Source organism: Azospira sp. I13, assembly GCF_003112695.1.
In the GTDB taxonomy this organism is placed as follows: Bacteria; Pseudomonadota; Gammaproteobacteria; order Burkholderiales; family Rhodocyclaceae; genus Azospira.
On the sequence record NZ_BFBP01000013.1, the window covers coordinates 1 to 57072 of the forward strand.

47 protein-coding genes (1 of these 47 only partly in view) are annotated in these 57072 nt (G+C 66.9%); 23 read left to right on the plus strand and 24 right to left on the minus strand.

Annotated features, from left to right (window positions below; genetic code table 11):
- Positions 1-158: 158 nt before the first annotated feature.
- Both AZSI13_RS12850 and AZSI13_RS12855 read right to left on the minus strand, forming a co-directional pair.
- A complete protein-coding gene (locus AZSI13_RS12850) occupies positions 159-2168 on the minus strand; it encodes a UvrD-helicase domain-containing protein (RefSeq protein WP_109041577.1) in 2010 nt (669 codons plus the stop codon).
- A gap of 101 nt (positions 2169-2269) precedes the next feature.
- Positions 2270-2959: a DUF4197 domain-containing protein gene (locus tag AZSI13_RS12855; protein WP_235609771.1), complete on the minus strand. Its 690-nt coding sequence runs from the start codon at positions 2957-2959 to the stop codon at positions 2270-2272.
- A 33-nt stretch (positions 2960-2992) separates the two neighbouring features.
- On the opposite strand from AZSI13_RS12855, the gene AZSI13_RS12860 reads away from it, so the two are divergent.
- Complete coding sequence (locus AZSI13_RS12860; RefSeq protein WP_109041579.1) at positions 2993-3496, plus strand: TlpA disulfide reductase family protein; 504 nt, start codon at positions 2993-2995, stop codon at positions 3494-3496.
- A gap of 7 nt (positions 3497-3503) precedes the next feature.
- Entirely contained in the window at positions 3504-4037 is a 534-nt protein-coding gene (locus AZSI13_RS12865; protein WP_109041580.1) for a YqaA family protein, read from the plus strand.
- On the opposite strand, the gene AZSI13_RS12870 is transcribed toward AZSI13_RS12865, so the two are convergent.
- Positions 4034-5398 (minus strand): sigma-54-dependent Fis family transcriptional regulator, encoded by a 1365-nt coding sequence (locus AZSI13_RS12870; protein ID WP_109041581.1) that lies wholly within the window; start codon positions 5396-5398, stop codon positions 4034-4036. The two genes, AZSI13_RS12865 and AZSI13_RS12870, sit on opposite strands and share 4 nt — an antisense overlap.
- Before the next feature lie 290 nt (positions 5399-5688).
- Here AZSI13_RS12870 and AZSI13_RS12875 point away from each other — a divergent pair, with 290 nt between their 5' ends.
- From AZSI13_RS12875 to AZSI13_RS12885, 3 genes are all read left to right on the plus strand, one after another.
- The gene (locus AZSI13_RS12875) at positions 5689-6429 is read left to right on the plus strand and encodes an MBL fold metallo-hydrolase (protein WP_165833515.1); all 741 of its coding nucleotides are present in this window, start codon (positions 5689-5691) and stop codon (positions 6427-6429) included.
- A gap of 24 nt (positions 6430-6453) precedes the next feature.
- Positions 6454-7869: a cytochrome c oxidase accessory protein CcoG gene (ccoG, locus tag AZSI13_RS12880; protein WP_109041583.1), complete on the plus strand. Its 1416-nt coding sequence runs from the start codon at positions 6454-6456 to the stop codon at positions 7867-7869.
- Between the two features lie 377 nt (positions 7870-8246).
- Positions 8247-8642: a c-type cytochrome gene (locus AZSI13_RS12885; RefSeq protein ID WP_109041584.1), complete on the plus strand. Its 396-nt coding sequence runs from the start codon at positions 8247-8249 to the stop codon at positions 8640-8642.
- 98 nt (positions 8643-8740) lie between these two features.
- Here the strand turns inward: AZSI13_RS12885 and AZSI13_RS12890 are convergent, their stop codons facing one another.
- The gene (locus AZSI13_RS12890) at positions 8741-12391 is read right to left on the minus strand and encodes a response regulator (RefSeq protein ID WP_109041585.1); all 3651 of its coding nucleotides are present in this window, start codon (positions 12389-12391) and stop codon (positions 8741-8743) included.
- Positions 12352-13479, minus strand: coding sequence for a two-component system response regulator (locus tag AZSI13_RS12895; protein ID WP_109041586.1), 1128 nt, complete (start codon positions 13477-13479; stop codon positions 12352-12354). The genes AZSI13_RS12890 and AZSI13_RS12895 overlap by 40 nt, the downstream gene beginning before the upstream one ends.
- 223 nt (positions 13480-13702) lie before the next feature.
- Between AZSI13_RS12895 and AZSI13_RS12900 the strand changes: the two genes are divergently transcribed.
- Positions 13703-15589 (plus strand): diguanylate cyclase, encoded by a 1887-nt coding sequence (locus tag AZSI13_RS12900; protein WP_201262385.1) that lies wholly within the window; start codon positions 13703-13705, stop codon positions 15587-15589.
- Positions 15586-16134, plus strand: coding sequence for a M48 family metallopeptidase (locus AZSI13_RS12905; RefSeq protein ID WP_109041588.1), 549 nt, complete (start codon positions 15586-15588; stop codon positions 16132-16134). The genes AZSI13_RS12900 and AZSI13_RS12905 overlap by 4 nt, the downstream gene beginning before the upstream one ends.
- A 212-nt stretch (positions 16135-16346) precedes the next feature.
- Here AZSI13_RS12905 and AZSI13_RS12910 read toward each other — a convergent pair whose 3' ends face one another.
- The 3 genes from AZSI13_RS12910 to AZSI13_RS12920 all read right to left on the minus strand — a co-directional run bounded on the left by AZSI13_RS12910 (position 16347) and on the right by AZSI13_RS12920 (position 19036).
- Positions 16347-16838, minus strand: coding sequence for a hypothetical protein (locus AZSI13_RS12910; RefSeq protein ID WP_109041589.1), 492 nt, complete (start codon positions 16836-16838; stop codon positions 16347-16349).
- A gap of 69 nt (positions 16839-16907) precedes the next feature.
- Complete coding sequence (locus AZSI13_RS12915; protein WP_109041590.1) at positions 16908-18362, minus strand: heavy metal sensor histidine kinase; 1455 nt, start codon at positions 18360-18362, stop codon at positions 16908-16910.
- Positions 18359-19036, minus strand: a complete 678-nt coding sequence (locus tag AZSI13_RS12920; RefSeq protein WP_109041591.1) for a heavy metal response regulator transcription factor — start codon at positions 19034-19036, stop codon at positions 18359-18361. Before AZSI13_RS12920 ends, AZSI13_RS12915 begins: the two co-directional genes overlap by 4 nt.
- Positions 19037-19208: 172 nt before the next feature.
- Between AZSI13_RS12920 and AZSI13_RS12925 the strand changes: the two genes are divergently transcribed.
- The 5 genes from AZSI13_RS12925 to AZSI13_RS12945 are packed head-to-tail and all read left to right on the plus strand — an operon-like array spanning position 19209 to position 26094.
- Positions 19209-19568 carry a copper-binding protein gene (locus tag AZSI13_RS12925; RefSeq protein WP_109041592.1) on the plus strand — a complete coding sequence of 120 codons (360 nt, stop codon included), beginning with the start codon at positions 19209-19211 and terminating at the stop codon, positions 19566-19568.
- A gap of 57 nt (positions 19569-19625) precedes the next feature.
- Positions 19626-20936 (plus strand): TolC family protein, encoded by a 1311-nt coding sequence (locus AZSI13_RS12930; RefSeq protein WP_109041593.1) that lies wholly within the window; start codon positions 19626-19628, stop codon positions 20934-20936.
- Positions 20933-22534 carry an efflux RND transporter periplasmic adaptor subunit gene (locus AZSI13_RS12935; RefSeq protein WP_109041594.1) on the plus strand — a complete coding sequence of 534 codons (1602 nt, stop codon included), beginning with the start codon at positions 20933-20935 and terminating at the stop codon, positions 22532-22534. The genes AZSI13_RS12930 and AZSI13_RS12935 overlap by 4 nt, the downstream gene beginning before the upstream one ends.
- A gap of 15 nt (positions 22535-22549) precedes the next feature.
- Positions 22550-25681 (plus strand): efflux RND transporter permease subunit, encoded by a 3132-nt coding sequence (locus AZSI13_RS12940; protein ID WP_109041595.1) that lies wholly within the window; start codon positions 22550-22552, stop codon positions 25679-25681.
- Positions 25682-25701: 20 nt separating this feature from the next.
- Positions 25702-26094, plus strand: coding sequence for a c-type cytochrome (locus AZSI13_RS12945; protein ID WP_109041596.1), 393 nt, complete (start codon positions 25702-25704; stop codon positions 26092-26094).
- A gap of 16 nt (positions 26095-26110) precedes the next feature.
- On the opposite strand, the gene AZSI13_RS12950 is transcribed toward AZSI13_RS12945, so the two are convergent.
- The 3 genes from AZSI13_RS12950 to AZSI13_RS12960 are packed head-to-tail and all read right to left on the minus strand — an operon-like array spanning position 26111 to position 31143.
- The gene (locus AZSI13_RS12950) at positions 26111-27814 is read right to left on the minus strand and encodes a diguanylate cyclase (protein WP_109041597.1); all 1704 of its coding nucleotides are present in this window, start codon (positions 27812-27814) and stop codon (positions 26111-26113) included.
- 60 nt (positions 27815-27874) lie between these two features.
- Positions 27875-29086: a PepSY domain-containing protein gene (locus AZSI13_RS12955; RefSeq protein ID WP_201262386.1), complete on the minus strand. Its 1212-nt coding sequence runs from the start codon at positions 29084-29086 to the stop codon at positions 27875-27877.
- A 32-nt stretch (positions 29087-29118) separates the two neighbouring features.
- Entirely contained in the window at positions 29119-31143 is a 2025-nt protein-coding gene (locus AZSI13_RS12960; protein WP_109041598.1) for a TonB-dependent receptor, read from the minus strand.
- A gap of 234 nt (positions 31144-31377) precedes the next feature.
- Between AZSI13_RS12960 and AZSI13_RS12965 the strand changes: the two genes are divergently transcribed.
- The 4 genes from AZSI13_RS12965 (at position 31378) to AZSI13_RS12980 (ending at position 35756) form a co-directional block, all read left to right on the plus strand.
- On the plus strand, positions 31378-31773 hold the full coding sequence (locus AZSI13_RS12965) for a rhodanese-like domain-containing protein (protein ID WP_109041599.1): 396 nt from the start codon (positions 31378-31380) through the stop codon (positions 31771-31773).
- Between the two features lie 10 nt (positions 31774-31783).
- A complete protein-coding gene (locus AZSI13_RS12970) occupies positions 31784-32521 on the plus strand; it encodes a class I SAM-dependent methyltransferase (protein WP_235609772.1) in 738 nt (245 codons plus the stop codon).
- A 92-nt stretch (positions 32522-32613) separates the two neighbouring features.
- Positions 32614-33231, plus strand: a complete 618-nt coding sequence (locus AZSI13_RS12975) for a TetR/AcrR family transcriptional regulator (protein ID WP_109041600.1) — start codon at positions 32614-32616, stop codon at positions 33229-33231.
- On the plus strand, positions 33228-35756 hold the full coding sequence (locus AZSI13_RS12980; RefSeq protein ID WP_109041601.1) for a PEP/pyruvate-binding domain-containing protein: 2529 nt from the start codon (positions 33228-33230) through the stop codon (positions 35754-35756). The genes AZSI13_RS12975 and AZSI13_RS12980 overlap by 4 nt, the downstream gene beginning before the upstream one ends.
- 18 nt (positions 35757-35774) lie before the next feature.
- Here AZSI13_RS12980 and AZSI13_RS12985 read toward each other — a convergent pair whose 3' ends face one another.
- Positions 35775-36881: an OmpP1/FadL family transporter gene (locus AZSI13_RS12985; protein WP_165833517.1), complete on the minus strand. Its 1107-nt coding sequence runs from the start codon at positions 36879-36881 to the stop codon at positions 35775-35777.
- A gap of 33 nt (positions 36882-36914) precedes the next feature.
- Positions 36915-38054 (minus strand): GGDEF domain-containing protein, encoded by a 1140-nt coding sequence (locus AZSI13_RS12990; protein WP_109041603.1) that lies wholly within the window; start codon positions 38052-38054, stop codon positions 36915-36917.
- A 376-nt stretch (positions 38055-38430) separates the two neighbouring features.
- On the opposite strand from AZSI13_RS12990, the gene AZSI13_RS12995 reads away from it, so the two are divergent.
- Positions 38431-38772 carry a hypothetical protein gene (locus AZSI13_RS12995; protein WP_109041604.1) on the plus strand — a complete coding sequence of 114 codons (342 nt, stop codon included), beginning with the start codon at positions 38431-38433 and terminating at the stop codon, positions 38770-38772.
- A gap of 178 nt (positions 38773-38950) precedes the next feature.
- Here the strand turns inward: AZSI13_RS12995 and lipA are convergent, their stop codons facing one another.
- Genes lipA through AZSI13_RS13020 form a run of 5 tightly spaced genes read right to left on the minus strand, consistent with a single transcriptional unit; the run spans position 38951 to position 42900 of the window.
- Positions 38951-39886 (minus strand): lipoyl synthase, encoded by a 936-nt coding sequence (lipA, locus tag AZSI13_RS13000; protein WP_109041605.1) that lies wholly within the window; start codon positions 39884-39886, stop codon positions 38951-38953.
- Positions 39883-40503 (minus strand): lipoyl(octanoyl) transferase LipB, encoded by a 621-nt coding sequence (gene lipB / locus AZSI13_RS13005; protein WP_109041606.1) that lies wholly within the window; start codon positions 40501-40503, stop codon positions 39883-39885. Before lipB ends, lipA begins: the two co-directional genes overlap by 4 nt.
- 22 nt (positions 40504-40525) lie before the next feature.
- Positions 40526-40834: a YbeD family protein gene (locus tag AZSI13_RS13010; protein ID WP_109041607.1), complete on the minus strand. Its 309-nt coding sequence runs from the start codon at positions 40832-40834 to the stop codon at positions 40526-40528.
- A 23-nt stretch (positions 40835-40857) separates the two neighbouring features.
- Positions 40858-41721: a D-amino acid aminotransferase gene (locus AZSI13_RS13015; protein ID WP_109041608.1), complete on the minus strand. Its 864-nt coding sequence runs from the start codon at positions 41719-41721 to the stop codon at positions 40858-40860.
- Between the two features lie 15 nt (positions 41722-41736).
- Positions 41737-42900, minus strand: coding sequence for a D-alanyl-D-alanine carboxypeptidase family protein (locus AZSI13_RS13020; protein WP_109041609.1), 1164 nt, complete (start codon positions 42898-42900; stop codon positions 41737-41739).
- 330 nt (positions 42901-43230) lie between these two features.
- On the opposite strand from AZSI13_RS13020, the gene AZSI13_RS13025 reads away from it, so the two are divergent.
- The 4 genes from AZSI13_RS13025 (at position 43231) to AZSI13_RS13040 (ending at position 49319) form a co-directional block, all read left to right on the plus strand.
- A complete protein-coding gene (locus tag AZSI13_RS13025) occupies positions 43231-44475 on the plus strand; it encodes a TolC family protein (protein WP_109041610.1) in 1245 nt (414 codons plus the stop codon).
- Positions 44475-45683, plus strand: a complete 1209-nt coding sequence (locus AZSI13_RS13030; protein WP_201262387.1) for an efflux RND transporter periplasmic adaptor subunit — start codon at positions 44475-44477, stop codon at positions 45681-45683. Before AZSI13_RS13025 ends, AZSI13_RS13030 begins: the two co-directional genes overlap by 1 nt.
- Positions 45684-45794: 111 nt before the next feature.
- Positions 45795-48905, plus strand: coding sequence for an efflux RND transporter permease subunit (locus AZSI13_RS13035; RefSeq protein ID WP_109041611.1), 3111 nt, complete (start codon positions 45795-45797; stop codon positions 48903-48905).
- Positions 48906-48977: 72 nt separating this feature from the next.
- Positions 48978-49319 (plus strand): P-II family nitrogen regulator, encoded by a 342-nt coding sequence (locus AZSI13_RS13040; protein WP_109041612.1) that lies wholly within the window; start codon positions 48978-48980, stop codon positions 49317-49319.
- A gap of 406 nt (positions 49320-49725) precedes the next feature.
- On the opposite strand, the gene AZSI13_RS13045 is transcribed toward AZSI13_RS13040, so the two are convergent.
- The 6 genes from AZSI13_RS13045 to AZSI13_RS13070 all read right to left on the minus strand — a co-directional run bounded on the left by AZSI13_RS13045 (position 49726) and on the right by AZSI13_RS13070 (position 56517).
- Positions 49726-50802, minus strand: coding sequence for a septal ring lytic transglycosylase RlpA family protein (locus AZSI13_RS13045; RefSeq protein ID WP_109041613.1), 1077 nt, complete (start codon positions 50800-50802; stop codon positions 49726-49728).
- Complete coding sequence (rodA, locus tag AZSI13_RS13050) at positions 50799-51899, minus strand: rod shape-determining protein RodA (RefSeq protein WP_109041614.1); 1101 nt, start codon at positions 51897-51899, stop codon at positions 50799-50801. The genes AZSI13_RS13045 and rodA overlap by 4 nt, the downstream gene beginning before the upstream one ends.
- The gene (gene mrdA / locus AZSI13_RS13055; protein ID WP_109041615.1) at positions 51886-53787 is read right to left on the minus strand and encodes a penicillin-binding protein 2; all 1902 of its coding nucleotides are present in this window, start codon (positions 53785-53787) and stop codon (positions 51886-51888) included. The genes rodA and mrdA overlap by 14 nt, the downstream gene beginning before the upstream one ends.
- A 25-nt stretch (positions 53788-53812) precedes the next feature.
- Positions 53813-54334, minus strand: a complete 522-nt coding sequence (gene mreD / locus AZSI13_RS13060) for a rod shape-determining protein MreD (protein ID WP_109041616.1) — start codon at positions 54332-54334, stop codon at positions 53813-53815.
- 44 nt (positions 54335-54378) lie between these two features.
- On the minus strand, positions 54379-55320 hold the full coding sequence (gene mreC / locus AZSI13_RS13065; RefSeq protein WP_109041617.1) for a rod shape-determining protein MreC: 942 nt from the start codon (positions 55318-55320) through the stop codon (positions 54379-54381).
- A gap of 153 nt (positions 55321-55473) precedes the next feature.
- Positions 55474-56517 (minus strand): rod shape-determining protein, encoded by a 1044-nt coding sequence (locus tag AZSI13_RS13070; RefSeq protein ID WP_109041618.1) that lies wholly within the window; start codon positions 56515-56517, stop codon positions 55474-55476.
- Positions 56518-56642: 125 nt separating this feature from the next.
- On the opposite strand from AZSI13_RS13070, the gene gatC reads away from it, so the two are divergent.
- Together gatC and gatA are read left to right on the plus strand one after the other, a co-directional pair.
- Positions 56643-56930, plus strand: a complete 288-nt coding sequence (gene gatC, locus AZSI13_RS13075) for an Asp-tRNA(Asn)/Glu-tRNA(Gln) amidotransferase subunit GatC (protein ID WP_109041619.1) — start codon at positions 56643-56645, stop codon at positions 56928-56930.
- 67 nt (positions 56931-56997) lie between these two features.
- On the plus strand, positions 56998-57072 hold the 5' end (the start) of the coding sequence (gatA, locus tag AZSI13_RS13080) for an Asp-tRNA(Asn)/Glu-tRNA(Gln) amidotransferase subunit GatA (RefSeq protein ID WP_109041620.1). 1395 nt of this gene lie beyond the right edge of the window; the window shows 75 of its 1470 coding nt (coding positions 1-75); its start codon is at positions 56998-57000; the stop codon falls past the right edge of the window.

Genomic DNA, 57072 nt, shown 5'->3' on the forward strand with positions numbered 1-57072 from the left:
GTCATTTGTCTATCTCCAGAAGTTGGGCTTTGTTCGTTTCCGGTGGCGAGAAATTCGCCCCCTTGCAGCCAATAACGCGGCCGCCGACCCAAAGGTTTGCAGGAGAAAGGTAACGCCCCGTAACGCTTTGTGATCGGCGTCGGCGGCGAGGAGCAGGCTCAGCTTTCGCTATTGCCCAGCATGTTGCGCAGGTTGGCGAAGCGGGCCTTGGTGGTGGCCTTGTCTGGCGGCTCGGTGGTCTTGCCGCCGCTGACCCGCAGGTCTTCGCCCATTTCGGCAATGAAGCGGGACGGGTCGCAGGGGAACATTTCCCGACCCTGCTTACGTCGTTCGCACCAGGAGAGGTGCAGGCTCTGCCTGGCCCGGGTGATGCCGACATACATCAGGCGCCGCTCCTCCTCGATAGTGCCGCTTTCCACCGAGCTGCTGTGGGGCAGGATGCCCTCTTCCACGCCCACCAGGAAAACGTGCTTGTACTCCAGCCCCTTCGAGGCGTGGAGGGTGGAGAGCTGCACGGCGTCGAACTCGCTGTCTTCGTTCTGCTTGTCCAGCATGTTGATGAGGGCGATGGTCTGGGTCAGGTCGATGAGGGTCTTGTCGTCCTTCTCCCCCTTGCCGGCCAGCCACTGGGTGAATTCCCGCACATTGTTCCATTTGCTTTCGGCAGCCCGGCTTTCCTCGTGGTCGTAGAGCCAGGTTTCGTAGCCGATGGCATTCAGCAGGTCGTTCAGTACCTCACCGGCCGGCTCCCGCAGGGCCCGTTGTTCCACCCGGTTGATGAACTCGCAGAACTGCAGCAGGGGTTCCAGCTGGCGGTGCGACACGCGCTGGGCGAAGCCCTCCTCGAAGGCCGCGGCGAAGAGGGAGATGTGGCGTTCCCCGGCATAGGTGCCGAGGGCCTCCAGGGTGGTACCGCCGACGCCCCGCTTGGGCGTGGTGACGGCGCGGATGAAGGCCGGGTCATCGTCCTGGTTGGCCAGCAGGCGCAGGTAGGAGATGACGTCCTTGATTTCCGACTTCTCGAAGAAGCTGGTGCCGCCGGACATGACGTAGGGCACCCGGTGGTTGCGCAGCTGGGTTTCGAAGAGGCGCGCCTGGTGGTTGGAGCGGTAGAGGATGGCATAGTCGGAGAACTTGTTGCGGCACTCGAACTTGTTGGCCAGCAGCTTCATCACCACCGATTCCGCCTCGTGCTCGTTGTCCCGGCAGACGGTGCCGCGAATCGGATCGCCGTGGCCCAGGTCGGACCACAGCTTTTTCTCGAAGAGCTTCTCGTTGTGGCCGATAACATTGTTGGCCGCCTGCAGGATGCGCACCGTGGAGCGGTAGTTCTGCTCCAGCATGATGATCTTCAGGTTCGGATAATCCCGCGGCAGGCCCCGCAGGTTTTCCACGTCGGCGCCTCGCCAGCCATAGATGGCCTGGTCGTCGTCGCCCACAGCGGTGAACATCGCCCGGGGGCCGGTGAGCAGTTTGAGCAGTTGGTACTGGCAGGCGTTGGTGTCCTGGTATTCATCCACTAGCAGGTAGCGCAGGCGGTTCTGCCACTTGTCGCGAATCTTCGGATGTTCCTGGAAGAGCTGCAGAGGCAGCAGGATCAGGTCGTCGAAATCCACCGCCTGGTAGGCCTTGAGGGTGGCGGCGTAATCCCGGTAAGCCTTGGCGGCCAGGGCCTCGATTTCGCTCGCTGCCTCGGCAGCAGCCTGGTCCGGCGACTTCATGGCGTTCTTCCAGCCGGAGACGAGCCACTGGATGTTGCGGATGGTGGCCTTGTCCACGCTGGCCGACAGGTCGGCAAAGATGCCGTAGCAGTCGGTGGAGTCGAAGATGGAGAACTTCGGCTTGTAGCCCAGGGCCTTGGCCTCTTCCCGCAGGATGCGCACCCCCAGGGAGTGGAAGGTGCAGATGGTGAGGCCCGAGGTGGAGCTGCCCTGCAGCATCTGGCCCACCCGCTCCTGCATTTCCCGCGCCGCCTTGTTGGTGAAGGTGATGGCGGCGATGTTGGCCGGGTTCATGCCGCAATCCTGGATCAGGTAGGCAATCTTCTGGGTGATCACCCGGGTCTTGCCGGAGCCGGCGCCAGCCAGGACGAGCAGGGGCCCATCCAGATAGCGGATGGCTTCGCGCTGGGGCGGATTCAGGCTGTGCAGGGGAACGGGACCGGACATGGGAGGATCAGGGGCGGAAGGTGGCGTCGCAGGCGGCGGGCTGAAAAACGAAACGCCCCGGCAGACCGGGGCGCAGGTGGGATGCGGTACGGCAGATTTTACTACTTCAGAAGGCCGCCAAACACCTTGCTGATGACCTTGCTGCCGGTGCCAATGGGGTCCTTGCGGATAGCTTTTTCCTGCTCGGCGATCATCAGGTAGAGGCCATCCAGGGCCTTGCGGGTGACGTAGTCGTCCAGGTTGGCGTCCTTGGCGTCGATCAGCTTGAACTTGGCGGCCTTGCCGGCAAACTTGTTGTACTTGTCGGCCAGCTGCACCTTGGCGGTGGCCTTCTTCACCACCGGCAGGAATTTCTGGGCCAGGGGCTCCGAGGTGGCGCGCTTGAAATACTGGGTAGCTGCGTCGTCACCGCCGGTGAGGATGCCCTGGGCATCCTTCACGCTCATGTCCTTCACCGCCTTCACCAGCAGGGGCTTGGCTTCCACCACGGCGGCCTCGGCTGCCCGGTTCATGGTTTCGATCAGCTCGTCGGCCTGCTTGCCCATGCCGAACTTGTGCATCATCTCCGCCGCGTCCTCCAGGGCGCCCGGCAGGGGAATGCGCACCTTGTCGTTGCCGAGGAAGCCGTTGGTCTGCCCCAGCTGGCTGACGGCCATTTCGGCGCCCCGGGTCAGGGCTTCCTTGAGGCCGGAGGTGGCCTCGCTGTTGCTCACCTGGGCCAGGCTCTGGCCGCTGATGACAAGGGCAGCCAAAATGCCCACAATGCAGCGTCCGCCAAGGCGATTCATCATCTTTCCGAACTCCATTCTCGACTCCTGATTGTCATGTCCCGGGGCCACAAGCTTATCCTGCTGCTCGCCGTGCTCGCAATGGGCGCGGTGATGGCCGGGTTTTTTGCCAAGCGCCAGAGCGCCCCCAGCCTGGAACTGAAGGTACTCGGCGGCCCCCAGTTCTCCCTGGGGGAATTGCGCGGCAAGGTGGTGGCGGTGCATTTCTGGGCGACTACCTGCAGTGACTGCGATCACACCCTGGCCGAGCTGGCCCGGCTGCATCGTCGGCACCAGGCCCAGGGGCTGGAAATCCTGGCCGTTGCCATGGCCTATGACCAGCCCCGCCAGGTGGCCAGCTATGCCTACGCCAACAGCTTGCCCTTCAAGGTGGTGCAGGACGACGGCAGCGTTGCCCGGGGCTTTGCCCTGGGGGGCGCCAATCCGCCCCTGACCTTCCTGATTGACCGCCAGGGGCGCATCGCCCAGCGTATTCCCGGCCGGCCCGACCCGGCCCGTTACCAGGCGGTGCTGGAAAAACTGCTGGCTGAAACGCCTTAGGATCGCCATGGAATTCCGGTTTTGGCAGCCGCTACGGCCGCGGTTGCCGCCCTGGCTGGCCCGCTATCTGGGCGACCATGCCCGCCATCCCCTCTTTCCCCTGTTCGTGGCCGGGCTCGCTTTCGCGTGCACCGTCACCTTCAGTTTTCCCTTTTCCCTCATCCTGATCAGCGCCACCCTGTTGGCGCCCCGTCGCTGGTTGGCCCTGAGCCTGTGCAGCGGCCTGGCCTCCGGGCTGGGCGCCATGGTGCTGCTGGAAGTCTTTCACCACCTGGGCTGGCAGCAGATCGCCCTGCGCTGGCCTGAACTCGTTCAGGCCGAGGCCCTGGCCCGGGTCAGCCATTGGGTGGCGGAGTGGGGTGTCTGGGCCCTGGGGGCCATCGCCGCCTCACCCCTGCCCCAGACGCCGGCGCTGGTGCTCTGCGCCCTGGCGGACCAGCCGCCGCTTGGCGTGCTGGTGGTGGTGACGGCAGCCAAGGCCGGCAAGTATGCGGTCATCGCCTGGCTCAGCCAGCGGCTTCTCAGTCGGCCCGGGCCCTAGGCCCCGCCTGGCGGCGGGGGGCGACGCAGTTTGCGGTAGAGAGTGCGTTCGCTGATGCCCAGGCGCGGGGCCAACAGGCGGACCTCCGCCCCCGGCCGGGCCATCAGCCAGGCCAGGTAGCGGGATTCCAGTTCCTCCAGCGGCACCGGGGTGTCGACACGGAAGGCCGTATCGGCTACCGCGCCGCTGCTGGCGACCGGGCTGCTGCCGCCGTCGTCGGCCACCTCGGCCAGGCGGGCGGCGCCGATCTCGTCGCCATCGCTCATCAGGGTGGCTCGCTCGATCAGGTTGCGCAGTTCCCGGATGTTGCCCTCCCAGGTTCGCTCGGCCAGCCAGGCCAGGGCGTCGGCGCTGAAATGGCGGCCTGGCCGGTGATCCACCCGTTCCAGCAGGGACAGGGCGAGGAGGGGGATGTCATCCCGCCGCTCGGCCAGGGACGGGGTGTGGATGGGGAAGGTGTTGAGCCGGTAATAGAGGTCGCGGCGGAAGCGCTCGCTGCGCACCATGGCCGCCAGATCCCGATGGGTGGCGGCTACTAGGCGGAAATCGGCGCGCAGGGTATCCACTCCGCCGACCCGGCGGTAGGTGCCGGTTTCCAGCAGGCGCAGCAACTTCACCTGCAGGCTCGGCGGCAGTTCGCCGATTTCATCGAGGAACAGGGTACCGCCGCTGGCCGATTCCACCAGGCCCAGCTTGCGGAAGGCGGCACCGGTGAAGGCGCCCTTTTCATGGCCGAACAGTTCGCTCTCGAAGAGGTTTTCCGTCAACCCGGTGCAGTCCACCGCCACAAAAGGCGCATCCCGCCGGCCGCTGGCCTCGTGCACCGCCCGCGCCACCAGTTCCTTGCCGGTGCCCGTTTCCCCCAGCAGCAGCACGGTGGCCTGGGCCGGGGCTACCCGCAGCACCTTTTCCAGCATCTGCTGGAAGGCAGCGGAGCGCCCTACCAGGCCCTGGGCCGCCGGGCGGCTGCTAGCCTGCTGCACCATGCGCAGGGTTTCGACGAAGTAGACGATGCGCCCGCTTTCGTCCCGTACCGGGGTGGTTTCCACATCCACGTGTTCCTCGCCCCGGGGCGTGTGGTGCAGGTGCAGCACACGGCGGGAGGCGCCCTCTTCCTGGGAAAGCTTGAGGGGGCAGGATTCCCCGGCCTGGTCGCAGGGCACGGTGAAGTGGTGGGAAACCTCGTAACAGCGCCGCCCGAGGATGGAGGCCGCGCCACCGCCGGGGCTGCTAGCGTATTCCCGCCGGTAAGCCTTGTTGGCGGCGACGATGCGGTAGTCCGCATCCATGACGATGCGGGGCTCGGGCAGGCCGTCGAGAAAGGAGATCAGTTCCTGGAGCTGGTTGGCTGAATAATCCATGGTGCCATCTTCTGCCAAATATGGCGCCATCGCAACAAATGTCGGACAAATATGGCAATTAACCTGGGCGGCGCGATGACCTACAGTCGCTTCCCCCTGGCTATTTCTTTGTGAAACAGCGGGTTACCTAGTTCCGTCGCGCCTGGCACGACTCTTGTAATGGAATGAGTGGAAGCTGGTCCGTCCGCCTTGTCCGCAGCCTCTCCGACACGGCACCCTCCCCTCCGGGCGATGGCGGCACGATCGGCTTCCACCCATACCTTTCCACCAGGATGCAGCAGGAGCTTCACGTGTTCATTTTCCGGCAGTTGCGGGACAGCGGCAGCGCCACCTATACCTACCTGATCGGCTCCCGGGCCAGCCACAGCGCCGTGCTGGTGGACCCGGTGGCCGACCAGTCGCCGCTCTACCTGGGGCTGCTGGCCGAACTGGAGCTGCGCCTGGCCTGCGTCATCGACACCCACCTGCACAGCGACCATCTCTCTGCTGCCCGCACCCTGGTGCGCCACACCGGCTGCGCCTACGCCGCCGGCCTGGCCAGCGGCATCGCCACCGCTACCCTGGGCCTGGCCGACGGCGATTGTCCGGCCTTTGCCGACCTGCAGTTGCAAGTACTGGCCACCCCGGGGCATACCCCGGGCTGCATCACCCTGCGCTGGGAAGACCGCCTGCTGACCGGCGATGCCCTGCTCATCGGCGGCTGCGGTGCCGCCGGCGAGCCGGGGGGCAACCCGGGCACCCACTACGACAGCGTCACCAAGAAACTGCTGCCCCTGCCTGACGAACTGCTGCTCTTCCCTGGCCATGACCGGGACGGGCGGCGGGTCAGCTGCATTGGCGAAGAGCGCCAGGGCAATCCCCTGTTCTGCGGCATCAGCCGCGACGAATTCATTGCCCAGGACCGCCAGCTGCCCCTCGGCGAGTCGGCCCGGGCACGGCTGGAAGCCAATCGCCAGGGCGGCGATGGCAGCCTGCTGCAACGGCCGGCCAGCCCGGCGGCGTCGACCCTGTCGACCACAACGAATAACTAACTAAAGCCCGAGAGGAAGTGACTCATGAGTGCCAGCGCCCCCGATAAGCCGCAGCCCGACAACGGCGATAGCGGCAGCCTTTACGAAAAGCACCGGACCATCCACACCCGCGCCGTCAGCGGCCGTTTCGCCAACTGGCGGATTTTCCTGGTGCTGTTCACCCAGCTGATTTTCTACGGCACCCCCTGGCTGATGTGGAATGACCGCCAGGCCGTGCTCTTCCACCTGGTGGAGCGCAAGTTCTACATCTTCGGCCTGGTGCTGTGGCCCCAGGACGTCTTCTACCTGGCCATCCTGCTCATCATCTCGGCCTACGGCCTGTTCCTGGTGACGGCCGTGGCTGGACGCCTGTTCTGCGGCTATGCCTGCCCCCAGACGGTCTATACCGAACTGTTCGTGTGGATAGAGCACTGGGTCGAGGGTGACCGGCCGGCCCGCATCAAGCTGGACAAGAGCCCCTTGAATGCCCGCAAACTGCGCATCAAGGTCACCAAGCATGCCCTCTGGCTGGTGCTCTCCCTGTTCACCGGCTTCACCCTGGTGGGCTATTTCACGCCCATGAGCGAACTGCTGGCAGAAGTGCATAGTTTTGCCTTCGGCCCCTGGGAAACCTTCTGGATCTTCTTCTACGGTGGCTTCACCTACCTGATGGCCGGCTACATGCGCGAACAGGTGTGCAAGTACATGTGCCCCTACGCCCGCTTCCAGAGCGTCATGTTCGACCCGGATACCCTGATCATCACCTACGATCCGGAGCGCGGCGAATCCCGCGGCACCCGCAAGAAGGGCGCCGACTACAAGGCCCAGGGTCTGGGGGATTGCGTGGACTGCGGCATCTGCGTGCAGGTCTGCCCCACTGGCATCGACATCCGCGATGGCCTGCAATACGAGTGCATCGGCTGTTCTGCCTGTATCGACGGTTGCGACGAGGTGATGGACAAGATGAACTATCCCCGGGGCCTGATCCGTTATTCGACGGAAAACGCCATGGCCCAGCACCTGAGCAAGAAGGAAATCCTCGGCCACGTGGTGCGGCCCCGCATCCTGCTGTACACGGCCATCCTGGCGGCCATCACCCTGGCCACCGCCTGGTTCATCGCCCATCGCATCCCCCTCAAGGTGGACGTCATCCGCGACCGCGGCGCCCTGGCCCGGGAGACGGACATGGGCTTGATCGAGAACACCTTCACCCTGCGCTTCATGAACACCGACGAGCAGCCCCATCGCTACCGCATCAAAGTGACCGGCCTGGAAGGCATGACCGTCGCCGGGGCTGCCGAAGTGGAAGTGCCGGCCGCCACCACCACCTCCCTCACCACCTCCCTGCAGGCGCCGCCCGATGCCGGCAAGAAGGGCTCCAACCCGATCATGTTCGAGATTGAAGCGGAGGATGGCAGCGACATCCGCATCCACGAAAAAGCCGTATTCATGCTTCCCTGAAAGCCTCTTCCCGAGGCTTCCTCTTGCCGGGTCCGGCCGCCGCCGGGTCCGGCTTTTTTTTGCCCAGCGATCCCGCAACCCCCACGACCCCTGCGCCCCGGACTGTACCGTTGCCTGTGGCGGTCATGTCGGGGCTGCTGCTGCCCCTTCATGGGGGCTTGCCGTCGTTCAGGGGCGGCTGGATGAAACGGGAGGATGGCAGCCCGCTTGCCGGCTGCTCCGTCAAATAAACCTATTTTTCTTAGGGTTTTCCCGCGGGGCGCTGCATTTCGCGGAATAAGTCATGGCTAAGGTCGATGCTGGCGGCGTATGTTGCGGCTTCCAGTCACCGGACCGCGGGCCTCACGAGGGTCCCGGCCACCAGAGGGAGCGCCACCATGCGACACCAGCTGTTTTCGGCCATTCTGGCCAGCCTGTTTTGCCTCGCCGCCACGGCCGCCGACAACACTTCCGCCTCCGCCGCACGGGCATTCTGCGACAGCGGCAAGCTGGCCCGGGGGGCCGAGATCGCCGTCTTTCGCGGCTGCCTGGGCTGCCATACGGTGGATAGCAAGCGCATCGGCCCTTCCTACCAGGAAATCGCCAAGAAATACCCCCACACACCCGAGGTGGTGGCCCAGCTGGCACGCAAGATCAAGGAGGGAGGCAAGGGCAACTGGGGCGAACTAAGCATGCCGGCCAATGCGGTGAGCGAGCAGGAAGCCCAGACCCTGGCCGAATGGGTACTTTCCCTCGACGAGCCGCCGGCCCGTTACTCCAGCAACGCCCAATAAGCCCTTTCCCTGGGCCGCCCTGCGGCTGTTGCCCATCGGCGGCACCCGGGCTCACCGGGCTCCCGGGGCTGCCGCTCGCAGCGGGCCAGGGCGCCGGTTCAGCCCGGACTTTCCCATAGGCGGGGCTCGCCCCGCGTCAGGTTTTCCAGGGTCGCCAGGGCTTCGGTCATGGCGAAATCGTCGATCTGCCTGCCCAGCCCGCCATCGTCGCGGCCCAGGGCAAGGATCAGGGCGGGGGCCAGTTCCCGGTAAGTGGTGGCGGCCATCAGGTCGTCTTCGGCCAGTTGCTGGCGCAAGCAGCCCAACTGTTGGCGCAGGGCCGGCCAATTGACAGTGGCCGGTGGAGCCGGGGGCTGGGCCAGGATGTCGGCCATGGCCTGGCCAAATATCTTCAGCGCCTGATCCAGCTCCAGTTGCCGGGCGGCCACGGTTTCCACCGAGGGGCCGGCCAGGGCGCTTTCCAGGGCGGCGGCTTCGCTCTGGATGCGCACCAGGCCGAGGGTGCCGGCCAGGCCCTTGAGGGTGTGGGCCAGGCGCTTGGCCGTGACGGCATCGCCCTGGGCCAGGGCGGCGGCGATCCTGTCGCCATCGCTGCCGTGGTCCTGCAGAAAGCGGCCGAGAAATTCCACCAGGCGTTGCTGGCGGTCCCGCACCAGGCGCAGGGCGCGGCCGATATCCAGGCCGGGCAAGGCGGCCAGCCGGCGGGCCAGTTGCGGGTCTGCTGCCGGCAACTGGGGGGCCGTGGCCAGCGGCGGCATATCCTCTGCGGGCAGTACCGGGGAGGGCAGCCATTGCAGCAGGGTGCTGTAGAGCTGGTCCGGGTCCACCGGCTTGGCGACATGGTCGCTCATGCCGGCGGCGAGGCAGTTGGCCCGGTCTTCGCTGAAGGCATTGGCGGTCATGGCCAGGATCGGCGTCCGGGCGTGGGCCGGCAGGCTACGGATCTGCCGTGTCGCCTCCAGTCCGTCGAGGAAGGGCATCTGCATGTCCATGAGGATTAGGGCATAGGTCTTGGCCCGGGCCATGTTCACGGCTTCCTGGCCGTTTTCCGCCAGGTCCACGTCGAGGCCCACATGCCGCAGCAGTTCCAGGGCCACTTCCTGGTTGAGGGGGTTGTCCTCGGCCAGCAGGATGGGCTGGTTACGATGCCGGGCCAGGCGCTTTTCCATGGCCAGCAGCGGGTTGTTCGCCGGTGAAACGGGTGGGCCGAAAGTGCGCTCCAGGGCCGCCAGGACACCGGCCGGCGTCACCGGCTTGGGCACGAAGGCAGCGAAGTCGGCGCTGGCCAGCTGCTCCTGGGGGAAATCCCGGAAGACGCTGACCAGCAGCAGCTGGGGCTGGCTGCCGAGGGCGAGGCGGCGCAGGCGGCGGCCTACTTCCAGCCCATCCCAGTCGGGCATGACCCAGTCCAGCAGCACCAGTTGGTAGGGGTCGCCGAGCTGGTCCGCCGCTTCCACCGCGGCCAGGGCGGCGGGGCCGGAGGCGGCGGTGTCGGCCCGGGCGCCGAGGGCGGTGAGGGTATGGGCCAGGGCTTCCCGGGCATCTGGACTGTCATCCACCGCCAGGGCCCGCAGGTTGGCAGGCAGGCTGCGGGGCGCTTCCAGGTGGTCGTGGGCGGCCACTTGGCCGAAGGGTGCTTCGATCCAGAACGTGCTGCCCTGGCCGGGCTGGCTGACGACTCCCACCGTGCCGCCCATCATCTCGGCGAGGCGGCGGGAAATGGCCAGGCCCAGGCCGGTGCCGCCGTACTGGCGGGTGGTGGAGACATCGGCCTGGCTGAAGGCCTGGAAGAGGCGCCCCTGCTGCGCTTGGCTGAGGCCGATGCCGCTGTCGCTAACTTCCAGGCGGATGCGCAGGTGGGCCCCCTCCCGCTCGCAAACCTTGCCGCGAATGACGACGCAGCCCCGTTCGGTGAATTTCACCGCATTGCCGGCGAAGTTGAGCAGCACCTGGCCCAGGCGCAGGCCGTCGCCCCGCAGGGCCGGCGGCAGGTCGGCGATGTCAACCACCATCTCCAGCCCCTTGGCTTCGGCCTTTTCCGCCACCAGGGCGCAGACGTTGTTCACCACCCGGTCCACCTCGAAGTCCGCCACCTCCAGGACCATCTTGCCGGCCTCGATCTTCGAGAAGTCGAGAATGTCGTTGATGATGTTAAGCAGGTGGTGGGCGGCGGTGGTGACCTTTTCCAGTTGCAGGCGCTGCCGCTCGTTGTCGGCATCGCGATGCAGCAGATGGGCGAGGCCGATGATGGCATTCATCGGGGTGCGAATCTCATGGCTCATGTTGGCCAGGAAGGCGCTCTTGGAACGGTTGGCGGCCTCGGCGGCTTCCTTGGCGGTGGCCAGTTCGGCGGTACGCTCGGCCACCAGCCCCTCCAGCTCGTTCTGGTAGCGCAGCAGGGCCCGCTCGCTGGCCTTGCGGCCGGTGATGTCGGTCCACATGGAGGATAGGTAATCCCGCTCGTTGAGGCGGATGACCTGGATGGTGATCCAGAAATCCCGGACGCTGCCATCCTTGTGCCGACGCTGGTTTTCGAAGGCTGCCTGGCGCTGCTGGATGATCTCTTCCAGCAGCGCATCCACCTCCTCCCGGGTCTTGCTGGCCTGCAGGGTGTACAGGTCGAGCCGGGCGAATTCCTCCCGGTCATAGCCCAGGCCGAGGCAGGCGGCATCGTTGAATTCGGCGAAACGCTTGGTTTCCGTGTCCACCAGGACTATGCCAATGGCCGCCTGGTTGACGATGGAGTGGAAAATCTCTTCCCGTCGCTTGAGGGTTTCCAGGGCCTCCTTGAGAGCGGTCACGTCCCGGGCCACGCCGAGGATGCCGATGACCTGGCCGTCGCGCCCATATACCGGAGTCTTGATGGTTTCCACCAATTCCCGGTGGCCGTCGCTGGCGAAGGTCAGCCACTCTTCGTTCTGCACCGCCTTACCGGCAGCCACTGCCCGGTGGTCATTGGCGCGGAAGAAATCAGCTTCTTCCCGGCTGACGAAGTCGTAATCGGTGCGGCCGATGATGCCGACCGCCGGGAGACCGAAGAAGGTTTCGAAGCGGGCGTTGCAGGCCAGGTAGACGCCATCCTTGTCCTTCAGCCAGACCAGGTCGGGAATGGCCTGGAACAGGGCGCTGAGCAACTGCCGTTCGGCCTCCAGGTCCTCCTGCATGTGGCGCCGGGCAGCCAGGGCGTCGCGGAAGGCCAGCACCGCCCGTGCGATGTCGTTGAGCAGGCTGCCCGGCAGGCGGGCCAGATATTCCACCTCCTTCAAGTCCGGCGTCTTTTCCCCTTCGGCGGACAGGCGGCGCAGGGACTCCAGCACGGTCGTCAGATGCCGGGTCATGAAATAGGTGATGAAGAACCACAGCAGCACCATCAGGGTGGCGCCCAGGGTGCCGATCACCAGGGAGCGCTGCACGTAGTCTTCCATCTTCTGGCCATTCTCTGCCAGTTGCTGACGGGCCTGCCGGGTGAGCTGGCGATTGATGCGCTGGGCGTGCTCGGCAAAGGCCAGATAGTTTTCGGCCGCCTGATTGACGTGGCGATCGGCGGTGGCGCGCTGGCCGCCCATGCTGTCGATGGCGAGCAGACTGAACTTCCGATAATCCCGGAAATGCTGGGTAGCCTCCTGCAGTTCCCCTCGAATGGCGGGGCTGAGGCCGGGGATGGTTGCCAGGCGGTTGAGCAGGGCTTCCATGTCGGCCAGTTGCTGCGTCACCTTGTTCCGAGCCTCCTGCACGGCGTTGGGAGGCAATGCCGCAGATCCGGGTCGAAATGCCGGCCACGGCCCTCACGGATGATGGCCACCGCCTGCTCCATGGCAAAGGCCGGCTTGTAGTGGCGGCGGCAGGTCAGGGCATCGAAGACGTCGGCCAGGGCCATGAGGCGGGCCGGTACGGGAATGTCGTCCCCTGCCAAGCCCTGGGGGTAGCCGGAGCCATCCCATTTTTCATGGTGGCAGTGGGCGATCTGCCGGGCCACTTCGAGAAAGGCCAGGGGCCCGTCGAGGCGCCCGTGGTCGCTCGGGTTGTCCCACACCCGCTGGATGGCGTCGTCGATGGCGGTGGCGCCGATGTGGCTGTGCTGCTTCATGATCTCGAACTCTTCCGGGGTGAGCTTGCCCGGCTTGAGCAGGATGTGGTCGGGAATGCCCACCTTGCCGATATCGTGAAGGGGCGCCGCCTTGGCGATGGCTGGACGCTGTCGGGGTGTCAGGGCATGGGTGAAGCGGGGGTGCGTGTGCAGCGCCTCCATCAGGGCCTCCACATAGGCCTGGGTGCGATGCAGGTGGTTGCCGGTTTCCGAATCCCGCTTTTCCGCCAGCAGGGCCAGGGCATTCAGGCTGATATCCTTGATCAGCTCGTTTTCCCGCAGGCGCCGCAGCACCTCCTGTTCCAGGTAGCCGTTCTGGTTGCGCAGCCAGTTGCGGGCCTGGGCCAGTTCCAGCTGGGTACGGACCCGGGCCAGGAGGATAGCCAGACGGATGGGTTTGGTGATGTAATCCACCGCCCCGAGGGACAGGCCGTATTCTTCGTCCTCGTCGCCGTCCATGGCGGTGACGAAAATCACCGGAATGTCCCGGGTGGCCGGATCGCTGCGCAATTCGACGAGCACTGCGTAGCCGTCCATCTCCGGCATCATCACGTCGAGCAGGACGAGGTCCGGGCGAGGCTCGCTGCGCGCCACCCGTAGTGCCCGCTCACCGCTATTGGCCACCCGCACCCGGAAGTAGGGTTGCAGCAGTTCGCCGATGACCGTCAGGTTTTCCTTGGTGTCATCGACCACCAGAATGGTCTTCTTTTCCCCGGTTGCGGGAGGGAGGGGGGAGTCGTGTTCGCCCATGGCGCCGCGCTTCTCGGGAGGATTTGTGTTTGACTGGGCCCAGTATGCCCGGAAAAATACCCCACCACACCCGGGGAAAAGCCCGGGTTTTGGCAGCAAAACCCCCAGTTAAAGGCCTGCCGACGGAAATTTTTGGCGTTCCGCGAGCATTGACCCCATTAAAGTAGCCTGAGAAAACCACCTGAGAACGATTATGGGCAAAGCAATACGGGCATGGCGATGGTTGCTGCCGCTGCTGGCATTGCTGCTGGTGGTGGATGCCCAGCTGTGGTCCATGGTCCAGCGCAACCGGGAGCAGGCCCTGCAACAGGCCCGGGAAGTGCTGCGCACCGCCAGCCAGGTGGTGCTGGGGCGGGCCGAGCAGACCTTCAATATCTACGAGCGCACGCTGACCGGCATCGGCGAAGTCATCGGCTCCCGGGAGGGCCTGCGGCCCACGCCAGACCTGGATCTCCACCGCCTGCTGGTGCGCCGCCACGCCATCACCGCCGGTCTGCACCTGCTTTTCCTGGTGCGGGACGACGGTTCCCTGGCCGAGATTTCCACCGAGTTCCCCGCTCCCCGGCTCAACGTCAGCAACCGGGAATACTTCCAGGCCTCCCACGATAACTGGGATGGCGGCCTGCACATCAGCCCGGCCATCCTCTCCCGGGTGGACGACTACCCCATCATTCCCATCAGTCACCGCCTGAGCAGCGATGGCGAGCGCTTCCTCGGCGTGGCCGCCGCCGGCATCGATCCCGAAGCCTTGCAGCACCTCATTTCCGAGCAAACCCTGCCGCCCGGCTTCCGCCTCACCCTGCTGCTGCGCAGTGGTGAGGCCCTGGCCTGCCTGCCCCGCCAGTCCGACTGCCTGGCCCAGCGCTGGCAGGCCAGCCCCCTGGTGCAGACCCTGCTGCCGGCGGCCCCCGAAGGCCAGGGTGACGGCCTGCGCCTGCTCGACGAAAGTCCGGGCCTGGCCGCCTATGACAGCTCCGACCGCTATCCCCTGGTGGTGGCTGCCAGTGCCGACCTGCCGGCGGTGCTGGTGCCTTGGCAGCACAGCCTGGCGGAATACCTGCTGCTGGGGCTGGGCAGCAACCTGGCCCTGGCCGGCATCACCTTCTACGCCTGGCGCCAGGCCCAGCGTCGCCGCCAGGCCCTGGCCGAACTGGCCGAGGCCAACCTGCGCCTCGAAGAGCGGGTGGCCCGTCGCACCGAAGCCCTCACCCGCAGCGAAACCCGGGCCCGTTTGTTCATGAACACAGCCATGGACGCGGTGGTGGTGATCGACGACGAGAGTTGCATCGTCGAGTTCAACAATGCCGCCGCCGCGATGTTCGGCTACACCACCGAGGAAGTCCTGGGCCAGAGCCTCAACCTGCTCATGCCCGAGGCGGAAGCCGCCCGCCATGGTCCCCGGGTGCAGGCCGCCGGTACCGGCGACGCGAGCCGCCTGGCCGCCAGGAGTCTGGAAGTGATGGCGCGGCACAAGGATGGGCGGGAGTTCCCCGTCGAAGTCACCGTGGGCAGCGCCCAGATCGGCGAACGGCGATTGCACGTCGGCATCATCCGCGACATCGGCGAACGCAAGCGGGTGGAGCAGGAGCTGCAGCGCCTGGCCACCACCGACGGCCTGACCGGCACCCTCAACCGCCGCGCCTTCACCGGCGAGGCGGAGCGGCTGGCCGCCCTGGCCCTGCGCCATCGGCGTCCCCTGACCCTGCTGCTGCTGGATGCGGACAAGTTCAAGAACATCAACGACAGCTACGGCCATCCGGTGGGGGATCGGGTACTGCAGGCCCTGGCCCGCTGCCTGGCCGCTCAGCTGCGCACCTCCGACGTGCTGGGGCGCCTGGGGGGCGAGGAATTCGGCATCGTCCTGCCCGAGACCGGGCCGGAGGGGGCACTGGAGGTGGGGGAGCGCCTGCTGGCGGCAGTGCGCCAATGCCGGGTGCTGGTGGGCGAGGGCGATCTCGGCTTTACCGTCAGCATCGGCGCCACCTGCCTCGGTCAGGAGTCCGGTGCGAGCCTGGACCAGGCCTTCCGTCTGGCCGATGAGGCCCTCTACGCCGCCAAGGCCCGGGGCCGCAACTGCGTCGTCCTGAAGGTGCCGGAGGTGGCGGTGTGAGTGGCGCTACCCGCCGGGCGGCGGACTACCTGGCCGGCTACCCCGCCGAACTGGCGGAGCGGGTGCAGCACCTGATCGACCAGGGCCGTCTCGGCCCCTGGCTGCGGGAACGCTACCCGGAGGCCCATGAGGTGCGCACCGACCGGGCCCTCTACGATTACGTGCTGGCCCTCAAGGCCCGCCATCTGCGCCAGGCGGAAACTCCCAGCAAGGTGGCCTTCGACAGCAAGCTGCAGGATCTGCGCAATGCCCTGGGCACCCATACCACGGTGGCCCGGGTGCAAGGCGGCCGGCTCAAGGCGAAACGGGAAATCCGCATCGCCGCCCTGTTTCGGGACGCGCCGGAAGCCTTCCTGCGCATGATCGTCGCCCACGAACTGGCCCATCTCAAGGAACGGGAACACGACAAGGCCTTCTACCAGCTCTGCCGGCATCTGGCGCCGGATTACCACCAGCTGGAATTCGATCTGCGGGCTTACCTTTGCTACCTGGAAGCGGGGGGCAGCCCCCTATGGGGCGGCGGCAGGGAAGACGTCGCGGACTAAGCGCTGGCTGGGGAAGAGGGATGGTGGGGGTGGTGGGGCCGCTGCCCTGTTGGCTCCTGAAGGAGCCGGGTCGAAGCGGTGCCTGCTGCGGGACCCGGAAACGGGCCCGGCAGCGCATTGGGCCGGGGGCTGGAAAGCAAACTTTTGCAGCGGACTTGAAAGCGCGGACGCAAGCACGGCCCCGCCGCGCCACGGCTGGGGCCGTCGGCCGCTCAGCGGCGGGGGCGGCTCTTCGGCATCGGCCGGCGCTGGCGCAGCCCGGGGCGGCGCTGCTCTTCGGCGGGCTTCGGCTTGGGCATCAGCAGGTTGCGCCCGGCGCCCTGGCCGGCCTGGCGATGGGCCTGGATGGCGGCCTTGATCTCGTCGGCGCTGACGGCCAGGGCGTCCGGCGCGGTACCGCTGGCGGCATGGGTGGAGAGGTTGTCCTTCACGCGGAAGAGCTTTTCCTCCGTTTCCCCCTTCTTCGGCAGGTCGCTGACCATGGCTTCCGCCGCCGGGCTCAACTGATAGCCTTCCGCTGCGGCGAGGATCAGGCCCTGGGCGGAGAGGCGGGCAAAAGCCTCGCTCAGCTTGGCTTCACCGGGGATGTTGCCCTGCAGGAAGTCGATGGCCGCCATGATCTCGACCAGGTCTGCCGGCCGGCGTTTGGCGGCCATGCCGGTAGCGAGGATGAGGAGGGCGTCGACGTCGTGGATTTTGCTCATGGGGAAACCTTTGTGCGGGGGCGTGGTGCAAGGGGCGCAGCGGGTGATGCCCCGGGAAAGGGGTGCATTCTAAGGCCTAGCCGGGTCGGCAGGCGGAATTTCGCCGCTCGGCAGGCGGATTTCGAAGGTCGTCCAGCCTCCGGCGCAATGCACCGCCACCTCGCCGCCGTGGGCCCGGGCGATGGAGCGGGTGATGGCCAGGCCCAGGCCGGCGCCTTCCCCCAGATGCTGGCGGGCCGGGTCGGCGCGGTAGAAGCGGTCGAAGAGGCGCGGCAGGTGCTCCGCGCCAATGGCCGGGCCGGTGTTGGCTACCCGCAGCACGGCGGCGGGGGGTGTTTGGCCCGTTGCTCCCTCCCCTTCCAGCGCCACCGTCAGGGTGATCTCGCCACCCGCCGGCGTGTGGCGCACGGCGTTGGAGAGCAGGTTGCCCAGGGCCCGGCGCAGCATCAGGCGGTCTCCCCATACCGTCGCCGCGCCCCGGGCGGCGAGGCGGATTTCCTTCTCCTCCGCCAGGGCCTCGTAGAACTCCAGCAGGCTGGCGGCCTCCGCCGCCAGGTCCACCGGCTCCTGGCGGGGAATGATCAGCTCGTTGTCGGCCTTGGCCAGGAAGAGCATGTCGGCAATGCTGCGGGAGAGGCGCTCGAACTCCTCCGCGTTGGAGGCCAGCACCTCCTGGTATTCCGCCGCCGTGCGGGGGCGGGCCAGGGTCACCTGGGTCTGGGTGAGCAGGTTGCTCACCGGGGTGCGCAGTTCGTGGGCCAGGTCCGAGGAAAATTCTGAGAGGCGGCGGAAGGAGTCTTCCAGGCGTTCCAGCATGGCGTTGAGGGTGGCCGCCAGGGCCGCCACTTCCGTCGGCAGGGCCGCCACCGGCAGGCGCCGGTCCAGATGCCGGGCGGTGATGTCCGCCGTGTCCCGACCGATGGCCTGCAAGGGCGCCAGGCCGCGGCGGGCGGCCAGCCAGCCGAGCAGGCCGCTGGCCAGGGCGGCGAGGCCGACGATGCGCCACAGGGCGGCGCGGAAGTCGTGCATGAAATGTTCGTGGTGACTGAGATCGGCGGAAACGGCCACCCGCCAGGCCATGCCGTCCGGCAAGGCGGTGGCGGCGCGGCCGGCGATGCTGCGGAACTGGCGCCCGTCGTCGGCCTGCCAGCGCCGGGGCGGCGCGCTGCCGCTGGCCGGGGCCGCCTCGTCGCCATCCAGGTCCGCTGGAAAGGCAGCGCCGGGGGTGGCGTAACGCTGTTGGCCTGCGCCGTCCCACACCGCCAGTGCCAGCCCCTGGTGGCCCACCATGGCTTCGTCCAGGCGGGCCGGCAGACGGGCCAGGTCGGCCTCGTTGCGGCTGTCGGCCAGCACGTGGCGGGCCAGGGCCAGCTTGCTTTCCAGCAGGGCCATGTCCAGCTCCTCGAAGTGGCGCGCCACCAGCTGGCCCACCACCAGCCCCAGGAGCAGCAGCACGCCGCTGGAGACGGCAGCGAACAGCAGGGTCAGGCGCCAGGTGAGGGAGCGGCCCCGGCCCTGGCTCACGGCGCCTCCTCGAGCACGTAGCCCATGCCCCGCACGGTGCGGATCAGCTTGGGCTCGAAGCCGTCGTCCACCTTGGCCCGCAGGCGGCGCACCGCCACTTCGATGACGTTGGTGTCGCTGTCGAAATTCATGTCCCAGACCTGGGAGGCAATGAGGGAGCGGGGCAGCACTTCGCCCTGGCGGCGCAGCAGCAGTTCCAGCAGGGAAAATTCCTTGGCCGTCAGGTCGATCTTCTGGCCGCCCCGGCTGACCCGGCGGCGCAGCAGGTCCAGCTCCAGGTCGGCGGCCCGCAGCACGTCCGCCTCCTTGGCCTTGCCGCCCCGCCGCAGCAGGGTGCGGATGCGGGCCAGCAATTCGGAGAAGGCGAAGGGCTTGACCAGGTAATCGTCTGCCCCCAACTCCAGGCCCTTGACCCGGTCGTCCACCGCGTCCCGGGCAGTGAGGAAGAGCACCGGCAGGTCGCGGCCAGCCCGGCGAATGCCCTGCAATACCTGCCAGCCGTCGATGCCCGGCAGCATCACGTCGAGCACCGCCAGATCGTAGGCCTCGCTGAGGGCCAGATGCAGGCCGTCCAGGCCGTTGCGTGCCAGGTCCACGACGAAGCCGGCCTCGGCCAGGCCCTGCTTCAGGTAATCCCCGGTCTTCGGCTCGTCTTCCACCACCAGGATTTTCATCGTTCTTCCCTTCGTTCCACGGCCGCCATTGTGCGCCGGCAGGCCCCGCCGGCCTTGAAGATTACAGAAATGTAATGTTCCGGTCAGCCTGGCGTAGGGCGCCAGCCGCCACACTGGCGACCATTCCGGCTCAATGCCTTCATTTGCCTTCCTTCCTGTTGCGGAGTCCTTCATGTTCAAGCGCGCCCAGCCTTCCCGCTTTTCTGCCGCCCTGTGTCTCGTTCTTGGTCTGGCGGCTGCGCCGCTGTGGGCAGCCGACCATGCCCATCACGGCCAGCACGGTGCGGCGCCGGCCAGCCAGTCCGCCGCCTCCGTCCTCAGCGACGGCGTGCTGAAGAAAGCCGACAAGGCCAGCGGCAAGCTCACCGTGGCCCACGGCCCCCTGCCCAACGGTATGCCGGCCATGACCATGGCCTTCCCGGTGAAGGAGGCCGCCTGGCTGCGCCAGTTTCAGCCGGGCCAGAAAATCCGCTTTGCCGTGGACGACGTGGCCGGGGTGATGACCCTGGTGCGTATCGAAGCCGCCAAGTAAGCCTGCCCCCCGCATTTCCACCGCTCCCACTTTTCTGATTGCCGCGGAGGCGCTGCCATGAATACGCCCCTATTTTTGCGTCCCCTGCACTTGCGGACCCTGTCCCTGTGCCCCCCAGCCTGGGCTGTCCTGGCCGCTGCCCTGGCTGGTGGTGGCCTGGCCGTTGCGGCGGAGCCGCCGCCCGGGGCCGATGTGGAGAGCCTGCTGGCCCTGGCCCGGGAGAAAAATCCGGAGGTAGCCGTGCTGCGCTATGAAGCCGAGGCGGCGGCGGAGCGCGTCACCCCCGCCGGCGCCCTGCCCGATCCGCGGCTGCGCACCGAGCTGCGGGACATCACCCGCATGGGCGAGCAGAATGCCACCCTGGCGCCCAACCGGGTCGGCAGCACCCGCTATCTGGTGATGCAGGACGTGCCCTGGTTCGGCAAGCGGGACCTGAAGCGGGAAGTGGCCGAGCTGGAGGCCGAGGGCGCCAAGGGCCGGGCCTTTGGCGCCTGGCGCGAGGTGGAGGCGAAGATCAAGACGGCCTACGCCCAGCGCTATTTCCTCGCCGAGAACGAGCGCCTGGCCCGGGAGAACCTGGATCTGCTGGTGCGCCTGGAAAAGGTCGCCCAGGTGCGCTACGCCGGCGGCCTGGCGCCCCAGCAGGACGTCATCCGCGCCCAGGTGGAACAGACCGGCCTGCGTAACGAGCTGATTGCGGTGGACACGGAACAGCACCACCTGCAGACCCGCCTCAACGCCCTCCTCGGCCGCCCCGCCATGGCGCCCCTGGCCCTGCCGGAGCGCCTGCGCGCCCTGCCGGCGCCGGCCCGCCTCGACCACGCCGCCCTGGAAGACCGGGCCCGGGCCCACAACCCCATGCTCAATGCCGAGGGCTCCCGCATCAAGGCAGCGGAGAAAAGCCGGGAGCTGGCCTACAAGAACCGCTACCCGGATTTCACCTTCGGCGTTTCCCCCATCCAGTACCAGAATGCGGTGAAGGAATGGGAGCTGATGGTGGAACTCAACATTCCCCTGCAGCAGGCCAGTCGCCGCGCCCAGGAACGGGAAGCGGACGCCATGCTGGCCGCCGCCCGGGCCCGGGGCGAGGCCACCGCCAACCAGATCCTGGCCGAGCTGGCGGAAAACGTCGCCGGCCTGGAGGCGGCCCGCCGCAGCGAAGGGCTGGCTGCCGAGAGCCTGCTGCCCCAGGCCGAGCTGACCTTCCGCTCCGCCCTGGCCGGCTACGAAAACGGCAAGGTGGATTTCGCCACCCTGCTCGATGCCCAGCGGCAGATCCGCCAGGCCCGCCTCAACCAGATTCGCGCCCGGGCCGAAGGCCAGGTCCGCCTTGCCGAAATCGAAAAAATCCTCGGAGAAGCCCCATGAGTTCCCGTCCGTCCGCCGCCCGGCTGCTGCCCGTCATTGCAGTCGCGGCCATCGCCGCCGGCGCCGGCTACTGGGCCGGCCAGCGCACCCCGGGCGCTCCCGCCGGCAGTGCCACGCCGGCACCTGCCGGCCAGGCCCGCCAGGTGCTCTATTACCGCAACCCCATGGGCCTGCCCGACACATCCCCAGTACCGAAGAAGGACCCCATGGGCATGGACTACATCCCCGTCTATGCCGGGGAGGAGCCGGCCGCGGAGGGCGCCGCCGGCAGCCTGCGCATCTCCCCCGAGAAGGTGCAGAAGCTGGGGGTGCGCAGCGAGGCCGCCCGCCTGGAAAACCTGGGCGGCACGGTGCGGGCCGCCGGCCGCATCGAGGCCAACGAAGGCCGCAGCTATGCCATCGCCCCCAAGTTCGAGGGCTATGTGGAACGACTGCACGTGAATGCCACCGGCCAGGCCGTGGCCAAGGGCCAGCCCCTGTTCGAGGTGTACAGCCCGGAGCTGGTCTCGGCCCAGCGGGAATACGCCATCGCCGCCCAGGGGGTGGATGCCTTGAAGAGCGCCGGCGGCGAAGCCCAGGCCGGTATGCAGCAGCTGGCCGAGGCCAGCCTGGCCCGCCTGCGCAACTGGGATGTGCCGGAAGCCCAGGTCAAGGCTCTGGCCAAGTCCGGCGCCGCCCGCCGCAGCCTCACCTTCCATTCCCCGGTGAGCGGCGTGGTGACCGAGAAGAAGGCGGTGCAGGGTATGCGCTTTGGCCCGGGCGAAGCCCTTTACCAGATCGCCGATCTCTCCTCCGTCTGGGTCATGGCCGACGTCTTCGAGCAGGACATCCGCCGGGTGAAAGTCGGCAGCCCGGCCCAGGTGACGGTGGATGCCTACCCGGAAGAACCATTCACCGGCAAGGTGGCTTACGTCTACCCCACCCTGCGGCCCGAAACCCGCAGCGTGCAGGTGCGCATCGAGCTGGCCAACCCCAGGCTGCTGCTCAAGCCCGGCATGTTCGCCCAGGTGACCCTCGAGGAGCCTCATGGGGCGGGCGCCGTGGTCACCGTGCCCAATTCTGCCGTCATCGACAGCGGCCGCCGCCGCATTGTCCTGGTGCAGATTGGCGAGGGCCGCTTCGAGCCCCGGGAAGTGCAGCTGGGCCGCCGTAGCGACGAGCGGGTGCAGGTCCTGGCAGGGGTCAAGGAAGGCGAGCCGGTCGTGGTGGCCGCCAACTTCCTCATCGACGCCGAGAGCAACCTCAAGGCCGCCCTGGGCGCCATGACGGCGGCCGATGCCGGCAGCGCCGCCCGCCCGGGCAGCAAAGCCGCGGCCGGCGTGGGCCACCAGGCCGACGGCAAGGTGGAAGAGGTGGATGCCCAGTCCGGCAGCGTCAGCATCAGCCACGGCCCGGTGGCCAGTCTCAAGTGGCCCGCCATGACCATGGAGTTCAAGGCGGCCAACAGCGCCCTGCTGCAACAGCTGAAGCCCGGGGTCGTGGTGCGCTTCGAATTCGTCGAACGGGGCCAGGGGGAATGGGTCATCACCGCCGTCACGCCACAGGCAACGTCCCCGGCTGCCGCCGTGGCCGACCATAGCGCCCACGGCAAGCACTAGGCGCGGGGAGACGACATGCTGGGCAAGCTCATCGACTGGTCGGGCCGCAACCGTTTCCTGGTGCTGCTGGCCACCCTCTTCCTGATCATCGGCGGCATCGTCGCGGTGGTGAAGACGCCCCTGGACGCCCTGCCGGACCTCTCCGACGTGCAGGTCATCGTCTACACCGAGGCCCCGGGGCAGGCGCCCCAGGTGGTGGAGGACCAGGTCACCTACCCGCTGACCACGGCCATGCTGTCGGTGCCGAAATCCAAGGTGGTGCGGGGCTTCTCTTTCTTCGGCGCCTCCTTCGTCTATGTGATTTTCGAGGACGGCACCGACATCTACTGGGCCCGCTCCCGGGTGCTGGAATACCTCAACGCCGCCGCCGGCCGCATGCCCGCCGGGGTGACGCCCCAGCTGGGGCCTGACGCCACCGGCGTGGGCTGGGTGTACCAGTACGCCGTGCTGGCCAAGGACAAGACCCTGGCCGAACTGCGCACCCTGCAGGACTGGTACCTGCGCTACCAGCTGACCAAGGCCCACGGCGTCGCCGAGGTGGCCTCCATCGGCGGCTTCGTGCAGACCTATCAGGTGACGGTGGACCCGGTGAAGCTGCGGGCCTACGGCATCCCCCTGAGCAAGGTCTCCCAGGCGGTGCGGGATTCCAACCGGGACGTGGGCGGCCGGGTGGTGGAAATGGCCGAGACCGAATACATGGTGCGGGGCCGGGGCTACCTGCGGGGCGCCGCCGACATCGAGAACCTGGTGGTGAAGGCCGACAAGGGCACGCCGGTGCTGATCCGTGACGTGGCGCGGGTGGAGCTGGTGCCCGACGAGCGCCGGGGCGTCGCCGAACTCAACGGCGAGGGAGAGGTGGTCTCCGGCATCGCCATGGCCCGCTACGGCCAGAATGCCCTGGAGGTGATCCACAACCTCAAGGAGAAAATCGCCGAAGTCTCTTCCGGCCTGCCCGAAGGGGTGAGCATCGAAGCGGTGTACGACCGTTCGGACCTCATTCACCGCGCCATCGACACCTTGAAGCGTACCCTGGCGGAGGAAAGCCTGATCGTCGCCCTGGTCTGCGTCGTCTTCCTCATGCACGTGCGCAGCGCCCTGGTGGCCATCGTCATGCTGCCGGTGGGGGTGCTGATGGCTTTCATCGCCATGCGCCTCCTGGGCATGAACTCCAACCTGATGAGCCTGGGGGGCATCGCCATTGCCATCGGCGCCATGGTGGATGCGGCCATCGTCATGATCGAAAACGCCCACAAGCATCTGGAACGCCTGGGCGAAGGCGCCAGCCTCGGCGAACGCAGCGAGGCCATGCTGGCCGCCTGCCGCGAGGTGGGGCCGGCCCTGTTCTTCTCCCTGCTCATCATCACCGTCTCCTTCCTCCCGGTGTTCACCCTGGAGGCCCAGGAGGGGCGCCTGTTCTCGCCCCTGGCCTACACCAAGACCTTCGCCATGGCCGGCGCCGCCCTGCTCTCGGTGACCCTGGTGCCGGTGCTGATGCTGCTCTTCATCCGCGGCCGCATCCTGCCGGAGGCCCAGAACCCGGTGAACCGCTTCCTCATCCGCATTTATCGGCCGGTCATCGCCGGGGTCATGGGCTGGAAGAAGGCCACCATCGGCGCCGCCCTGCTGACCCTGCTGGTCTCCCTCTACCCGGCCAGCCGCCTGGGGTCGGAATTCATGCCCACCTTGAACGAGGGCACCCTCTTCTACATGCCCGCCTCCCTGCCCGGCATGTCCATCACCAAGGCAGCGGAGCTGCTGCAGACCCAGAACAAGATCATCAAGAGTTTCCCCGAAGTAGCCTCGGTGTACGGCAAGGCCGGCCGCGCCAACACCGCCACCGATCCGGCACCCACCGAGATGTTCGAGACGGTCATCAACCTCAAGCCCGAGTCGGAATGGCGCGACGGCATGAACATCGACAAGCTCATCGCCGAACTGGACCAGGCCCTGCAGTTCCCCGGCATTTCCAATGCCTGGACCATGCCCATCAAGGCCCGCATCGACATGCTGTCCACCGGCATCCGCACCCCCATCGGCATCAAGGTCTTCGGCAAGGACCTGAACGAGATGGAAAAGCTGGCCCGGGAGATCGAGGCGGTGGTGAAGAGCGTGCCCGGCACCACCTCGGCCTTCGCCGAACGCATTACCGGCGGCTACTACCTCAACATCGAGCCCCGGCGCGAGCAGCTGGCCCGCTACGGCCTCTCGGTGGGCGAGTTGCAGGAGGTCATCGGCACCGCCCTGGGGGGCGAGGCGGTGACTACCACGGTGGAAGGGCGGGAGCGCTTCAACGTCACGGTGCGCTACCCCCGGGAACTGCGCAGCGACCCCCAGCAGATCGCCCGGGAAGTGCTGGTGCCGACGCCGGAGGGCGCCATGGTGCCCCTGGGCCAGCTGGCCCGGGTGGAGATCGCCCAGGGCGCCCCGGGCATCCGCACCGAGAACGCCCTGCTCTCCGCCTACATTTTCGTGGACATCCGGGAGCGGGACATCGGCAGCTATGTGGCCGAGGCCCGCCAGGCGGTGAACGAGAAAGTGAAATTTCCCCCCGGCTACTACGCCACCTGGAGCGGCCAGTTCGAATCCATGGAGCGGGCCGTGGCCAAGATGAAGCTGGTGGTGCCCTTCACCCTGCTGATCATTTTCCTGCTGCTCTACCTCAACTTCCGCCGCCTTACCGAGACCCTCATCGTCATGCTCTCGGTGCCCTTCGCCCTGGTGGGCGGGGTGTGGCTGATGTGGCTGCTGGGCTACCACCTGTCGGTGGCGGTGGCCGTGGGCTTCATCGCCCTGGCCGGGGTGGCGGCGGAAACCGGGGTGGTCATGCTGATCTACCTGGACCATGCCTGGGAAGCCCTGAAAACCCAACGCCAGAGCGAAGGCCGTACGCCGAGCGTGGCCGACCTCTACGCCGCCATCATGGAAGGGGCGGTGGAACGGGTGCGGCCGAAGATGATGACCGTGGTGGCCATCATGGCCGGCCTGCTGCCCATCCTGTGGAGCCAGGGCGCCGGTTCGGAAGTGATGAGCCGCATCGCGGCGCCCATGGTGGGGGGCATGATCTCCTCCACCGTCCTCACTCTGGCGGTGATCCCCGCCCTCTACGCCCTGGTCAAGGAATGGCGCCTGGCCCGGGGCCTCGAATGATTCCCCTGAAGGAGTGTTGCATGTTCAAGCCTTACCTCATCCTGGCCGCCCTGCTCAGCCTGGGCAGCGCCGCCGTCCAGGCCCAGGGCTGGGAGATTCCCAAGCCCACCCCGGGCCTGATGCCCAACGCCGCCCAGGGCAAGGCCCTCTTCGCCAGGAACTGCGCCAGCTGCCACGGCGCCGACCTGCAAGGGGTGGATCAGGGGGAGAAGAAAGGCCCGCCCCTGCTGCACAAGATCTACGAGCCGGCCCACCACGGCGACGTGGCCTTCCAGCTGGCGGTGCGCCACGGCGTGCGCGCCCACCACTGGCCCTACGGCAACATGGCGCCGGTGCCGGGCCTGAGCCCGGACGAGGTGGCCCATATCACCGCCTACGTGCGGGCCGAGCAGCGCAAGGTGGGCATCCAGTAAGGCTCTGGGGCGGCCGTCAGGCGGCCGGAGGCGGGGCTTCTGGTTCGGCCACGCTGGCCACCCGGTTGCGGCCCTCTTCCTTGGCCCGGTAGAGCTGGGCGTCGGCCAGGCGTACCGCCTGGTCCATGTCTTCCTGGGCCGGGGTGGCCAGGGCAACGCCGACGCTGATGGTCACCTGGCGGTCCACCGGTGGCGTGCTGGCGGCAATGCCGGCGCGGATTTTCTCCGCCACCCGGCCGGCATCCTGCCAGCCGGTTTCCGGCAGCAGCACCATGAATTCCTCGCCCCCCACCCGGGCCACGAAATCGCTCTCCCGTACCAGGCCACGCAGTTCGTTAGCCACATGGCGCAGTACCTGGTCGCCGCCGGCGTGGCCCAGGGTGTCGTTGATGCGCTTGAAGAAATCGATATCCAGCATCAGCAGGCCGTAGCCCCGGCCGTGGCGTTTCATGCGCAGGAATTCGCTTTCCAGCCGTTCATTGGCGGCGAAGCGGTTGGCCAGTCCGGTGAGGGCGTCGCGCCGCGCCAGCTGGTGCAGTTCCGCGTTGGCGTCGGCCAGGGCCGCAGTGCGCTCGGCCACCTTGCGCTCAAGCTGCGCATTGCTTTCTGCCAGGGCCTCCTGATGCTGCAGCAGGGCGTCGGCCATGCCCTGCAGGGCACCCGCCAGGTGGCGGATTTCCAGGGGGGCGTCCTCCACTTCCAGGCGGGTCTTTTCGTCCCCCGCCTCGATGCGGTGGGCCAGCCCGGCCAGGCGTTCTAGGGGCCGGCTGAGGCGGGAGGCGCTCCACCAGGCGAGGACCAGAAAGAGCAGGCCGGCTCCTGCCAGGGAGAGTAGCACCACCCGCTGCAGGGCCTGCACGTCGGCCAGGGTCCGTTCCCTGGGTTGGCGGACGACGATGCGCCAGCCCAGGGTCTGACCGGGAATGAATTCCCGCACCGGGGCCATGGCGGTGACGTAGGGCGTACCGCTGCCCCAGTCATGGATGGCATAAGCCTGGGCGTTGAAGATGCCGGGTTTGGGGGCCAGCAGGGCCTTGTCCTGGCCTTCGGGGTAGATCACCACGTCGTCCTGGTTGACGATGAAGATATCCAGAGCGTCCTCCACGGCGTCGTGGGGCGTCATCACCTGGACCACGTCGCCGGCCCAGCGCCAGTGGGCGTGGGCCGCCAGGACGCCACGGAGGTTGCCGTGGTCGTCCCGCACCGGCGAGGCGAAGTCGATGAAACGCACTGGCCCCTGGCCCTCCGCCGAGGGTAACAGCTTGGCCAGCAGCAGTGCTTCGTGGAGGTCGCCGAAGAAGGCGCCTTGCAGGCCGTGGATGAACCAGGGGCGTTTCTTGACGCTCTGGCCCACCAGAAGATCGCCGGTGGCAGCTCGCACGGTGCCCTGGGGATCGGCCAGACCGATCCAGGAGTACTGGGGGTAGGATTTTTGCACCCGTTCCAGACTGTTCTGGAATTCCGGGCTGTCGAGGGGGGCGCGGCGATAGAGGGGCGTCTGGGCCAGCAGTTCGATTTCCCGCTGGCGCTCCCGCAGGTTTTCCCCCAGTACGGCGGAGACGGCGGAAGCCAGGTCCCCCATGGCCCGGCCCCGGTCGCCGATCAGCTGGGCGGCGTAGATGTGATTCAGGTAGAGATAGGTCGGTAGACCCAGGGCCAGCACCAGCCCGATGAAGAGCAGGGCCAGGCGGTTGCGGAAACTGTTGGGCAGGAGCGGCATGGCAGGGGGCCGGATTCCGTGAGGGAAAATGTTGTGTTGGGGGCAGTGCCCATCTACTGCCTATTTGACCACGACGCCATTCCCTCGCCTAGGCCGGGCTGAGGTATCGGCCGGTATCGCCCGGGGCGTCCCGGAGGCCGGCTGGGTGCTGCTTTCTCCCCTTCTGGCCCGGGCTTTTTGTCGCCAGCGCCACAGGCCGGTGAGCAACAGCAGCCCCGGCAGCAGGCCGGCCAGGGCGACCAGCAGGCGGCCGGTGAGGCCGAAGGCTTCGCCGTTGTGCAGGGGGTGGAGCCAGTTGAAGAAGGTGTCGGCGCCGCTGTCCCAGCGCGCTTCCCGTACCGCCAGCACTTCTCCCCGTTCGGCGTCGATCCAGATCAGACTATGGGGAAAGCGCCGGCTGGGGTCGCCGGGCTGGTAGAGGCGCAGGCGGTAGAAGCCCCCACCGGCGGCCGGGGTTTCCAGCCAGCGTACCTCGGCGTCGGGCAGGGTGGCCTGGGCGATGCGCAGGGCCTGTTGCGGCCCGATGAGTACGGCGCCATGTTCGGCCACCGGCCGGGGGCCGGCGTCCACCGGCGAGAACCGGGCCAGCAGGGGCTTGAACCAGCCTGGCTGTTCCAGCACGGCACCGGTGACGGTGAGGAGCAGCAACAGGGGCAGGCCGTAGATGCCGGGCAGCACGTGCAGGTCGTAGATGCGGCGGGGGCCGGACGGGCCCAGGCGGGGGCGCAGGGCGGCCTTTAGGCGACCTCGGGCCGGCCACCACAGCAGCAGGCCGATGAGGATGAGGGCCAGCAGGGCCAGGGCGGCGAGGCCGAGAATGAGGCGGCCGTTGCGGTCCAGCAGCAGGTTGAAGTGCAGGTCGTAAATCCAGGTGGCGGCGTAAGTGCCCCAGAAGCGTTCCTGGAGGATGGCCGGGCGATAGGGATCCACCGTCACCATGAGGGGCGCGAAGTCCCGCGCCGCCGTTTCCTCCGGCTGGTAGTAGCGGGCCTGCAGGGGCTGTTGCGGCGTCAGGGGCAGCTCCAGACGCCAGCTGCCGTGGCGCTGGGGGTGGGCGGTCTGCAGCAGGGCGACGATGTCGTCCAGGCTGCGGGGCTGGCCGATGGTGGCCTGGAGTTGCTGTGGCGGGTTGAGGGCCCGGTCTGCCTCGACGTAGAACACCAGCAGGGAACCGGTGGCGCCGAGGAGGGTGAACAGCAGCCCCAGGCCCAGGCCCAGCCAGCGGTGCAGGGCGGTCAGGGCGGCGCGCTGGCGCCGCGTCAGGCGGGCCAAGGGCGGTGGTCCTCAGGCAAGGCGGGCGGGGCTCAGAACTTGACGTTGATGGCGCCGTACACCGTGCGGCCGTCGCCCGGGGCGTGCATGTCCTTGACGGTGTTGTCGTACCACCAGACGTACTCGTAGTAGCGGTCGGCCAGGTTCTTGATCTGGAAGTCCAGGGTGGTGTCGGCCCGCAGGCGGTAGCTGGCGGAAAGGTTGATCAGGTTGTAGCCGCCGTACTTGCCGGTGCTGTTGCTGCGCTCCAGGAAGTAGCTGCTCTGGCCGTTGGCCCAGAGGGAGAGCTTCAAGTCTTGAGTGGCCTGGTAATCGGCCCCCAGGGAGTAGAGGCGGTGGGGTACGTGGTCCACTTCCATGCCCTGGGTTTCCGGCCGGGCCTTTTCGGCCTGGGTGATGATCGCCCGTTGCAGGGCAACGCCGCCCCACAGGCGCCATTGGGCGCCGACCTTGGCGGAGAGTTGCAGGTCCAGGCCGCGGCGGCGGGTGTTGCCGATGTATTCGGAATCGTTGGCGGCGCCGTTGAGAACGCGGCGGGCCTCGTTGCTGGCCTTCTGCTCCCACAGGGCGATGCGGCCTTCAACACCGGCGATGGGGGCCAGCTTGAGGCCGGTTTCCCAGCCGTCGTTCACCGAAGGCTCCATGTCGCTTGTGCGGTTCACCTTGTAGGTGCCGGTGCCGACGCCCACCTGGAAGGTGCGGCCGGCGTTGGCGTAGAGGCTGTAGCGGGGGTCCGGGGTGTAGACCACGCTGAACTTGGGCTGGCCGATGGTGCCGTAGTCGTTCACGTCGTAGGCCTTGCCGGTGACCTGATTGGTGTAGCCGCCCCGCAGGGTATCCACCCGGTAGGCGGGAATCAGCTTCCATTGCGGCGTCGGCTGGATGACGGCCTGCAGGTAGGCGCCGTAGATGTCCAGGTCGAAGTCCTGCTTCCAGCGGGTGGCGGTGCGCAGGCGGTTTGTGGTGAGGTAGCGCTCGCTGTGGTTCTGCTGCCACTGGGCGTCGAGGCCGCCCTCGATGGCCACCGAATGAGCCCAGCTGACCTGGGGCCGGTAGGTGAGGTTGGTGAGAAAGCCGTACTGGGTTTCATCGGTCAGGCGTTCCTGCTGGGAGGCGGCGACAGAGAAGCGTACCCAGCGCTTGTCGGTGTAGTCGTTCATGTAGGCCCGGGCGGTCCAGAACAGCTGCTCGTCGAGGGCCGTTTCAAGATGGGCGCTGAGCTGGTTCATGCGCCGCACGCCGCCGTCCGTGGCGTTGTGGGGGCGGGACTGGTCGGGGTTCTGGCGGGCCTCGGCGGCGGTCAGGTAGCCCGGTTCCTGGGCTTCGCTTTCGTAGTGGCGGGCGATCAGGCCGATGCGGGTGCTACTGCCCTCGGGGGTGAGAAACCACTTGCCGGCGAAGGAAGACTTCTCGCCCAGGCTGTGGTCCCGCTGGCCGCTGCCGCGCTGGGTGGCGAGGAAGTAATTCTGGGAGAAGCCGTCCTTCTCGATGCCCTTGGACAGCTGCACCTCGCTGCTGCCGAAGCTGCCCACGCCGGCCCGCAGCTGGGTCTCGTTGCCGCCCACCCGGGTGACCACGTTGGCGCTGCCGGCGATGGCGTGGAGACCGTAGCGGGCGTCGTTGGTGCCCCGCACCACCTCGATGGCGTCGATGTCCTGGGAGAAGATCATGTCCAGGAAGGGCATGTTGCCGTCGTTGCCGTTGCTCGGAATGCCGTCGATGAGCAGCTTCACCGCGTTGATTTCACCTTCGCCGTTGAAGCCACGGATGGAAAACTTGCCGCCCCAGTTGCCCTGGCCGAAGTTGGTCACCATGGCGCCGGGCACCAGGCTGAACAGCTCCCAGGCGTACTTGGTGTTGCGGTTCTCCAGGGCATCGCCTCCCAGCACGTCCACCGAGCTGAGAATGCGGCGGGCCGGCAGGGGGCCTTCTTCGCCGCCGCGCACCACCACCTCGCCGAGAGTCAGGGAGGGGTCGGCAGCCGGGGCGGCATGGAGCGCCGGGGCGGCCAGGAGAGTGGCCAGCAGGGACAGGCGGAGGGCGAAGGGCGGGCACATGACGAGGCTCGGAAGCGTGGAAAGGCCCGGATTATAGGAGGACGTACGGGTACGCCTCCTGCGGCAAAATGACGCAGGGAGCGCGAATATTCCTTCGTAATATCAGTGCATTAGCGTTTTGTGATAGAGCAATGCCGGTACCGAGGGCAGGCGTTGCAGGCAGTAGGCCGGGGCTTTGTGGGAGAATATAAGACATAGCTAATTTTCAATCCTTCCCGCAACGAGGAGCTTCCCATGTTCATTCCCGCCCACGAACTGGTGCTGGCCGCCAAGGCCACCGTCAGCGAAATTCCCCCTGCCGAGGCGGCCGCCTGGCTGGCCGGCAGTGCCGCCACGAGCGCCCTGGTGCTGGACGTGCGGGAAGCCGATGAATTCGCCCAGGGCCACCTGCCCGGGGCCATCAACATTCCCCGGGGGCTGCTGGAATTCCGCATTTCCAATGATACGGGCCTGCAGGACGTGGCCCGGCCGATCCTCCTTTATTGCAAGACCAGCGGCCGTGCCGCCCTTTCCGCCGTGGCCCTGCAGGCCATGGGCTTCACTGCGGTGCGCTCCGTGGCTGGCGGCTTTGACGCCTGGGCCGCTGCCGGGCTGCCGGTGGCCCGGCCCGAGGCCATCTCCTTCGAGTGAGGCGGGCGCCATGATGCTTGCGCAAGCGATGCGGCTGACGGCGGAGGAAGACCTCGCCGCCCTGCCCCGGGCCAATGAGGTCAGCCTGATCCTGGAGCACCTGGATTTTGCCGATGCCGAGGTCCTCGAGCTGGGCTGTGGCAAGGCCGACAAGACGCGGCAGATCGCTGCCGCGGCCCCAGTGCGGCGCATTCGCGCCCTGGAAGTGGATGCCGTTCAACATGCCCGCAACCTGGCGGGCGAGTGTCCGCCCCGGGTGGATTTTCTCCAGGCCGGTGCCGAGGCCATTCCTGCCGAAGACGGCAGCGTCGATATCGTCATGATGTTCAAGTCCCTGCACCACGTGCCCGTGGCCGCCATGGATCAGGCCCTGGCGGAAATCGTCCGGGTGCTGCGGCCCGGTGGCGTGGCCTGGATTTCCGAGCCGGTGTTTGCGGGGGAGTTGAACGAGGTGATGCGCCTCTTTCACGATGAACAGACGGTGCGCCAGGCGGCCTTCGATGCCATCCGCCGGGCCGTGGCGGCTGGCCAGCTGTCCCTGGAACGGCAGTTGTTCTTCCGTACCAGCAGCCGCTATGGGAATTTCGCGGACTTCGAAGCCCGCATGATCCGGGTCACCCACACCGAGCATCGTCTTTCGCCGGCCCTGCTGGCGGAGGTGGAACGGCGCTTCTCGGCCCACCTGGGCCCCGATGGCGCCGAGTTCTTCAGCCCCCAGCGGGTGGATATGCTGATCAAGCCGCGTTAGCCGCGGGCCGGGCCTTGTTGCCCGGGGTCTGTCAAAAATAGTTTACGTCGTTATAATAATTAACGTCGTAAACTATTTTGGCAGTGATCACCATGGACGAAACGCTTCCCGCCGAACCGGGTCGCCGCGAGCGCAAGCGGCAACAGTTGCAGGACCATCTGGCCCAGACCGCCTGGGCCCTCTTCGAGGCCGACGGCTTCGAGGCCGTGACCATGGAGCGCATCGCCGATGCGGCGGATATTTCCAAGGTCACCCTGTACAAGCACTTCCCGGTCAAGGAAGCCTTCCTGCCCTATCTCTTCCACCAGGAGCTGGCTGCCGCCTGGCCGGCCATCCGCGGCCAGTTGGCCGCGGTGCCGCCGGGGCGCCCCCGTCTGGAGCGTTTCTTCGCCCTGCAGGCCGAATGGTGCGAACGCCGTCGTCCCTATCTGCTGGCCTATGTGCGCCAGCGTCTCACCGACAAGCGGGACCCCGCCAAGGCGGGCGAGGGGCGCAGCGGCATGGATCGCATGTTTGCCGAAATGATTGCCGAAGGGCAGGAGGCGGGCCTCTTCCGCCGCGACCAGACGCCGGCCCTGCTCGCCCACTACCTGCAATTTGCCCACCTGGCTGCCATGCTGCGCTGGCTGACCCAGCCCGGCGTGGCCCTGGCCGACGCCCTGCAGCAGATGCTGGACCTGATCTGTGACGGCATGGGGAGCCCGCGATGAACGACACCGTCCTGCTCGATTCGGAGGCTGCCGGCGAAGCCCCCTTGGCCGAAGTGGGCGGCAAAGCCCGTTACCTGGGCCTGCTGACCCGCTACGGTTTGCCGGTGCCGCCCTTCCTGGTCATTCCGGCCAGCTGGAGCCGCCAGCGCCGCGAGGACTTCCCCGCAGCGTTGCGGCAGCAGCTGGCGTTGGAACTGGCCAGCCGGGGCTGGCTGGAACAGCCCCTGGCGGTGCGTTCCTCCGCCGTCGGGGAGGATTCCGGCGACGCTTCCTATGCCGGCATTTTCGTCTCCCGCCTCAATGTGCAAGGGCTGGAGGCCGTGGCGGGGGCGGTCACGGAGGTGTGGGCTTCCCTCGACAGCGCCGCCGCCCGGGCCTACCGCCAGAAGCTGGGCTTGGCCGACGACCAGGCCATGGCCGTGGTCATCATGCCCCTGCTGCCGGCCCGGGCCGCCGGTATCGCCTTCAGCTGTGATCCCCGCAGCGGTCGTGGCGACCGCATGGTGGTCCACGCCAATTGGGGCCTGGGCGAATCCCTGGTGGGCGGCGAGGCGGAGGGCGATGAATACGTCTTCGGTGAAGATGATTGCGACCAGTGGCGCCTGCTGACGCAACGCCTGGGCAGCAAGGCCGTGCAGCGCCTGCCCCTGGCCGCAGGCGGGACGGCGGCCCAGCCGGTGCCGACGACCCGGGCCGCGGCACCGGTGCTGGACCGGGCCGCGGCGGAATGCCTGGCTGCCCTCCTCTACGATGCGGCCATTGCCCTGGATTACGTCACCCCCTTCTATGATCTGGAATGGGTGTGGGATGGCGTCCGGTTCTGGCTGACCCAGGCCCGGCCGGTGACCCGCCGGCCCCACCATACCTACCCGGCCCTGCAGGATCAGCCGGCGCTGTGGACCCGAGGGAATACCGGGGAAATCATGCCCGACCCCCTTTCCCCCATGGACTGGAGCTTTTCCCGGCGTGGAGTGAATCACCTGCTGGAACAGGGTTGGGCCGTGGCCGGCGCCACCCCCTTGCCCGGGGCGCAGCGGGCCGGCCAGTTTGCCGGGCGGCTGTACCTGGAGGCGGCCATCATGCAGTGGGAAGCCTGGGATGCCATCGGCCTGGCCCCGGAGCGCTTCAATGCCCTGATGGGCGGCCACCAGCCGGTCATCCGGGTGGCGCCGCCCCGCCGGGCAGATCGCTGGCGGCACCTGAGCAACACCCTGCGCTACGTGATGCGTGCCCCGGCCATGCGCAAGCGTGGGGAGGCAGAGGTGGTCCAGGCCCATAGCCTGGCCCGACAGCTCCTCGCGGACCCGTTGCCGGATAGTGCCGCCGCCATCAGCGCCCAGCTCTACCGGCTTTTGCAGCCGGCCCGGCAGGCCCGCGGCATGTTGTTTCTGCAAGGCTCCGGCGGTGGCGGCCTGTCCCTGCTGCTGGGCACTCTGGAGCGCCACTTCCCCGGCGAGAGCGAGGCCCTGGGGGCTGCCCTCCTGGCCGTGGGGGAACCCAGCGTCACCGCTCGCCAGGGCTATGCCCTGCTGGAACTGGCCAGCCTGGCCAAAGCCATCGGCTTCGACCGCCCCTGGCGTGACGATCCCCGTTTTGCCGAGGCCCTCGCGGCCTTCCTGGCGGAATACGGCCACCGGGGTCATTACGAGACCTATCTGCGCAACCCCCGCTGGTGGGAGCAGCCGGAGGCCATCCTGGCCCAGTTGCCGGCCCTGGCCGAGGTGGACAGGGACGCCATCCGCCAGCGCCAGCGCCGGGCAGCGGATGATGCCTGGCAGCGCATCCGGCGCCGTGTGCCGTGGTGGCGTCAGGCCCTGATCCGGGCTCAGGTGAAAATGGCCAATCGGGAATGCAACCAGCGGGAGAGCGCCCGCAGCGGCCTCATCGCCCTGCTGGCGGCCGGCCGCAAGCTTTGGCTGGGCGCCGCTGAGTTGATGGTGCGGGGCGGTCAGCTACGTCGGGCGGAGGACATTTTTCTACTGCTGCCCCATGAGGCAGCCCGCGCCCTGAGCGGCGAGATCGGTCCCCTGGGGCTGCAGGCCCGGGTGGCGGCCCGGCAGGTACGCTTTGATGGGTGGCTGACGGAGACGCCCGTGGAGTGGTTCAGCCTGACCCCGGCCGGCCAGCATCAGGTGGCTGAGGCGCACCATCCTGCCTCGGGTCACCCGAGCGGTCGCAACGGCGAGGGCGATGCCTGGCGGGGCGTGGCGACCGGTACCGGCGTGGTGCGGGGCCGGGCCCGCATCCTGCGCCATCCGGCGGAAGGGGATCGGCTGCAACCTGGCGAGATTTTGGTAGCGCCTTCCACCGACCCGGGCTGGACGCCCCTCTTCCTCAAGGCCGGCGGCCTGGTGGTGGAGACCGGCGGCTATCTTTCCCACGCCGCCATCGTTGCCCGGGAGTTCGCGCTGCCGGCGGTGGTTAATCTTCCCGGGATCGTCGCCACCCTGGCCGATGGCGACGAGATCGAGGTGGATGGCTACAGCGGCAGCGTGCGCCGCCTGGCCCAGCCGAGGGAGGGCTGAACTCCGAACGACGGCGGTCTAGAAGGCGTAGCCGAACTTCAGGCCCAGGCCCAGGGCCGTGTTACCGCTCATGGTGGCGCGCAGGGTATCCGGTGTGCCGGTTTCCAGATACGCGTCCCCCAGCTTGAGGTAGCTGATGCCGGCGGTCACCCGCATCCGGTCCTGGGTGTAGATGGCGGCCAGGGTGATGCCCCGGCGGCCATTGACCGGGGACAGGGGGGAGCTGAGGGGCGTGGTGCGCCCTTCGTAGGTGGCCGAGAGGGCGGCGGACCACTGGTCGTTAAGGCGGCGCCCCAGGCCCAGGGTCCAGGTCCGGGTGTCCTTCAGATCCACCAGGCCTTCTCCGGTGACCGCGAGAAAGTGGCTGGGGTCGGCCCTGAACTCGGACCAATTGACCCAGCGCAGGTGGGCAAAGAGCAGGGTGTCGGCAGCAATGCCGGTCTGAAAATCCAGATTGACGGCCCGGGGCAGGTTGATGGCGGTGGTGGAATTGCCGTTCAGCTGAGCCAGGGGCGCGCTTTCCCGGGTGGTGAATTCGTGCTTGATGGCCCCATGGTAGGTGGCGGCGAAGCGCAGGGCGATCTCCCGCTTTTCCAAGGCGATGCCAAGTACCGGGCTGACCGTGGTGTCGCGCCTGAGCTGCATCTGATAGCCGCTGACCGGTCCGTAGGCCAGCCCCTTCAACTGCACGTGGGCCGAGGAACTCTGCACCCGGGCGCCACCGTGAACGCTGAAGGAGTCGTTGAGGCGGTAGCGGGCCAGGCCCATCAGCCCTTGGGAACTGACATCCACCGAGGTGCCGCCGAGCATCGGTGAGCCCTGGCCATAGGCCATCTTGGCGCCGAAGGTTTCATCGGCGACCAGCGCCAGTGACAGCCGCTCGGTGGCATCCACCTTGAGACTCAGGCTGGGCAGGAAGTAATCGCCCCCCACATCGCCGGTTCGTCCACCCAGCAGGTCGGTTCCCCGTACCCGGGGAGAAACGTGGCTGACCGAAACCTCGAGATAATGCCCGGATTCGAACAGGGCGCCCAGATCCTGCCCGGTGCGATCAAGGCCACCGGCGATGGCGCTGGAGGTGCCGGCCATGCACAGCCAGACCAGGCTCCGCGTCTTCTTCAACATACTCATTGTCCCCTTGTTATATCGTTTTGATGTTCAAACACATACCAACCGGCCGCGACCACCGGTCTTGGCGCCATAGAGTGCCGCATCGGCCCGGATCATCAGGCTCTCCAGGGTTTCCCCGGGTCGCCGGGTCGCCAGGCCGCTACTGAAATCGATGGGGAATCCCAGCTGTTCGCCGATGCCCGGCAACCGTTCCCGCAGGTGCTGGTCGATGGCCTGGGCGGATTCGGCAGTACTGCCGGGCAGCAGCAGGGCGAATTCCTCGCCGCCAATGCGGGCCGCCAGGTCGTTGGCCCGCCGGTGCTCCAGGATCAGCCGGCCGACGGCCTGCAAGGCCCGGTCGCCGGCCTCGTGGCCGTGGGTGTCGTTGATCTTCTTGAAGAAGTCGATATCGAACATCAGCAAGGCCATGGGCTGGTCGATACGGTTGGCATTGGCGATGAGGGGCTGGCCCACCTCAATCCAGCCGCGGCGATTGAACAGCCCGGTCATGGCATCGGTCACCGCCTGTTGGTGCAGGGCAATTTCAGCCTCTTCATGCCAGCCGCCGAGTACGGCGTAGTTGATCATCAGGGGCAGCAGATTGGTGGTCAGCATTGCCGCCACATTCCAGGGATGGGGCGTCAGGAAGCTGGGATAAAGGTCCGTGAAGGCGCCGAGAAATCCCCGGCCGAAGGTGAGCACGGCCATGCTGACGGTACCCAGGGCGATCACCAGCCGCCAGTTGCCGCGCAGGGCCGTGCGGGGGGCAAAGCAGGCCAGGGCGAGCAGCAGCAACTGGGCCGCAAGGAGAAAATTGGACCAGCCGACGCGCCAGCCGTAGTGACTGAACATGAGGCCGTAGCCGATGGGGGTCAGCCAGGCCAGGAGGGTCACCGTCTTCTCGCCGCGCCGGGGCCCGAGCCAATGCACCAGGGCGCGGAAGAGCAGCCAGTGGGTGGCTGCGAAGCCTCCGACGGAGAGCGTCGAGAGCACTCGATCCGTCAGGGTTTCCGGCCAGAAGTTGGAGGTGATCATGCAGACCCAGCTCAAGGCATGCACGGCCACGCTCCAGCGGGCAGCATTGGCCGCCGGACCCGGCCGGGCACCAATCACTGCCGCGCTGACCAGGGCCAGGACGATGATGTTGGCGACCGTCACCGCAAGCAGGGTGTTGATGTCGAGGTTCATGCTGTTTTACGGACTTCTGCCAAACCCGATGTTTGCAGAATGGCGGGTATGACGTGATTGTTCCGGTAAGTCGTGGCTGGGAGTACGGCCCGCCTCGTCTGTCTCAAGAATATTCACAATGGATATGGAGTATCGCATAGGGCACCCGCCCATCGGGCGGCCCGGAATGCTGCCGAGAATCGAGGAGAACGCTGTCAGGGGGTGTGGCTTAATGGCGTGCCTGCTTCCCTATGAGCAGAGGCGGCGGCGGGCGAGAATGTGGTGTGCGCAAAGCGGGAATCACGGCTATAACCAAAGGGAGGGGAGCGGAGATGTTCTGCCAACGTCGTCCTCGGTATCTCGTTGTATCGGGGTGCCTGTCCTTTGGGAGTGAAAAATGACCAAGAATGCCTTGAAAATGATGCTTTCCGCCGTTGCCTTGGGGTTGCTGTCGGCCTCATCAGTGGCCTTTGCCGAAGACTCTCCCGTTTATGGCAGCCAGTTGATGACCAATCAGGAACGTATCGAACATCGCAACAAACTGCGTGCGGCCAAGACTGATGAAGAGCGTGAGCAAGTCCGGTTGCAGCATCATGAACAGATGCAGTTGCGTGCCAAGGAGCAAGGGGTGACTTTGCCCGATGCACCGCCTGCCCAGGGAGCCGGCCAAGGCCGCCGCATGGGCCCGGGGGGCGGAATGGGACCCGGTGGTGGGATGGGGCCAGGCCGCAACCGCTAAGCCCTGATCGTGGATCAGCGCGGTGGAGGCGGCCTCCATCGGGTTCAGTGCACCGCCTTGCCGCTGCGGAAGAGAAGCTGACCCGGGCATGAAAAAGCCACGCCTGAGCGTGGCTTTTTCATGGGAGCCGTTTACGACGGCGCGCCAGTCTCAGTAGGGCACCAGCGATGGAATGGGTTTACACCACTCCAGCCGTATGTGCCTGCTGATCTGCCCAATAACTCGAACGAACCATGGCACCGCAGGCAGCCCCGGAAAATCCCATTTCCTTGGCTTTGGCCTCGTACATCTTGAACACGTCGGGGTGGACGTAGCGTTGTACCGGCAGGTGGTGGTTGGAGGGTGCCAGGTATTGGCCGATGGTCAGCAGTTCCACGTCGTGGGCCCGCAGGTCGCGCATGACCTCGAGGATTTCCTCGTCGGTCTCGCCCAGGCCCACCATCAGGCCGGACTTGGTCGGCACCTGGGGATAGCGGGCCTTGAACTGCTTGAGAAACTGCAGGGAATGTTCGTAATCGGCACCGGGGCGGGCCTGCTTGTAGAGGCGGGGTACGGTTTCCAGGTTGTGGTTGAGCACGTCGGGCAGGCCCTGGCCGAGGACATCCACCGNNNCACGGAAGTCGGGCACCAGGGTCTCGATGGTGGTGGTCGGGGAGGATTCGCGCACCGCCTTGATGACGTCCACGAAGTGCTGGGCGCCGCCGTCCCGCAGGTCGTCCCGGTCCACGCTGGTGATGACCACGTACTTGAGCTTGAGCTTGGCGACGGAGTCGGCCAGGTGGGCCGGCTCCTGGGGATCGGGGGGCAGGGGCTTGCCGTGGCCCACGTCGCAGAAGGGGCAGCGGCGGGTGCAGATGTCGCCCAGGATCATGAAGGTGGCGGTGCCGCGGCCGAAGCACTCGCCGATGTTGGGGCAGGCGGCCTCTTCGCACACGGTGTGCAGCTTCTGTTCCCGCAGCAGCTGCTTGATTTCGCCGAAACGGCCGGCGTCGTTGCCAGCCTTGACGCGGATCCAGCTGGGCTTCTTCAGGGTCTCTTCCACCGGCACGATCTTGATGGGAATCCGGGCGGTCTTCAGTTCGCCTTTTTGCTTGACGCCGCGTTCGCTGCTCATTGAGTCTTCTCCAGTTGTGCCACGAGATGCCGGGTGAGGTCTGCCGTCGCTTGTGGCAGGGTCCGAGCCACACCCAGGTCCTTCAGTTGGGTCACCGGCATGCCGGCGTACCCGCAGGGGTTGATCGCCTGGAAGGGCGACAGGTCCATGTCCACGTTGAGGCTGACCCCGTGGTAGCTGCGGCCGTTGCGGATGCGCAGACCCAGGGCCGCCACCTTGGCCGGGCCCACGTACACGCCGGGGGCGCCGTCGTGACGTTCGGCAACGATGCCGTATTCGGCGAGCAGGTCGATCACCGCCTGCTCAATGCGGTTCACCAGCTCCCGCACCTTGAGGTTGCGCCGGGGCAGGTCCAGCAACAGGTACACCACCGCCTGGCCGGGGCCGTGGTAGGTGACCTGGCCGCCCCGGTCGATCTTCACCAGGGGAATGCCGATGTCCCGCAACACGTGTTCCGGCTTGCCCGCCTGGCCCAGGGTGTAGACCGGTGGGTGTTCCACCTGCCACAGCTCGTCCGGGGTTTCCGGGGTGCGTTCGGCGGTGAAGGCCTGCATGGCTTCCCAGGTGGGCACGTAGTCTGCCCGGCCCAGGTTGCGGATGACCAGAGGGGAAATCACTTAGGGGATGCCCTGCAACTGCCTAGAGGACGACCTTTACCAGGGGGTGCCCCGACAGCTCCCGGTAGAGGTTGTCGAGCTGGTCCTTGGAGGTGGCAGTGACGGTACAGGTGAGGGAAATGTAGGTGCCCTTGCTGGAGGGGCGCATTTCCATGGAGGCGCCGTCGAATTCCGGGTCGTGCTTCTGCACCACGGTGAGAATGGTCTGGGCGAAATCCACTTCCATCTTGCCCATGATCTTGAGGGGGAAGGCGCAAGGGAATTCGAGCAGGGTTTCCTGCCGGGTCTGGGGCGCGTCGGGATTCTCGGGGGTGTTCGGGGTCTGGCTCATGGGGTTCTCTTGCTCGATTCGGCTCAGGCGTCGGCGCGGCGCATCACCTGATTCTTGAAGTCCTGGTACAGCGCATTCATGCGGGCGGCCAGGGGGCCGGGCCTGCCGTCGGCCACGGGGGCGTCGTCGATGCGGGTGATCGGCAGCACTTCCTTGGTGGAGGATGTGACCCAGACCTCGTCGGCGCTGCGGAGTTCCGCTTCTGCCACCGGACGTACCTGGGTTGGAATGCCATTGGCCGCCGCCAGTTCCAGCACCACGTCGTAGGTGACGCCGGGCAGGATCAGATTGCTTTTGGGCGGCGCCAGGATCACCCCGTCCTGCACCACCAGCACGTTGGAGGCGGAACCTTCCATCACCAGGCCATCTCGCAGCAGGATGGTCTCCGTGCAGCCAGCAGCGGCGGAGAGCTGGCGCAGTAGCACGTTGGCGGCCAGGGAAACGGTCTTCAGGTCGCAGCGCAGCCAGCGGAAATCCTCGGCGGTGAGGGCCGTGCCCCCCGTCGCCAGCAGTTCGGCGGAAGGCGTCGGCAGGCGGTCGGCGTAGGCGAAGACGGTGGGCGGCACCGGGGGCTTGGGGAAAGCCTGGTCGCGCACCGGGGCAGCGCCGCGGGTGACCTGCAGGTAAACGCCCTGGTCCTCGCTGCCGTGATCGTTGACCAGGCGCTGCACTACTTCCGCCCACTGCTCCCGAGTGAGGGGATTGGCCAGCTGCAGGGCTGCCAGGGTGCGCTCCAGGCGCTCCAGGTGCTGCTGCAGACGGAAGGGGCGGCGGGAATAGACCGGGATCACCTCATAGGCGCCATCGCCGAAGAGAAAGCCCCGGTCCATGGGAGAAATGCGGGCCTCGTCCAGGGGCAGGTAATTGCCGTTCAGGTAGGCCTGCATAGTCTTCTCCTCAGCTTATTTGAACCACAGCTTGATGCTGTCGATGCCGCGGCCGAGGATGCCGGCCACCGGCACGGTATCCAGGGCCACCACCGGGTAGTCGCCGTAGGGCTTGCCATCCAGGGTCACCTTCATGGTGCCCACGACCTGGCCCTGGCTGATGGGGGCCACCAGCGGCTGCACGGATTCCAGCTGGGCCTGCACCCGGTTGCCGTAGCCCTTGGGCACGGCGAGGATGAAGTCGTTGAGGAAGCCGGCCCGCAGGGTGTTCTCCTTGCCCTTGTAGATTTTCAGGCTGGAGATGGTCTGGTTCTTGGCGTAGAGCTGCACGGCATCGTAGTACTGGAAGCCGTGGTTGAGCAGCTTGAGGGATTCCTGGGCGCGCAGGGTGTCGTTTTCAGCGCCCAGCAGCACCGACAGCAGGCGGCGCGGACCGCGCTTGGCGGAGGAAATGAGGCAGTAGCCGGCAGCGTCGGTGTGGCCGGTCTTCACCCCGTCCACGCTGGGGTCCAGCCACAGCAGGCGGTTGCGGTTGGGCTGGGTGATGTTGTTATAGCGGAATTCCTTCATGGAGTAGTACTTGCCGTACTCCGCCGGGAAGTCGCGGATGATGGCCGTGGCCAGGGTCCCCAGATCCCGGGCGGTGGCGTAGTGCTGGGGATCGGGCAGGCCGGTGGCGTTCATGTAGTGGCTGTTCTTCATCCCCAGGCGGGCCGCCTCCTGGTTCATCATCTCGGCGAAGCGTTCCTCCGAGCCGGCGATGGCTTCGGCCAGGGCGATGCAGGCATCGTTGCCGGACTGCACGATCATGCCCTTGATCAGGTCTTCCACCGGCACCTGGGTGCCCACCTTGATGAACATCTTGGAGCCGCCGGTGCGCCAGGCCTTTTCCGAGACCAGCACGCCCTGGTCCAGCTTCAGCACCCCCTGCTTGAGGGCGGCGAAGGTCAGGTAGGCCGTCATCAGCTTGGTCAGGGAAGCCGGCTCCATGCGCTGCTCGGCGTTCTGGGAGGCCAGGGTCTGGCCCGAGCCGGTTTCCAGCAGCAGCCAGGATTTGGCGGCCAGATCCGGGGCGGGCGGCAGCTGTTGGGCGACGGCGGGGCCGGCCAGGAACAGGGCGGCCAGGCCGGTCAGGAAAGTCGTGCGGACGAAGGCGAAACGAGTGGTGCGGGCAAACATGCCGGTCAGGCTCCAGCGGGAGAAAAGCGCTTGATTATAGCGCAGGGGCAGGCCCCCGGCCGGCCGTCCGGGGCCGTAACCGGGGGGGCTTAGGGACTTGCCGCAGTACGGCGCCCCCCCGACGAGTGCGCACCGAGGCGGTGCGTTATAATCGCCGCTGTCAGGTTTGAGTCAGGTTTCTGACCCTGGCGTGACAATCTGGCGGCTGCTTCCCCGCAAGCCGCATCCCGACTGCCTTTTCCTCGCATTTCCGGGTGATGCCTGCGCCGTTGCGCGCGGGCACAGGGGAGCGGCTTTGCCCGGTGGCATAGCCTTTGCTGAAAGCTCACCATGAAAACCAAGATCACTCTCTCCTGTCTGCTGGCGCTGCTGCTCTGCGGCGGCGCCAGCGCCGAGACCTACAGCCTGGACCAGCTTCTGGAACTGGCCCGCAGCGGCAACCGGGGCCTGCAAGCCTCCCGGGACGCCGTGGACGCGGCCCGGGCCGGCATCGCCACGGCCGGCGCCTTCCCCAATCCGGAAATCGAATACCAGAGCGGCGACGCCAAGGCCCGGATGGCTGGCGCCACTCCCGGCAACGTCAAGGCCGTGACCTTCACCCAGCGCCTTGACCTGCCCTGGGTACGTTCCGCCCGCATCGACGCCGCCGGTGCCAACCTTGACGCCACCAGTGCCGCCAGCCGGGGCTTCGAGCACGAGGTGCTGGCCGCCGTGAAGCTGGGCTACTACGAGGTGCTGCGGCGCCAGGCCGAACTCAAGGCCGCCCAGGAAGACCAGTCCCTGATGGAAGCCATCCGTAAGCGGGTCAACGTGCGGGTGGAAATTGGTGAGGCGCCCCGTTATGAGCTGATCAAGGCTGACGCCGAACTGCTCAACGCCCAGAAGGCCAGCCAGAGCGCCGTGCTGCGCCTGGCCCAGGCCAAGGCCGTGCTGCGCCGTAACGTCGGCGGCAGCCTGCCGGAGAGCTTTGACGTGCCCTCCCTGTCGGCCCTGCCCGAATCCCCGGGCAGCCTTGGCGCCCTGCGCCAGACCCTGCTGCAACGCAGCCCTGACCTGGCCCAGGCCCGCGCCCAGGTGGCCCAGGCCGAACACCAGCTGGACTTGCAGCGCCGCCTGCGCACGCCGGAACTGGCCCTCAAGGCCAGCAGCGACACCGACCCGGACCTGAAGACCTCCCGGGTCGGCATCGCCGTCACCATTCCCCTGTGGGACCGCCGCTCCGGCCCCATCGGCGAGGCCGGCGCCAATCTCTCCCGGGCCCGCAACAGCCTCGAGCAGTTGGAATTTGGCCTCGGCCAGGGGCTGGAGAACGCCTACCAGCAATACCAGATCGCCAGCGCCCAAGTCACTGCCCTGGAGCAGGGCATCGTGCGCCAGGCCGAAGCCGCCCTGAAGGTGGCCGAATCGGCCTACCGCTTCGGCGAGCGGGGCATTCTCGATTACCTGGATGCCCAGCGGGTGTACCGCGCTGCCCGTAACGAACTGATTGCCGCCCGCTACGAACTGCGGGCCGCTGCCGTGGAAATCGAACGGCTCACCGGCGCCCTGGCGCATTCTCCCCAAGAGGAAAAATGATGTTGTCCGCTCCCGTGAATTGCTCCGGCCGCACGCCTGCTTCCGCCTATTTCTCTCCCCGCCGTCCGTCGCGCCTGGCCGCCCTGCTGCTGGTAGCCAGCGTGACCCTGCTCGGCGCCTGCGGCAAGGAAGCGCCGCCGGCGGCAGCCGCGCCGGTGGACCCCAACCTGGTCAGCGCCGCCGAAGGCTTGCAGGCCCAGCTCAAGGTGGTCCCGGTGGGTGCCGTGCCGGTCAGCGAAACCCTGCGGGTGGCCGGTCGCCTGGATTTCGACGAACAGCGCATCGCCCGCATCGGCGCCACGGTGACCGGCCGGGTGACCCAGATCAGCGGCCAGTTGGGCCAATCCATCAAGGCCGGCGAGCCCCTGGCGGTAATCAATTCGACGGTGCTGGGGGAAGCCCAGCTGGCCTTCCTCAAGTTCAACGCCCGGGCCTCTCTGGAGCGCCGCAACGTGGAGCGGGCGCAGCAGCTGTTCGCTGCCGACGTCATCGGTAAGGCCGAACTGCAGCGCCGCGAGAATGAGGCGGCGGTGACCGAGGCTGAGCGCCAGGCAGCTGAAGACCAGCTGCGGGTGCTGGGTATGAGCCCGAAGGACATCGCCGCCCTGGCCGGCCGCGGCACCATCAACTCCCTGACCCCGGTGGTGGCCAGCATTCCCGGCACCCTGGTGGAGCGCAAGGTGACCCAGGGCCAGGTGGTGGAACCGGCCGACGCCCTGTTCACCGTGGCTGACCTCTCCCGTCTGTGGGCCGTGGCCGACGTGCCGGAGCAGCAGGCCGCCCTGGTGCGCACCGGCCAGTCCGTCGCCCTGGAGATTCCTGCCCTGGCCGGCGAACACCTGACCGGCAAGCTGATCTACATCAGCGATACGGTGAATCCGGAAACCCGCACCGTTCTGGTGCGCACCGAACTGGAAAACCCCGAGCGCCGCCTCAAGCCGGCCATGCTCGCCACCATGGTCATCGCCGGCAAGGCCCTGCCCAAGCTGGCGGTGCCCGCTGCCGCCGTGGTGCGGGAGGACAACAACGAATTCGTCTTCGTGCAGATCGCGCCGAGCCAGTACCGCCTCACCCCGGTGGTGCTGGGGGCCGAAACCGGCGGCGTGCGCCCGGTGCAGTCCGGCCTCAAGGAAGGCGACCCGGTGGTGGTGGAAGGCGCCTTCCACCTGAACAACGAACGCAAGCGCAAGGAGCTGGAAGGCGCGTGATTGCTGCCTTTCGCCGACCCTGCCGCCAGAACGCAGTAACCACGCCATTCTTCCCGTGCCCATGGTGAAGAATGGCTTGCTGATTGCCTCTCCGGGCATCGAAGGAATGTCATGATCGAATCCCTGATTCGCGCCGCCCTCAAGCAACGCCTGATCGTCGTCGTCATCGCCGTGGCCCTGCTGGCCTTCGGCCTGGACGCGGCGCGCAAGCTGTCGGTGGATGCCTTCCCCGACGTCACCAACATTCAGGTGCAGATCGCCACCGAAGCGCCGGGCCGCTCCCCCGAAGAGGTGGAGCGCTTCGCCACGGTGCCCCTGGAAATCGCCATGACCGGCCTGCCCGGCCTGACGGAAATGCGCTCCCTCAACAAGCCGGGCCTTTCCCTCATCACCCTGGTGTTCACCGACAGCACGGATGTCTATTTCGCCCGCCAGCTGGTCATGGAGCGCCTGCTAGAAGTGGGCTCGCGCCTGCCCGCCGGCATCACTCCGGTGCTCGGCCCGGTCTCCACCGGCCTGGGCGAAATCTACCAATACACGCTGGAGCGAGCCGACGACGGCCAGCGCGCCCTCACCCCGGAAGAGCTGACCCAGCGCCGCATTGCCCAGGACTGGGTGGTGCGGCCCCTGCTGCGCTCCATCTCCGGCGTGGCGGAAATCAATTCCCAGGGCGGCTTCGTCAAGCAGTACCAGGTGCTGGTGAACCCGGACCGGCTGCGCCACTACAAGCTGACCATTGCCGATGTGTACCAGGCGGTGGGCCGCAACAACGCCAACTCCGGCGGCGGTGTGCTACCTCACTATGCCGAGCAGTACCTGATCCGCGGCGTCGGCCTGGTGCGGGATCTGGACGATATCCGCTCCATCGTGCTGAAGGAGAAAGACGGCGTGCCGGTATACGTGCGCGACGTGGCGACGGTGGATCTGGGCCATGCGGTGCGGGAAGGTGCCTTGGTCAAGAATGGCGTCACCGAATCCGTCGGCGGCGTGGTGATGATGCTGGCCGGCGGCAACGCCAAGCAGATCGTCGGCCGCATCCAGGAGCGGGTGAAGGACATCAACGACAAGGAGATGCTGCCCGGCGGTCTCAAGATCGTGCCCTACTACGACCGCTCGGAACTGGTGGATGCGGCCCTGTGGACCGTCACCAAGGTGCTGATCGAGGGCGTCTTCCTGGTGGTCCTGGTGTTGCTGCTGTTCCTCGGCGACCTGCGCTCCTCCATCATCGTCGTCGCCACCCTGGTGCTGACACCCCTGCTCACCTTCATGGCCATGAACAAGATCCACCTCTCGGCCAACCTGATGTCCCTGGGGGGGCTGGCCATCGCCATCGGTCTGATGGTGGACGGCTCGGTGGTGGTGGTGGAAAACGCCTTTGCCTACCTGGGGCGCAAGGCAGAAACCGGCGAGTCGCGCATCCGCATCATCTTCAACGCGGTGACGGAAGTGGCGACGCCGGTGATCTTCGGCGTCGGCATCATCATCCTGGTGTTCCTGCCCCTGATGACCCTGCAGGGCATGGAGGGCAAGATGTTCGCGCCCCTCGCCTACACCATCGCCATCGCCCTAGCGGTCTCCCTGGTGCTCTCCCTGACCCTCTCGCCGGTGCTCTGCTCCTATCTGCTGAAGGTGCCGCCGGGCCAGGGCGACCACGACACCCGGCTGATCGCCGCCATGAAGCGGCCCTACATGAAAATGCTCAACTGGTCCCTGGGCAACGGCAAGAAGACCGTCATGGTCTCCGTCGGCGTCTTCGTCGCCACCCTGGCCATCCTGCCCTTCCTCGGCACCTCCTTCATTCCCGAAATGAAGGAAGGTTCCGTGGTGCCGGGCATCAACCGGGTGCCCAACATTTCCCTCGATGAATCCATCAAGATGGAAATGCAGGCGATGAAGCTGGTGATGGAAGTGCCGGGCGTCAAATCCGCCGTTTCCGGCGTCGGTCGCGGCGAATCGCCGGCCGATCCGCAAGGCCCCAACGAATCCACCCCCATCGTCAGTCTCAAGCCCCGCAGCGAGTGGCCCTCCGGCTGGAATCAGGACGATATCGCCGAGGCCATGCGCGACAAGCTGAAGGCCCTGCCCGGGGTGCAGATTGTCATGGCCCAGCCCATTTCCGACCGGGTGGATGAAATGGTTACCGGGGTACGTTCCGACATCGCCGTGAAGGTCTTCGGCGACGATCTGGACACCCTGAAGAAGAAGGCCGAGGAAATCGCCAAGGTGGCCCAGTCCATCCAGGGCGCCCAGGACATGCGGGTCGAGCACATCTCCGGCCAGCAGTACCTGCTCATCGAGATAGACCGCCAGGCCATCGCCCGCCTCGGCCTCAACGCTGCCGACGTGCATGACGTGATCGAAACCGCCATCGGTGGCAAGGTGGCCACCGAGGTGTATGAGGGGGAACGCCGCTTCTCCGCCACGGTGCGTCTGCCGGTGGATTTCCGCAACAACGTGGAGGCCATCCGCCACATCCTGGTGAGCGCCCCCGGCGGCGCCCAGGTGCCTCTGGAGGCCCTGGCCGAAATCCGCCTGACCGACGGCCCGGCCCAGATCAGCCGCGAAACGGCCAAGCGCCGCATCGTGGTCGGTGTGAATGTGAAGGATCGTGACCTGGGCAGCTTCGTTGCCGAACTGCAACAGAAGGTGGCCCAGAAGGTGAAGCTGCCGGAAGGCTACTACCTGGAGTGGGGCGGCCAGTTCCAGAACATGGAGCGGGCCCTGGGGCACCTGACCATCATCATCCCCATCACCATCGGCGCCATCTTTTTCCTGCTCTTCCTGCTCTTCAAGTCGCTGCGCATGGCCAGCCTGATTATCCTGGTGCTGCCTTTCGCCTCCATCGGCGGCATCATCGGCCTGGCGGTGTCCGGCGAGTACCTCTCGGTGCCGGCCTCGGTGGGCTTCATCGCCCTGTGGGGCATTGCCGTGCTCAACGGGGTGGTGCTGGTATCCTATATCCGCAGCCTGCGCCAGGAGGGCATGGCCCTCATGGAGGCGGTGGTGAAGGGCGCCACCCTGCGCTTCCGCCCGGTGATGATGACGGCCACGGTGGCCATGCTCGGCCTCATCCCCTTCCTCTTCGCCACCGGTCCCGGCTCCGAGGTGCAGCGCCCCCTGGCCATCGTGGTCATCGGCGGCCTCATCACCTGCACCCTGCTGACCCTGGTGGTGTTGCCCACCCTCTACCGCTGGTTCGATGAAGAGCCGGTGGAGGCCTGATCCCATCCACCCACTTGCCCCTCCCGGCCCCAGGGCCGGGAGCTTTTGCCCTGAACGACAGGAGACGCACCGATGAAGGAAATCAAGGCCGTAGTGCGCCCCAACAAGCTGCCCGCCTTGCGCGAGGCATTGCGCGACATTCCCGGTTTTCCCGGCATGACGGTGAGCAAGGCCGAGGGCTGCAGCGCCCCCTCGCGCCACGGCAGCCCGGCCAACATCAAGGAAGAACTGACGGATTACACGCCCAAGGTGCGCATCGAGATCGTTGCCGACGATCCGGTGGCCGACGTCATCGTGGACCGCATCATCGCCATCTCCCAGACCGGGCAGATCGGCGATGGACTGGTCTGGGTGACGCCGGTGGATCGGGCGGCTTTCATCTTCAAGACCACCCCGGGTAGCGAGCGCTTCTGACGCTGGGCATGGCCGGGGTCCGACCCTGAAAATGGCTGGAGCTCCGTGCTGGGCGCGGGCCATGCTGCCAGGCCGGGCCAGTTAAGGGCCGCCGGGGATAGGTCGGGAAGAGTGGCGTCCTGCTTGCCTTCCCGGGCATGACTCAAGGGGAATTCGCGCCGCGCCGCAGGCTTGCTGCCGGCAGACGCGGTATCCGGTAGCACGCCGGGTTCGGGCTGGGATAAGTTGGCCTCGACTTGTGGGGCCGGGGCATCGGCACCAACCGCGGCCCGGGCGTTGCGCCTGCGGGGCCGATGCGGGTTGTCGCTAGGTGGCGGTGAAGTCCGTGGTCTAGGCGTCGCGTGGGCCGAGGTGTGGCCGCTGCTCCGGTGGCGGCTGTCGGCCGAAGGCCTGCAGCATCGCCGACCTAGCGGGTGACGAAGGTGGGCTTGAAGCCCAGGGCGAGGCGGATGCGTTCCGCTTCCTTGTCCGCATCCTGGCGGTTGCGGTAGGGGCCAAGTTGCAGGCGGTGGATGTTGTCCTTGCTGTGGATGAGGAAGCCGGCGCTGACCCAGTCCAGTTCCCGTGCCAGCTTGGCCTTCAGGCTTTCCGCATTGTCCGGGCTGGAAAAGGCGCCCAGTTGCAGGAACACGCCGCCAGCCGCGATCGGCGCCACTTCGTCCCGCAGTTGGCTGGTCATGGCCAGGGTGAGAATCGGGTCCCGATCGTCGCCGGCCGCTGCCGCTTCATTACGCGGCTCCGGGCGGGGTTCGTTGCGGGGCGCTTCTGGCCGCGCCTCGTTGCGGGCCGCATTTTCCCGACGCTGCACCACCACGGCTGCCACTTCCCGGGCCGGTGCCGCGGCGTAGGTGCCGCCCGGCTCGACAACGATGGATTCCACTTCCACGGCGGTGCTGCCGCTGCTCACATAACCCAGCTTGTAGGCGGCGGTGAAGGAGAGGTCGATCACCCGGTCAGCGTGGAAAGGCCCCCGGTCGGTGACGCGCACCACCACCGAGCGGCCGTTCTGCACATTGGTCACCCGCACGTAGGAGGGAATGGCCAGGGTGGGGTGGGCGGCGGTCATGGCGAACATGTCGTAGGGCTCGCCGATGGAGGTTTTCTGGCCGTGGAATTTCTTGCCGTACCAGCTGCCGATGCCCCGCACCTTGTAGGGCTGGACCCGGGTCTGGGGCACGTATTCCTTGCCCAGCACGACGTAGGGTTTGTTAGCGAAACGGTGCAAGGGTTCCCAGCGCGGGTCGGCGTCGGGAATGTCGTCGATGTTTTCGGGGATTTCTTCCGGCAGGCCGTCGTCCTTGTAGAAGCCGCCGCCCCGCTTGGCCAGGGGGTTGGGCTTCATGGCCGGCTTGCCGGTCTTGGGGGCCGGGGCTTCGGGGCTGCGTTCCACCCGGGGCGGCGGGCTGCCGCAGGCGCCGAGCAAGGTCAGCAGGGCCAGGAGGGAGATGCTGCAAAGACTGCGCAATCCCGGGGAAGCGATCATTTTTTCACCAGCATGCGATGGGTATGGATGCTCATGAGAATGCCGAGGCCGAGGAACAGGGTCACCAGGGCGGTGCCGCCGTAACTGACGAAGGGCAGGGGCACCCCGACCACGGGCAGGATGCCGCTCACCATCCCCATATTAACGAAGGAATAGGTGAAGAAGTTGAGGGCGATGGCTCCGGCCAGCAGGCGGGAGGAGAGGGTCGGCGCGTTGGCGGCGATCATTACGCAGCGGCCGATGAGCAGCAGGTAGAGAATCAGCAGCACCAGGTTGCCCATCAGTCCCCATTCTTCGGAGAACACGGCGAAGATGAAGTCGGTGTGCTTTTCCGGGATGAATTCCAGGTGGGTCTGGGTGCCGTTGAGCCAGCCCTTGCCGAAGATGCCGCCGGAGCCGATGGCGATGGTGGACTGGATGATGTGGTAGCCGGTGCCCAGGGGGTCGGTGGTGGGGTCGATGAGGGTGAGGATGCGCTTGCGCTGGTAGTCGTGCAGCATGGTCCAGGCAAAGGGCGCGGCAGCAGCGCCGGCGGCGACGAGGCCGAGGATGATCTTCCAGGAGAGGCCGGCGAAGAAAATGATGTAGAAGCCGGCAGCGAACACCAGGATGGCGGTGCCCAGGTCCGGCTGCTTGGCGATCAGCACCACGGGCACCAGCAGGATCAGGGCTGCCGTGCCGTAATGGCGCCAGCGCAGGGCGGCCTCGTGCTTGTGGAAGTACCAGGCCAGCATCAGGGGCATGGCGATCTTGAGGATTTCCGATGGCTGGATGCGGGTGATGCCGATATGCAGCCAGCGCCGGGCACCGTTCACCTTGATGCCGAACAGCCATACCGCCACCAGCAGGATAACGCCCACCACATACAGCGGCACGGCGAAGCGCAGCAGCTTCTGGGGCGGAATCTGGGCCACCACCCACATGCAGGAGAAGGCGATGAGCAGGTTCACCGCCTGGGGCGCCATGCGGCTGAGGCCGATGTAGGTGGCGGAATAGACCGTCGCCGTGCCAATGCCCATGATGATCAGGGTAATGGTCAGCAGCGGGCCGTCCAGGTGCTCCACGGCCTTGTACCAGTAGCGCCTAATTGCCTCCATCACTGCCCTCCTCGTCCTCGTTGGCGGGGCCCTTGGGCGCTTTGCCCAGGAGGTAGTAGTCCAGCACCATGCGGGCGATGGGGGCCGCCGCGGCCGCGCCGAAACCGCCGTTTTCGACGATCACCGCCAGGGCGATCTTGGGGTGGTCGGCCGGGGCGAAGGCGATGAACAGGGAGTGGTCCCGCAGGTGGTGCTTGGTGGCGCCTTCCACGTATTTCTCGCCCTTCAGGCTGAAGACCTGGGCCGTACCGGTCTTGCCGGCCGATTCGTAGGGCGCCCCGGCGAAGGCCCGGGAGCCGGTACCGCCCTTGTTCACGCCGACCATGGCGCTCTTGATCACGGCCAGATGTTCCGGCTTGAGCTTCAGGTCGCGGATCGGCTGGGGTTCGATGGGGGTCTTTTCCCCGGTGCTGCTGTTGGTGATGTACTTCACCAGGTGGGGCCGGTACATCACGCCGTCGTTGGCCACGGTGGCCACGGCCTGGGCCACCTGGATCATGGTGTAGGCGTTGTAGCCCTGGCCGATGCCGATGGAGATGGTTTCGCCGGCATACCATTTCTGCTGTTCCGGCCGCTTGAAGCGGCGCTTCTTCCAGGCCTGGGAAGGTAGCACGCCCTCGCTCTCGCCCTGGATGTCGACGCCGGTGCGCTGGCCCAGGCCCAGCTGGCCCATGAAGGCGGCGATGTTGTCGATGCCCATGTCGTTGGCCAGCATGTAGTAGTAGGTGTCGCAGGATTCGACGATGGACTTGTACATGTCCACCATGCCGTGGCCGCCCTTCTTGTCGTCCCGGAACTGGTGGCCGCCGAAGTTGAAGAAGCCCGGGTCGGCGATGGCCTGGGAGGGCGTGCGCTTGCCCTGGGTCAGGGCGGCCAGGGCCATGAAAGGCTTGAAGGTGGAGCCTGGGGGGTAGGCGGAGTAGATGGCGCGGTTGAGCAGGGGCTTGTCGGGGTCGGTGTTGAGGGTGTCCCAGTCATCGCCGCGAATGCCGTCCACGAACAGGTTGGGGTCGTAGGTGGGCTTGGAAACCAGGGCCAGAATGCCGCCGGTAGTGGGCTCGATGGCCACCAGGGCGCCACGGCGGTTGCCGAAGGCCTGTTCGGTGATTTCCTGCAGCTTCGAATCCAGGGTCAGGGCAAGGTTGTTGCCGGAGACGGGGGCGGTGCGTGACAGCACCCGCACGGCGCGGCCGCCGGCGTCCACTTCCACCTCCTCGTAGCCGGTCTGGCCGTGCAGGTGGAATTCGTAGTTCTGCTCCAGGCCGGCCTTGCCGATGTGCTCGGTGCCCTTGTAGTTGGGCGTCTGCTCGGCCTTGTCGATGGTGTCCAGGTCCCGGTCGTTGATACGGCCCATGTAGCCCAGGGCATGGGAGGCGATGTCGCCGAGGGGGTATTGGCGGAACAGGCGGGCCTTCACCTCGACGCCGGGAAAACGGTAGCGGTGGGCGGCGAACTTGGCCACCTCGTCGTCGGAGAGGCGGGTACGGATGGGAATGGATTCGAAGTTCTTCGATTCTTCCAGCAGCTTGCGGAAGCGCTTGCGGTCCTTCGGCGCGATGGGAATGATCTCGCCCAGCTGTTCGATCACCGTGTCCAGGTCGGCCTGCAGGCGGGAAGGGATGATTTCCAGGGTGAAGGCGGAGTAGTTGCGGGCCATCACCACGCCGTTGCGGTCCACGATCAGGCCCCGGTTGGGGATGATGGGCACCAGGGAAATGCGGTTTTCCTCGGCTCGGGTGGAGTAGTAGTCGTGCCGCACCACCTGCAGCCAGAAGAAGCGGCTGAAGAGGACGATGAAGCACAGCAGCACCATGCCGGCGGCAAAGCCGAGGCGGAAGCGGAACTGCTCCACTTCCCGGTCCGGGCTGCTCAGGTCGGTGTAGCGCATGGGCGGCGGTTATCCGGCGGCGGGCTCAGATGGGCCGGTTGGCGTCGCGCTCCACCGGCTGGTACTGGGGCAGCAGCAGCAGGTAGGTGGCGGGCAGCCAGAGCAGGGCGGCGACGAAGGGGCCCAGCAGGTAGCCAAAGCCGGGGAAAGCGGCGCCGGTCAGCATGCGGGCGCCCAACTGGATCACCTGCACCATGAGCAACAGGGGGAAGACCTGCAGGGCCTGTTGCACCAGGGGGAACCAGAGAATGCGGCGGGACAGGCTGGAGGCGCCGTAGCTCATCAGCACATAGGCCAGGGCATGCTGTCCCATCAGGCTGCCGTCGGCCACATCCATGGCCAGGCCGAGGATGAAGGACCAGCCCATGCCTACCTTGCGGAATTCCCGCACGCTCCAGAAGCACAGCACCAGGGCCACCCAGTCGGGCATGGCGGGCCAGTGGGCGGTGGGCATGAAATTGAGCAGCAGGGCCAGCACCAGGGTCAGGCCGATGAACCACGGGCGCACCGGCAGCAGGATGCGGGAGGAAGTGAAGGTCGGTTGCATGGTTCGTCTGTTCCGATGACCGCGGGGGAGCCGTGGGGCGGCCCTTAGTGGCCGGTTTCCCGCTTGATGCGGCGAACCTTGGAAGTGGCCGGCTTGTCGCCGCTTTCGGGGCGACCGGCTTCGGCTTCCGTGGGCCGGGGCGGCAGGGCGGCCCGGGGATTGAGGATCATCACTTCGCCAAAGTGCTCCACCCCCGCTACCGGTGCGCAGATGATGCGGGCGAAGGAATAGGTGGTGTCCCGCTCCATGTGGATCACCTTGGCCACGGGGAAGCCGGCGGGGAAGATGCCGTCCAGGCCGGAGGTGACCAGTACATCGCCATTCTGCACGTCGGCGTTGGCCGGCATGTAGCGCAGTTCCAGCTGGCCGTTGCCGAGGCCGAAAACCACCGAGCGCAGGCCGCTGCGCACCACCTGGACCGGGATGGCCTGGTCCTTGTCGGTGATCAGGGTGATTTCGGAAAGCAGGGGATAAACCCGGGTGACCTGGCCGATGACGCCGAGGTGGTCCACCACTGGTTGCCCGGCGATGATGTCTTCCTGCAGGCCCTTGTCCACGATGACCCGGCGGGAGAAAGGATCCCGTGCCGCGTAGAGAATCTGGGCCAGACGGCCGCCGGTGGGCAGGCGTTCCTTGACGCCGAGCAGCTCCCGCAGGTGGCGGTTTTCCTCTTCCAGGTGCTGATGCCGTTGCAGGATGGTGGCCGCTTCCAGCTGGGTGTGCTTGAGCTGGTCGTTTTCCTTCTGCAGGCTGGTCAGGTTGGCGAAGTACTCATCCACCTGGGAGAAGCCCTTGGCCGGGGCGTGAGCCAGCATCTGCACCGGTGTAGTGATGACCGCCACCGCCTGGCGCAGGAGCTCCAGGTAATGGAACTTGTGGTCCAGCACCATGAGGGAGAGGGAGCAGCCCAGGTAGAGGGAGAGCAGGGCCAGGGGTGCCGGGCCACGCTTGAAGAATGGCGGTGGGGAGTGGTCGATGCCGGCCACGTCAGACCTTCCGGGGGATCACGATGCTCCGGTGAGGGAGCGGGAAAAACCAAGCCCCGGCAGAGGCCGGGGCGGCGGGGAGAAGTGAGGGGGGCAGGGAGTGGGGGAGCGTCCGACGTTCCCGTTCCATGCTCGTCCTCACCCGGTGTCGCTTTACTCGGAGGCGAAGATGCTGCCGAGCTTGTCCATCTTTTCCAGTGCCATGCCGGAGCCACGCACCACGCAAGTCAGCGGGTCTTCGGCAACGATCACGGGCAGGCCGGTCTCTTCCATCAGCAGACGGTCCAGGTCGCGCAGCAGTGCGCCGCCACCGGTCAGGACCATGCCCTTCTCGGCGATGTCGGCGCCCAGTTCCGGCGGGGTCTGTTCCAGGGCGCTCTTCACGGCGGAGACGATCTGGTTCAGCGGATCGGTCAGGGCTTCCAGGATTTCGTTGGAGGAAATGGTAAAGCTGCGGGGGATGCCCTCGGCCAGGTTGCGGCCCTTCACTTCCATTTCCTTCACTTCGGAACCGGGGAAGGCGGAGCCGATTTCCTTCTTGATGTTCTCGGCGGTGGTTTCACCGATCAGCATGCCGTAGTTGCGACGGATGTAATTGATGATGGCTTCGTCGAACTTGTCGCCGCCCACCCGCACGGAACCGGCATAGACCATGCCGCCCAGGGAAATGACGCCCACTTCGGTGGTGCCGCCACCGATGTCCACCACCATGGAGCCGGTGGCGTCGGCCACGGGCAGGCCCGCACCGATGGCCGCGGCCATGGGTTCCTCGATCAGGTACACCTGGGAGGCGCCGGCGCCGATGGCGGATTCGCGGATGGCGCGACGTTCCACCTGGGTGGAGCCGCAGGGCACGCAGATGATGATGCGCGGCGAGGGGGAGAACATGCGGGAATCGTGGACCTTCTTGATGAACTGCTTGAGCATCTGTTCGGTCACGGTGAAGTCGGCGATCACGCCGTCCTTCATGGGGCGGATGGCGGTAATGGAGCCGGGGGTCTTGCCGAGCATCAGCTTGGCTTCCTTGCCGACGGCCTGAATGCTCTTCTTGGCATTGGGACCGCCTTCGAGACGGATGGCGACCACGGAGGGTTCGTCCAGAACGATGCCCTGGCCGCGCACATAGATCAGGGTGTTGGCGGTGCCCAGGTCGATGGCCAGGTCGTTGGAAAAGTAACTGCGGAGAAAACCGAACATGGGGAATGAATCCGTAAAGCTGCTGGGAGAAGGGGATTTATGATACCTTATATCGCTTTGCAGCATAAGTTTTTGCCTAGAATTTAATCACCCGGCGGTCTGCCGGCTTTTGCCCCTGCCCCCCCATGTCCCTTACTCCCGAACAGGTCCGGCGCATCGCCCATCTCGCCCGCATCGAAACCTCCGACGCGGAAGTGCAGACGACCCTGGACCACCTGAATGGCATTTTCTCCCTGATCGAGGAAATGCAGGCCGTTGATACCCAGGGCGTCGCCCCCATGGCCCATGCCCAGGACCTGGCCCAGCGCCTGCGGGAAGACGCCGTCACTGAATCCGACCGTCGCGCCGCCTTCCAGGCCGTGGCGCCGGAAACCGAAGCCGGGCTCTATCTGGTGCCCAAAGTCATCGAATAAGGCGGCCCAGCGCATTGCGCCCCATGGCGCTTCCCCCTGCCCGCCTCCTGCCCGACTTATTCCGACCATGCTCAATTCCAGCCTCAAAGAACTCGCCCAGGCCCTGGCCGGCAAGAAGATTTCCAGTGTCGAGCTGACCCAG

Coding starts and splice junctions, on each gene's coding strand:
- AZSI13_RS12985 (WP_165833517.1), bottom strand. CDS start 36,881: ATGTTGAAGAAGACGCGGAGCCTGGTCTGGCTGTGCATGGCCGGCACC.
- AZSI13_RS12925 (WP_109041592.1), top strand. CDS start 19,209: ATGTTCAAGCGCGCCCAGCCTTCCCGCTTTTCTGCCGCCCTGTGTCTC.
- AZSI13_RS12990 (WP_109041603.1), bottom strand. CDS start 38,054: ATGAACCTCGACATCAACACCCTGCTTGCGGTGACGGTCGCCAACATC.
- AZSI13_RS12970 (WP_235609772.1), top strand. CDS start 31,784: ATGATGCTTGCGCAAGCGATGCGGCTGACGGCGGAGGAAGACCTCGCC.
- AZSI13_RS12855 (WP_235609771.1), bottom strand. CDS start 2,959: ATGATGAATCGCCTTGGCGGACGCTGCATTGTGGGCATTTTGGCTGCC.
- AZSI13_RS12965 (WP_109041599.1), top strand. CDS start 31,378: ATGTTCATTCCCGCCCACGAACTGGTGCTGGCCGCCAAGGCCACCGTC.
- AZSI13_RS13040 (WP_109041612.1), top strand. CDS start 48,978: ATGAAGGAAATCAAGGCCGTAGTGCGCCCCAACAAGCTGCCCGCCTTG.
- AZSI13_RS13030 (WP_201262387.1), top strand. CDS start 44,475: ATGTTGTCCGCTCCCGTGAATTGCTCCGGCCGCACGCCTGCTTCCGCC.
- mreD (WP_109041616.1), bottom strand. CDS start 54,334: ATGCAACCGACCTTCACTTCCTCCCGCATCCTGCTGCCGGTGCGCCCG.
- AZSI13_RS13070 (WP_109041618.1), bottom strand. CDS start 56,517: ATGTTCGGTTTTCTCCGCAGTTACTTTTCCAACGACCTGGCCATCGAC.
- AZSI13_RS12960 (WP_109041598.1), bottom strand. CDS start 31,143: ATGTGCCCGCCCTTCGCCCTCCGCCTGTCCCTGCTGGCCACTCTCCTG.
- AZSI13_RS13025 (WP_109041610.1), top strand. CDS start 43,231: ATGAAAACCAAGATCACTCTCTCCTGTCTGCTGGCGCTGCTGCTCTGC.
- ccoG (WP_109041583.1), top strand. CDS start 6,454: ATGAGTGCCAGCGCCCCCGATAAGCCGCAGCCCGACAACGGCGATAGC.
- AZSI13_RS12920 (WP_109041591.1), bottom strand. CDS start 19,036: ATGAAAATCCTGGTGGTGGAAGACGAGCCGAAGACCGGGGATTACCTG.
- AZSI13_RS12945 (WP_109041596.1), top strand. CDS start 25,702: ATGTTCAAGCCTTACCTCATCCTGGCCGCCCTGCTCAGCCTGGGCAGC.
- AZSI13_RS12950 (WP_109041597.1), bottom strand. CDS start 27,814: ATGCCGCTCCTGCCCAACAGTTTCCGCAACCGCCTGGCCCTGCTCTTC.
- AZSI13_RS13035 (WP_109041611.1), top strand. CDS start 45,795: ATGATCGAATCCCTGATTCGCGCCGCCCTCAAGCAACGCCTGATCGTC.
- AZSI13_RS12865 (WP_109041580.1), top strand. CDS start 3,504: ATGGAATTCCGGTTTTGGCAGCCGCTACGGCCGCGGTTGCCGCCCTGG.
- AZSI13_RS12910 (WP_109041589.1), bottom strand. CDS start 16,838: ATGAGCAAAATCCACGACGTCGACGCCCTCCTCATCCTCGCTACCGGC.
- AZSI13_RS13045 (WP_109041613.1), bottom strand. CDS start 50,802: ATGATCGCTTCCCCGGGATTGCGCAGTCTTTGCAGCATCTCCCTCCTG.
- AZSI13_RS12930 (WP_109041593.1), top strand. CDS start 19,626: ATGAATACGCCCCTATTTTTGCGTCCCCTGCACTTGCGGACCCTGTCC.
- AZSI13_RS12895 (WP_109041586.1), bottom strand. CDS start 13,479: ATGGGCGAACACGACTCCCCCCTCCCTCCCGCAACCGGGGAAAAGAAG.
- AZSI13_RS12885 (WP_109041584.1), top strand. CDS start 8,247: ATGCGACACCAGCTGTTTTCGGCCATTCTGGCCAGCCTGTTTTGCCTC.
- AZSI13_RS12975 (WP_109041600.1), top strand. CDS start 32,614: ATGGACGAAACGCTTCCCGCCGAACCGGGTCGCCGCGAGCGCAAGCGG.
- AZSI13_RS12870 (WP_109041581.1), bottom strand. CDS start 5,398: ATGGATTATTCAGCCAACCAGCTCCAGGAACTGATCTCCTTTCTCGAC.
- AZSI13_RS12860 (WP_109041579.1), top strand. CDS start 2,993: ATGTCCCGGGGCCACAAGCTTATCCTGCTGCTCGCCGTGCTCGCAATG.
- AZSI13_RS13010 (WP_109041607.1), bottom strand. CDS start 40,834: ATGAGCCAGACCCCGAACACCCCCGAGAATCCCGACGCGCCCCAGACC.
- AZSI13_RS12995 (WP_109041604.1), top strand. CDS start 38,431: ATGACCAAGAATGCCTTGAAAATGATGCTTTCCGCCGTTGCCTTGGGG.
- AZSI13_RS12935 (WP_109041594.1), top strand. CDS start 20,933: ATGAGTTCCCGTCCGTCCGCCGCCCGGCTGCTGCCCGTCATTGCAGTC.
- gatC (WP_109041619.1), top strand. CDS start 56,643: ATGTCCCTTACTCCCGAACAGGTCCGGCGCATCGCCCATCTCGCCCGC.
- mrdA (WP_109041615.1), bottom strand. CDS start 53,787: ATGCGCTACACCGACCTGAGCAGCCCGGACCGGGAAGTGGAGCAGTTC.
- AZSI13_RS12980 (WP_109041601.1), top strand. CDS start 33,228: ATGAACGACACCGTCCTGCTCGATTCGGAGGCTGCCGGCGAAGCCCCC.
- rodA (WP_109041614.1), bottom strand. CDS start 51,899: ATGGAGGCAATTAGGCGCTACTGGTACAAGGCCGTGGAGCACCTGGAC.
- AZSI13_RS13015 (WP_109041608.1), bottom strand. CDS start 41,721: ATGCAGGCCTACCTGAACGGCAATTACCTGCCCCTGGACGAGGCCCGC.
- AZSI13_RS13020 (WP_109041609.1), bottom strand. CDS start 42,900: ATGTTTGCCCGCACCACTCGTTTCGCCTTCGTCCGCACGACTTTCCTG.
- AZSI13_RS12850 (WP_109041577.1), bottom strand. CDS start 2,168: ATGTCCGGTCCCGTTCCCCTGCACAGCCTGAATCCGCCCCAGCGCGAA.
- AZSI13_RS12940 (WP_109041595.1), top strand. CDS start 22,550: ATGCTGGGCAAGCTCATCGACTGGTCGGGCCGCAACCGTTTCCTGGTG.